Here is a 57,480-nt window from a genome sequence, read left to right on the forward strand (position 1 = left end):
GTTCCATTTCTGGCGCAGCGAAAAAAGCCTGTCCATGCTCAATGACCGCGCCATGCAGCTGCTGTCCGAAGTCGGCCTGCAGGACCTGGCCGACGAGGTCACCGTCAACCTGCCCTATGGCCGCAAGCGCGCGCTGGAGATCGCCACCACGCTGGCCATGGAGCCCGAGCTGATGCTGCTGGACGAGCCCACCCAGGGCATGGGCCACGAAGACGTGGACCGCGTGACCCAGCTGATCAAGAAGGTCTCGGCAGGCCGCACGATTCTCATGGTGGAGCACAACATGAAGGTGATCTCCACCATCGCCGACCGCATCACGGTGCTGCAGCGCGGCGCCGTGCTGGCCGAGGGGCCATACGAGGAAGTTTCGCGCAACCCGCAAGTGATGGAAGCGTATATGGGCACCACCGACGGCCAGTTGCAGGGAGCGCATTGAGATGACTGCACCGGCATTGGAAATCAAGGGCCTGCAGGCCTGGTATGGCGAATCCCATGTGCTGCACGGCATGGACCTGGAGGTCCAGCCCGGCGAGGTAGTCACGCTGCTGGGGCGCAACGGCGCGGGCCGCACGTCCACGCTGCGCGCCATCATGGGGCTGACGGGCGCACGCAAGGGCTCGATCAGGATCAATGGCGTGGAGGCCATCCACCTGCCCACGCACCGCATTGCCCACCTGGGCGTGGGCTACTGCCCGGAAGAGCGCGGCATCTTCTCCAGCCTCTCGTGCGAGGAGAACCTGATGCTGCCGCCACCGCTCAAGACCGGCCAGCAGGGCATGAGCGTGGACGAGATCTACGCCATGTTCCCCAACCTGGCCGAGCGCCGCCACAGCCAGGGCACGCGCCTGTCGGGCGGCGAGCAGCAGATGCTGGCGGTGGCGCGCATTTTGCGTACCGGCGCGCGGCTGTTGCTGCTCGACGAGATCTCCGAAGGCCTGGCCCCCGTCATCGTGCAGGCGCTGGCCCGCATGATCACCATGCTGCGCACCAAGGGCTACACCGTGGTGATGGTGGAGCAGAACTTCCACTTCGCGGCGCCGCTGGCCGACCGCTTCTACGTGGTCGAGCACGGCCATGTGGTCGAGCGTTTCGGCGCGGCCGAGCTGCAGGCCAAGATGCCCGTGCTCAACGAACTGCTCGGAGTCTGACCCGGATATCCATCGTGGCTGGCGCCTGGGGCTCGCCGGCTGCATTCCTGCCATGGCCCTGTGACAAAAAACCCAAGACATCAACGCGAAGGAGACACCAATGAAAGCAAAACTGACCGCACTGTCGTGCATGCTGGCCGCCGCCGGCCTGGCCAGCCCGCTTGCCATGGCACAGGAGAAGGTGAAGATCGGCTTCGTGACCGACATGTCCAGCCTGTATGCGGACGTGGAAGGCAAGAACGCCGTCACCGCCATGCAGATGGCCATCGATGACTTCGGCGGCAAGGTGCTGGGCCAGCCCATCGAGCTGCTGAGCGCCGACCACCAGAACAAGGCCGACATCGCCGCCTCCAAGGTGCGCGAGTGGGTGGACACGCAGGGTATCTCGCTGGTGTTCAGCGGCACCAACTCCGGCACGGCCCTGGCGGTGTCGCAGGTGGCCAATGAGAAAAAGCGCGTGCACTTCAACAGCGGCGCAGGCTCGTCGGCGCTGACCAACGAGCAGTGCAATCCCTACACCGTGCACTACGCCTATGACACCGTGGCCCTGGCCAAGGGCACGGGCACGGCCGTGGTGGAGCGCGGCGGCAAGGACTGGTTCTTCCTGACGGCAGACTACGCCTTCGGCCACGCGCTGGAGAACGACACCACGGCGGTGATCAAGGCCAAGGGCGGCAAGGTGGTGGGCGGCGTCAAGCATCCGCTCAACGCCTCGGACTTCTCGTCCTTCCTGCTGCAGGCGCAGGCCTCCAAGGCCCAGATCCTGGGCCTGGCCAATGCCGGTGGCGACACCATCAACGCCATCAAGGCGGCCAAGGAATTCGGCATCAACAAGAGCATGAAGACCGTGGGCCTGCTGGTGTTCCTGACCGACATCCACAGCCTGGGCCTGAAGAACACCGAAGGCATGCAGTTCACCACCAGCTGGTACTGGGACCAGAACGACGCGGCGCGCAAGTTCGCCGAGCGCTTCTTTGCCAAGACCAAGCGCATGCCCACCTCCATCCAGGCCGCCGACTACTCGGCCGTGACCAGCTACCTCAAGGCCGTGCAGGCCGTGAAGTCCACGGATGCCGACAAGGTCATGGCCCATCTCAAGAGCACGCCCATCGACGACTTCTACGGCAAGGGCTCGATCCGTCCCGACGGCACCTTTGCCCACGACATGTACCTGGTCGAGGTCAAGAAGCCCGCCGAGTCCAAGAAGCCCTGGGACTACCTGAAGGTCGTGGCCACGCTGCCCGCCGACCAAGTCTGGACCACCAAGGCCGAGACCAAGTGCGCGCTGTGGAAGTAACGCCGCCCCGCCACTGACCCCCAACCGCCACCCGGCCAACCACGACAGCTGCATCCCATGGAAATCTTTGGTGTTTCCCTGCCAGGCCTGATGAGCCAGCTCCTTCTGGGGCTGGTCAACGGCTCGTTCTACGCCATCCTCAGCCTGGGGCTGGCGGTGATCTTCGGCCTGCTCAACGTGATCAACTTCGCCCACGGCGCGTTGTTCATGCTGGGCGCCATGGTCACCTGGATGGCCATGAGCTACTTCAACATCAACTACTGGGTGATGCTGGTGCTGTCGCCGCTGCTGGTGGGCCTGCTGGGGGTGCTGATCGAGCGCTTCCTGTTGCGCTGGATCTACAAGCTCGACCATCTCTACGGCCTGCTGCTGACCCTGGGCCTGTCGCTGCTGATCGAGGGGCTGTTCCGCTCGGTCTACGGCGTCTCGGGCCTGGGCTATGACACGCCCGAGCTGCTGGAGGGCGCGACCAACCTGGGCTTCATGATCCTGCCCAACTACCGCGCATGGGTGGTGCTCGCCTCCATCGTGGTCTGCGTGGCCACCTGGTTCATGATCGAGAAGACGCGCATCGGCGCCTACCTGCGGGCCGGCACCGAGAACCCGCGCCTGGTCGAGGCCTTCGGCGTCAACGTGCCCGTGATGATCACGCTGACCTATGCCTTCGGCGCGGCGCTGGCGGCGTTTGCCGGCGTGCTGGCGGCGCCCGTCTACCAGGTCACGCCGCTGATGGGGCAGAACCTCATCATCGTGGTCTTCGCCGTGGTGGTGATCGGAGGCATGGGCTCCATCATGGGCTCCATCCTCACCGGCCTGGGCCTGGGGGTGATCGAGGGCCTGACCAAGGTCTTCTGGCCCGAGGCATCGTCCACCGTGGTGTTCTTCATCATGGTCATCGTTTTGCTCATCCGCCCCGCCGGCCTGTTCGGCAAAGAGAAATAACAAGAACGAGGACAAGGGGCCGACCACATGAAATCCAAGACTCTCGTTCAACGCATTGCCCCCTGGGGCTATGGCCTGCTGCTGCTGGGCCTGCTGGCGGCGCCCCTGCTGGGCGCGTATCCGGTGTTCGTGATGAAGCTCATGTGCTTCGCACTGTTCGCCTCGGCCTTCAACCTGCTGCTGGGCTACACGGGCCTGCTGTCCTTCGGCCACGCGGCCTTCCTGGGCGGCGCGGCCTATGTGACGGGCTACGCCATCAAGGGCTGGGGCTTCACGCCCGAGCTGGCCATGCTGGCCGGCACGGCCGGCGGCGCGCTGCTGGGGCTGATCTTCGGCTGGCTGGCCATCCGCCGCCAGGGCATCTACTTTTCCATGATCACGCTGGCGCTGGCCCAGATGCTGTTCTTCGTGTGCCTGCAGGCGCCCTTCACGGGCGGCGAGGACGGGCTGCAGGGCGTGCCGCGCGGCAAGCTGTTCGGCCTCATCGACCTGGCCAGCGACATGACCATGTACTACGTCACGCTGGTCATCGTGGTCCTGGCCTTCCTGCTGATCGTGCGCACCATCCACTCGCCCTTCGGCCAGGTGCTCAAGGCCATCAAGGAGAACGAGCCGCGCGCGACCTCGCTGGGCTATGACGTGGCGCGCTTCAAGCTGCTGGCCTTCGTGATCTCGGCCGCGCTCACGGGCCTGGCCGGTTCGCTCAAGACCGTGGTGCTGGGCTTTGCCACGCTGTCGGATGTGCACTGGACCACCTCCGGCCACGTGATCCTGATGACGCTGATGGGCGGCCTGGGCACGCTGTCCGGCCCCATCCTGGGCTCGGCCGTGGTGGTCATGCTGGAGAACAAGATCGGCGAGTTCGGCCTCTTCCTGCAGCGCCTCACGGGCGTGGAGTGGTTCTCCACGCTGGGCGAGTCGGTGACCATCGTCACGGGCCTGATCTTCGTGGTCTGCGTGCTGCTGTTCCGCAAGGGCATCATGGGCGAGCTGATCGTCCGGCTGCAGAAAAAGCGTACCCCTTGAGAGCCGGGTTGGGACGGTTTCAAGGGGGTGGGCTACGTGCCCATGCTGTTGACTGCCATAGCTACAACTGCAGCGGCCGGGCGTAGCCCGTCATCTCCAGGTATCCCTGACCGGCTCGCGCCTCCTGGCCCGGGCTGGTGGGCTTTTGCAGGCTGCACAGGCCCTCCCAGTAGATGGCGCCGGTGGAGGCGCTGCTGTCCAGCTCCTGGTCATCGACCAGGGCGTTCACGATGAAGCGGCCTGCGGGCGTGTCCACCTGCCATTGCACGGGGTAGCGCGCTCCGCTGGCAGGGCTGCTCCAGTGGCGCAGCGGCGTGAACTGCACTGCATCGTGGGCGAAGACCTGCAGCGTGCCATCCACACCGCGCAGCGAGCCGCCGGCCCACAACGCGCTGCCATCCGCCCGTCGCACGCGAAAGGCCGTGAGCGCGCCGCCGTCGAACAGGTTCATGCCTATCCAGTCCCAGCCCACGGCCTCGGGGTGCAGCAGGGCCTGGCTCCATTCATGGTCCAGCCAGGCGCGGTTGTCGCCGGGCTCGCGTGCGGCTTCTATCGCCATGCGCTGGCCTGCCAGCTCCAGCGTGCCGCTCACCTGCAGCTGCGGGCGGCTGTAGTAGTAGCTGGCCTGCTCGGGTTCGGGACCCTTGCGCGACAGGCCGGCGCGGCCCTGCAGCAAGGGGGGCAGGCGGGTGTCAAAGTGCAGGTCCAGGGCGAATGTGCTGCTGCGCAGGCGCGTGGTATAGCGCTCGGCAGCGCCTTCATCGGTGCGGGCCAGCGACCAGTCCTGCAGCCGCACGTCGGCATCGGTCTCGCTGGCCTGGGCAATGCCAAAGCCTGCGCGCGCAATGCGCTGGTCGTGGTGCAGGCGGGCGCCCTGCACATCGCATAGCGCCGCGTGGGCAAACAGCAGCTGGCGCGCCGCAAAGGCGGAGCGCAGCTCCTGCGTGGCCTGCACGCGCGACCGGAAGAAGGTGATCTGGAAACCCCAGGCCCGGCCCGCCGCGCGTGCCTGGCCGGTGATGTACCACCACTCGGTGCGCAGCCCGGGGTGGCTGCCGTGGTCGCGCGGGAAGACCAGCGTGCGTGGCGGCAGTGCCTGGGCGGGCAGTCCTGCCGCCCCCAGGCCCAGGCCGGCAGCCAGGCCCAGCAGATGGCGGCGGGGCAGGGGCATCATGGATCAGCCTTGCAGCTGCGCGATGCGCGCCTGGGCCGGCCCGCAGTCGCCGATGCGCTGCATCACCCAGTCCGCATCATGGTAGGTGGGCAGGTAGCGCTCGCCCGCATCGCACAGCAGCGAAAGAATGGAGCCCTGCTCGCCGCGCTGGCGCATCTCGCTGGCCAGCCTGAGCATGGCCACGTAGTTGGTGCCGGTGGACGGCCCCACGCGCCGGCCCAGCAGTGCGGACAGGCTGCGCATGGCGGCCAGGGAATCGCAGTCCGCCACCTCCTCCATGCGGTCCACCAGAGTGCGCACGAAGCTGGGCTCCACGCGCGGGCGGCCTATGCCCTCGATGCGCGAGCCCGGCGCGGTGAGGGTGGCATCGCCCGTGCGGTGGTAGGCGGCGAACACCGAGCCCTCGGGGTCGGCCACGCAGATGCCCGTGGCATGGCGCTGGAAACGCACGTAGCGGCCAATGGTGGCGCTGGTGCCGCCCGTGCCCGCGCCCACCACGATCCAGCGCGGCACGGCATGGCGCTCGCGCCGCATCTGGGTGAACATGCTCTCCGCAATATTATTGTTGCCACGCCAGTCGGTGGCGCGCTCGGCATAGGTGAACTGGTCCATGTAGTGGCCGCCGGCCTGCGCGGCCACGGCGCGTGCCTCGTCGTAGACCTGGGCGGCGCTGTCCACCAGATGGCAGCGGCCGCCGTAGAACTCGATCAGTGCAATCTTCTCCACCGAGGTGCTGCGCGGCATCACGGCCACGAAGGGCAGGCCCAGCAGGCGCGCGAAGTAGGCCTCGCTCACGGCCGTGGAGCCGCTCGATGCCTCGACGATGGTCGATCCCTCGTGCACCCAGCCATTGCACAGCGCATAGAGAAACAGCGAGCGCGCCAGCCGGTGCTTGAGGCTGCCCGTGGGATGGGTGGATTCGTCCTTGAGGTAGAGATCGATCCCCAGGCCGGCAAAGCCGGGCAGGGGCAGCGGTATCAGGTGCGTGTCGGCACTGCGCTGGTAGTCGGCCTCGATGCGGTTGATGGCTTCATGCAGCCAGGGGGAGGTGGTGTGCGGCATGGCGGCCATTGTCGCAGGCTGCCTCTTACCAATCCTCCTTGACCGCCAGCACTGCCTCGCGCCCTGCAGCCGCACGCCCGGCCAGCCAGGCCGTCAGCGTGCCTGCCGCGATCACGCTGGCAGCCAGCGCCAAAAGGCGGGGCCACGGCAGTGACAGCTCCATGGTCCAGTGAAAGCTTTGCGGATTCACCACATGCACCAGGATCACGGCAACGCCCAGGCCCAGCAGGCTGCCGGCGATGGCGCCGGCCGTGGTCCAGGCCATGCCTTCGCCGGCCACCACGGCCAGGATGTCGCGCCGCGTCAGGCCCAGGTGGGCCAGCAGGCCGAATTCCTTGCGCCGCGCCAGCACCTGGGCGCTGAAGCTGGCCGCGATGCCGAACAGGCCGATGCCGATGGCCACGGCCTGCAGCCAGTAGGTCACGGCAAAGCTGCGATCGAAGATGCGCATGGAGCGCTCGCGCAGCGCGCCGCTGCTGGCGAACTCCAGTGCCTGCGCGGCGCCCGGCCCGGCCATCAGCGACTGGATACGCGCCTGCAGCTGCTGCTCCGTGGCCGTGTCGTCGCCGTCCGGCCAGATGGCGATTTCGGTGGGGCCTGTGGTGGGGGCGCTGCCGTCGGCAAGCCGTTGGTAGTCATCCCAGTCCATGGCGATGGCGCCGAACTGGCGCACATAGTCGCGCCAGATGCCGGCCACAAACACGCGGGAATCTTCCGACGGCAGGGCCTGGGCCAGCAGCGGCCACTCCTGGCCCGGCCGCACGCCATAGAGTTGGGCCACGGCTTCACTGACATAGACGGGCGTGCTGCCAGCGGGCGCTTGCACGGGGCCTTGTATCCACGGCAACTGCTGGCCCTGGGGGCCATGCAGCGGACGCAGCAGCAGGCTGACGGCGGGGCGATCCGGGCTGAGCCACAGGCTGGTGCTGCGCATGGGCTGGGCGCGCTGCACGCCAGGCAGGGCGGCAATGCGCGGGGCCAGATCGGCGGGCAGGGGCGCGGCATCGGCACGGCCTGCGCTGCCGGCCGTGCGCAGGTACAGCGGGGCGGGCAGCACGGCGTCCAGCCAGGCGATCATGCTGTCCCTGAAGCTGGCCACCATCACGGTCAGCGCCACGGCCAGGCTCAGGCTGGCCACTACGCCGCCCACGGCCACGGTGGTGCTGCGGCGCATGCGCCGTGCGCGCTCCACGGGCAGCAGGGCCAGCGGCTGGCGCAGCAGCGATTGCGGCACCAGGCGCAACAGCTGGCCCAGCAACCAGGGCAGGGCGGCCATGCCGCCCAGCAGCAGCAGGGCCACGGCGGCATAGGCGGCCAGGGGAATGCCGGCCACGGGCGGCACAAAGGCCAGGGCCACGCTGGCTGCCATCAGCAGCAGGGCCGGCAGGCCGCGCGCCGCGCGTTCGGAGCCCGCGCCCTGGCCCTTGAGCGTGGCGGCGGGCGGCAGCTCCATGGCCTGGCGCGCCGGCCACCAGCCGCCAGCCACGGTGGCGGCCACGCCCAGCAGGCCAAAGGTCAGCGCGGCGCTGGCGCTCCACTGCAGCGCGGGCTGCACGCCGGCAAAGTAGCCGCCGCCCAGGTCACCGCCCAGCAGGTGCAGGGCCAGCCAGGCCAGGCCCGCGCCCAGCGCAATGCCGGCCGCGCTGCCCACCATGCCCAGCAGCAGCGACTCCAGCAGCACCAGGCCCAGGCGCTGGCGCGGCGTCAGTCCCAGCACGGCCAGCAGGGCGAACTGCGGCGCGCGCTGGGCCACGCTGAGCGCCAGCACCGAGAACACCAGGAACGCCCCCGTGAACAGCGCCACCAGGGCCAGCACCGTGAGGTTGACGCGGTAGGCGCGCGACATCTCGGCTATGCGCTGCTGGTCGTCGCCGGGGCGGCCGGCCAGGGCCTGGGCGGGCCAGTCGGGCAGGCGGCGCAGCTCGGCCAGCAGGGACTCGCGCGTGGCGCCTTCGGCCAGCAGCACATCGATGCGGTCCACCTGGCCCCAGCGCTGCAGGCTGTCCTGCAGCGTGCCGATGTCCATCACGGCCAGCGGCGGGCCGGATGCGGCCACCGTGCCCGCGATGCGCAGGGTCTGCGCGCGCCCGCCCAGTTGCCATGGCAGGGGCGTGTGCCGCGCCTGCTCCGGCGTCAGGCCCAGGGCTTCGAGTGCCGTTGCATTGAGGAAGACCGCATCGGGCGCGAACAGGTCCAGACGCCCGCCGCCATCGAACAGCCGGGGCATGAGCGCAGGCGCCACGGGCGCCAGCCGCAGCGCATCGCCGCCCAGCACGCGCAACTGCACCGGCGTGGCGGTGCCGGCCAGGGCCGTGGCTTCGATCCAGGGTGCGGCCAGGCTGACCTGGGGCTGCTGCGCAACACGGCCATACAGCGTTTCGGGCAGGCCGCCCTGCATGGCACGCAGCTCCAGGTCCGGCTGGCCGCTGACCGTGCGCACGGCGCGCGAGAACTCATCGAGCGCGGACTGGTTGATCACATGCACGGCAAAGCCCAGGGCCACGCCCAGCATGATGGCCACCAGGGCGGTGGCCGTGCGCCAGGGATGCTGGCGCAGCTCCTGCCAGGAAAAGGTGCGAAGCAGGGCGAGCATGGGCGGATGGTCTCTGGCGCTAGGCGGGCTGCATGCCCTGTGCGGTCAGGCGCAGCACGCGGTCGGCACGGCGAGCGGCCTCGATGGAGTGCGTGACCAGCACCAGGGCGGCCTGGTGTTCCCGGGTCTGCTGCAGCAGCAGTTCCATGACCTGTGCGGCCGTGCCGGGGTCCAGGTTGCCGGTGGGCTCGTCGGCCAGCAGCAGGGCCGGGCCGTGGACCAGGGCGCGTGCAATGGCCACGCGCTGCAGCTGGCCGCCGCTGAGCTGCCAGGGCAGGCGCTGCTCCAGCCCCTGCAGCCCGACGGCCTGCAGCAGTTGCTGCACGCGCTGGCGGCCCGCCGCATCCAGCCGCTGCAGCAGCATCAGCGGCAGGGCCACGTTGTGCCAGACATCCAGGTGCGGCAGTACATGGAAGGCCTGGAACACGAAGCCCACATGGCTGCGCCGCCACAGCGCGCGGCCGGTTTCATCCAGGGCCGACAGGTCCTGGCCTTCGTGCAGCACGCGGCCCTGCTGCCACTCATCAAGCCCGGCCAGGCAGTTGAGAAAGGTGGACTTGCCCACGCCCGAGTCACCCACGATGGCCACGAACTCGCCGCGCGCCACGCTGCAGTCCACGTTCTCGAAGACGGCGGTTTCCGTGCCGCCGTCGTTGCGGTAGCGCCGCGCCAGGCCCTGGACCTGAAGCAGCGGCGGCTGAGTCAGCGGCGTGTTGTCCTGGGGCACGGCAGTCATGAAGGCGGTTTCCTGTTCAGCCGTTGCGGGCCTGGGTTGCTGCGGCCACCACGGCCATCGCTGCCTGCAGCAGTTGCTGCTGGGCATCGGGCATATCGCAGGCAATGGCATGGCGGGCGGGCATGCTGCGCAGCCAGGTGATCTGGCGCTTGGCCAGCTGGCGCGTGGCGGCAATGCCGCGTTCGCGCAGCGAGTTCATGGAGTACAGGCCGTCCAGCGATTCCCAGGCCTGGCGGTAGCCCACGCAGCGGATGGAGGGCAGGTCCAGGTGCAGGTCGCCGCGCGCGCGCAGTTGCTGCACCTCGTCGATGAAGCCGGCGTCCAGCATGGCGTCGAAGCGCTGGGCGATGCGCGCATGCAGCCAGGCGCGGTCCTGCGGCTCCAGCGAGAAGAAGCCGCCGGGGCTGATCAGGCCCTGTGCCGCATCCTTGCCCGCCCGCGTATGAAAGCTGGACAGCGGTTTGCCCGACACCTGCCAGACCTCCAGCGCGCGCTGTATGCGCTGGCTGTCGGCCGGCGCCAGGCGCGCGGCCGTGGCGGGATCGACCTGGGCCAGCAGCGCATGCATGGCGGGCCAGCCGATCTGCGCGGCCTGGGCGTCCAGCCGCTCGCGCACGGCGGGGTCGGCGGCCGGCATGTCGGCAATGCCATCCTGCAGGGCCTTGAAATACAGCATGGTGCCGCCCACCAGCAGCGGCAGGGCGCCGCGCGCGCGGATCTCGGCCACCAGGCGCTGCGTGTCCTGCACGAACTCGGCCGCGCTGTAGGCCTGCAGCGGGTCGCGGATATCGATCAGGTGATGGGGGCAGGCAGCCAGTTCTTCGGGCGTGGGCTTGGCCGTGCCGATGTCCATGCCGCGATAGACCAGGGCCGAGTCCACGCTGATGATTTCTGCGGCCTGGCCGCGTTCGGCCAGCAGCCTGGCCAGGGCCAGGGCGGCAGCGGTCTTGCCGGAAGCGGTGGGGCCGGCGATGGCCAGGCAGGGGTGCGGGGAAGCGGTTGACATTCGAGAAACGGGAACGCAGGAAAGTGGAATCAGCGGTGGCCATCGACCCGGCCGTGGCGGCGCACCAGCCCCCAGGCGACCAGGGCCGTGCACACGCCCCAGAACCAGATGCCGAAGGCCATGGGCCGGGTGGACTGGCCGTCCAGGTGCAGGCCCAGCCAGTGTCCCATGGCAAAGGCGATGAGCATCATGGTGAAGCCGTTGAGCGCCGAGGCCGTGCCCGCCGACTGCGGGAAGGGCGCGATGGCATTGCTCTGGCCGCAGGGCATGTGCACGCCATGGGCGATCTGGAAGATATAGAAGGGCAGGGCATAGGCCCAGAGGCTGCGCGCATCGGCCAGCGCCGCAATGCCGATGGCCGTGGCCGACAGCAGGCTGGCCAGCCCGGCAATCTGCACGGCGCGCCGCACATCCATGCGCTGCAGCAGCCAGCGGCACAGGAAGGTGCCCGCGATGTAGCACAGCGCGTTGCTGCCCATCAGCAGGCCGTACCCCGTGCGGCTCACGCCCAGCACATGGATATAGGTGAAGGAAGATGCGGCCAGGTTGGTGAACAGGGCCGCATAGGTGCAGCAGGTCAGCAACTGGTAGGACTGGAATCCCGGGTGGCGCAAGATGGTGATCCAGTTGCGCGCCAGGGCCAGCGGCTGCAGCGCCGTGGGATTGGTGCGGGCCAGTGTCTCCGTGAAGCGCAGGGCCACCAGCAGCAGGGCCAGCGCACCCATCACCGCCTGGGCCAGCATGGTCGAGCGCCAGCCCAGCGAATCCACCAGCAGGCTGCCGCTGACGGGGCTCAGGAAGGCGATCACGCCCAGCCCGGTCAGCGCCTTGGACATGACCTGGGCGCCCAGGTGCGGCGCGAACAGGTCGCGCACCATGGCGCGTGCACACATCACGCCGGCGCCCAGCGATGCCCCCTGCAGCGCGCGCCAGGCGATCAGCGACTCCATGGCCTCTGCACTGGCGCTGCCCAGCGCGGCCAGCACGTAGATGGACATGCCCGCCAGCAGGATGGGCCGGCGCCCGAAGCGGTCGGACAGCGGCCCCCAGGCCAGTTGCGAGCAGCCGAAGGCCAGCAGGAACGCCGTCAGCGTGAGCTGCACCTGGGACACCTGGGTGGAGAAGGCCGCCTGTATCGACGGCAGGGCCGGCAGGTACAGGTCGGTGGCCAGCGGCTGCAGTCCCAGCAGCAGGCCGAGCAGGACGACGACCAGGACGGGGGACATGGCCGGCTGCGCTTGCGCGGCGGCGGGAGACAGGGGCGCTGACATAGGCGACCGAGGGTAGCAGAGAACCCGGGGTGCCGCTGTCCATGCCTTGGCGGCGCATATCCATCTGCGGATTGCGCAGTTGGGAACCGGCCCGCCCCTGCCTACATTGCATTGCAGAGCAACCCGACCCCAACCGAGCAATCAACGCAACTGCGAACAAAGGACCGTGATGGCAACGCCGACCGCTTTCTCCACCATCCCCGCCACCCTGCGCCAGGGTGCCTGCACCGTGCTGTACGTCGCGGCCCTGATCGGCGGCACGGCCCATGCCAATGCGCCCGTTCCCGAAGGTCCGCTGGTCAGCACCGAATGGCTGGCGGCCAACCTCAACCGCGCCGACGTGCGCATCGTCGAAGTCAGCGTCAACCCCGGCCTGTACGAGCGCTCCCATGTGCCGGGCGCGGTCAATTTCTCGTGGCACAACGATCTCAACGACAAGGTGCGCCGCGACATCGTGGGCAAGGAGCAGTTCGAGAAACTGCTGTCGCAGGCCGGCGTGAAGGACGGCACCACGGTCGTGCTGTACGGTGATACCAACAACTGGTTTGCAGCCTGGGGGGCCTGGGTCTTCGACATCTATGGCGTGCAGAACGTCAAGCTGCTGGACGGCGGCCGCAAGAAGTGGGAGGCCGAGAACCGCCCCCTCAACAACCGCGCCCCGGAATATGCGGCCACCACCTACCGCGTGGGCAAGGTCAACACCGCGCTGCGCGCGCGCCTGACCGATGCGCTGGCCTCGGCCGAAGGTCGCAGCGACGCCAGGCTCGTCGACATCCGCTCGGCCGACGAATACCAGGGCAAGGTCTTCGCCCCGGCCGGCGTGCCGGAGCTGGCCATCCGCGCCGGCCACATCCCCGGTGCCGTCAACGTGCCCTGGGGCCAGGCAGTGCGCGAGGACGGCAGCTTCAAGTCCGCCGAAGAACTCAAGAAGCTCTATGCGGGCGTGGGCATCGACGGCAGCAAGCCCGTCATCACTTACTGCCGCATCGGCGAGCGCTCCAGCCACACCTGGTTTGCGCTGTCCAAGATCCTGGGCTACCAGGTGCGCAACTACGACGGCTCGTGGACCGAATACGGCAACTCCGTGGGCGTGCCCATCAACAACCCGGCCGGTACGGTCTGGGCCGCGAAATGATCCTGCAGTCGATCAACCTGTCTTGAAGGCGGGGGCCGGGCGAGGGGTGTCGGTGCTCTTGGTTCGACGGATCAGGGGTGGTGACGAGTGGCTTTGGCAAAAGCTCGGCTCCTTTGGGGCCCGCAGGCTGCGGGCCCCTTTTTTATGCGTGGATGGCAACAAAAGGGGGCAGCAATGACAAGCGTGACCGGTGAGCACACGCAGAACGTGAATGGCAGGCACAGGGCAAGGGACTGGACCAGATGGCTGCCCCTGGCCGCCGTGCTGGCCGCAGCCTGGCCTGTGGCGGCGCAGCTGCAGCTGCAAGGCGGCGGGCGCACCCTGGTCTTTGCGCTGGCGCTGGGCCTGCTGCTGGGGCTGGTGCTGCAGCGCTCGCGCTTTTGCTTTTACTGCCATGCGCGCGACTGGTTCGAGTTCGGCGATCCGCGCGGCGTGCTCTCCATCCTGCTGGCACTGGCCGTGGGATCGGCGGGCATGACCGTGGTGCTGGGCAGCTGGGTGGCCGTGCCCCAGCCGGGCCAGTTGCCGCCCGACATGCACATAGGTCCCGTGAGCTGGGTGCTGGTCCTTGCGGGCCTGGCCTTTGGCGCGGGCATGTCGGTCTCGGGCTCGTGCATCAGCGCCCACTGGTACCGGCTGGGCGAGGGCTCGCCCGTGGCGCCCTTTGCCCTGGTCGGCACGGGCCTGGGCTTCGTGCTGGGGTTTCGCAGCTGGAACCCGCTGTACAGCCTGGCCATTGCCGATGCGCCCGTCATCTGGCTGCCGGCCCATCTGGGCTATGGCGGCGCGCTGGCGCTGCAACTGGCCGTGCTGGGCCTGCTGGCGGCCTGGGTCTGGCGCATTCATGGGCGCTCGGGCCGCGCACGGCCCCGGCCTGCGGCAGAACCGGCGCAGCCACCGGGCCTGCGCCAGCTGTGGCTGTCACTGTGGCAAGGCCGCTGGAACGCCGCGCTGGGCGGCCTGGCCGTGGGCCTGATCGCGGCCGCCGCCATCGTGCGCATGCGGCCGCTGGGCGTGACCACCACGCTGGGCAGCACCGTGCGCAGCTGGGCCCAGGCAGGCGGCTGGGTGCCCGAGCGCTTGCACGGCCTGGACACACTGGGCGGATGCGCCACGGCCGTGCTCAACAGCCTGCTCACGCCCCATGCCGTGCTGCTGCTGGGCCTGGTGGCCGGCGCCTGGGGCGCCGCCGTGGCCAGCCGCCAGTGGACGCCGCGCCGCCCCACCTGGCGCGATGCGGCTCGCGGCCTGGCCGGTGGCGCCTTGCTGGGCTGGGGCGCCATGACGGGGCTGGGCTGCACCATCGGCACGCTGCTGTCGGGCAGCATGGCGGGCGCGCTGTCGGGCTGGGTCTTTGGCGCGGCCGTGTTCACGGCGCTGTGGCTGGGGTTTGTGTTGCGGCGCTGGCAGCACGAGCGTGCGGGAGCGCAGGGGCTTTGACCTGCAGCAGGAGGTGATTGCCGAGTGACAGGCGAGAGCGGCGCCTGAAACAGGCTTTCTGGCCATTGCTTGTCCTAGGCTTTTTTCTGCCAGTTTTCAGAGGAGACCGCTGCCAATTGCGGGCAGCTCAGTCCTGGAAATCTCTGGAAAATAGGATTTACGTGCCCAATTCATTGCTCCTATTATTTTCCTTTCAGAAGGAAGGGAGCGCCTTTCACAGGCGAAGGAGCCAATGACATTCAGGATAGACATCCATGCGCCATTGAGCCGCGCAGGGCGTTTCCACGAGTTGAATGGGGCAGTGGAGCGGCCACCGGCCATCCGCTCGGATACATGAGCTGCGGGCAACTGGTTCCCGCCTTCATTGCCCTCAATCGCCTGAAGCGGTCCAGGGACCTGTGCAAGGCTGTCGTGCTTGTGGGTTTCAACAAGGTATGCGGCACCCGGGACTTCGACAACGAACTGGACCGCAGGGCGCTGTGCGAGCTGTTTTGCTGCTGCATGACCGGCGGCCTGGGCCAGCGCTGCGTGGCCGGCGTGGTCATGCAGGCCGATGGGTTTGAAGGCTACCGGGGCTACTACAAGCAGGAAGTGCCTTACCTGAACAGAGCACCTGTCATGTCGCGCAACGAGCCCGTGCGCCCCACGCGCAGCCGGCCTGCGGGCTCGCGCATTCCGGATGTGGTCGTGGTGAAGAACGCGCGCCTTCCGCCTGTGCTGGACAACGTGCAGCGGGTCTATGAGATGAAGTTTCCGGGGGATGGCTTTTCTTCAGAATTTGGGCCCGATGGCATGAATCAGTTCCAGGCATATCAAGAAATTTTTGGAGAGAAATTTCTTAAGAAGGCTTTAGACGCCGGAAGCTGTGCTTGCGACAGCGATGGAAGAAACGTGAACGAAAGTGTGTTGAACCAAGCAACGCTATGGCAGGCCAACAGGGAAAAGGCCATCTCTTTGGCGGAGCGGGTGAATGCGGATACGGCATCAGCGGTCGGGGCTGCGGCCGGTGCATCCGCACTGGGGAGGGCACTGCGAGGTGTTGGTGCGGTAGGGAGCGCACTGGCGAGAGTTCTCGGGTTGTCCTTTTGAGGCGACGGCTTCGGTACGGTGAAATATGGAGGATAGATATGGCAAAAGACTTCAACAAACCTTTGAGCACCAGAGAACTGCAAAAAGCCACCGTGGCGACGATGGATATTCTCAAGGCACTGGTATTGCGTAATCAATTTGGCAATATTTGCGCAAGAGCTGGCTGGACCATCGAGATGGTATTCCATGAAGGGGATTCATTGGCTGTGCGCGAGCGCGCTTGGAAGGTGATAGATCTATTCATTGAAGCCGTTGGTGCTGAGAAGCTTGCAATATGGTGGGGGATGGCTCCTGTGGCTATGGCCAGCGAGAAAGGGAAAGCGAGAATGGAAAAGCACAAGCCCAATACGCTCAATAATCCGAATGGCTTTGCAATGATGTTTGATCTGGCCTCGGGAAGTCCAAAACCTCCAGATGATTGGGTGGAAAATGCACAAGAATTTCGACTTTATTGCCGAATAAAAAACAATGAAGGCATCTGGCTGCATGATCGCCATACAACACCTGGCATAGGCCCTTCCATGTCTTTCATTCGCATGGCATTTCCAGCATGGTGGATTCTGGACCAACCGCCAGGGCGCAATGTGGGCAGCCTCACCACCCAGATGGTGGAGTTGATGCAGCCCTTCTGGGCCATTGCAGGCTGGGGTGTCGTGCCGGCAGTGGAAGAACGCAATATCGATCCCGATGGCAAAGGCCAGCAGGTGCTGTACCCCTATCTGCAGCGGTTCCCGGGATTGAATGCGCTGGGCAGTATTGCCTTGATGAGCCATGACTTCAATAAAGCCATGTACAGCATCAACTGGCTGAGTTTTGTCAGCGATGCATTGCTGGAGAAACTGGGTGGGCGGGAGGCCGTGCGAAAGCAGGTGCAGGCCAGCCAATACCTTTCCGCCGGGGATGTGGGCAACTGCCTGGGGATTCGGGCCGGAGACTTTCCGGGGCTGGGGGATATGGACCAGGGACTGACACTGCCCGCCTTTGGCGAGGCGGCGCGGCTGCTCAAGCCGATTCGTGCCAAATCCCGGCTCAACAACTTCATCGGACCGCCGCCTTCTGGCTCCAATGATGAGCATGCATGGCTGCTGGCATGCGATGCCTATATGAGCCGGTTTGATTTGTTCTGATTTCTGGTGTGTTGAAGTAATGGAGAAGATGGCGATGGCTGCGGAACATGATTTCAACTGGCCTTGCGGCAATGAGAAAGCGAATGTTGCCACCGCGGCGACGATGGATATTCTCAAGGCGCTGGTATTACAGAATCAATTTGGACGTATTTGTGCAAGAGCAGGCTGGACGATCGAGATGGTGTTCCATGACGGGGATTCATTGGCCGTGCGTGAGCGTGCATGGGAAGTGGTGGAACTTTTTTGTGAGGCTGTAGGGAAGGAGAAACTGGTTTATTGGTACGACGGAATGCCTGCCATGCTGACCAGCGCGATAGCACAAAGAAAGTTGGCTGCAAAGAAGCAGAAAAGCTTTGATAACCCAAAAGGTTATGCCCTGATATTTCATATGGCTTCGGGTAAGCCAAATCCTCCTGAGGTGTGGGAGAATAATGCGCAAGACTTTCGCCTTTATTGCCGTATTGAGAATGATGAAGGTATTTGGTATCGTGAGAGATATGGGTCGATAAAAAAGGGCCCGGCCATGTCTTTCATTCGCATGGCATTTCCCGCGTGGTGGATTATGGATCAACCGCCAGAGCGCAATGTGGGCCGCCTCACCACCCAGATTGTGGAGTTGATGCAGCCCTATTGGGCCATTGCAGGTTGGGGCGTCATGCCCGCAGTGGAAGAACGCAATATCGGACCCGACGGCAAAGGGCAGCAAATACTGTATCCCTACCTGCAGCGTTTCCCGGGTTTGAATGCCCTGGGCAGTCTTGCGCTGATGAGCCATGACTTCAACAACGCCATGTACAGCATCAACTGGCTGAGTTTTGTGAGTGATGCCTTGCTGGAAAAGCTGGGTGGTCGGGATGCGGTGCGCAAGCAGGTTCAGGCCAGCCAGTATCTTTCGGCTGGGGATGTAGGCAACTGTCTGGGGATACGGGCAGGAGATTTCCCAGGACTGGGGGATATGGACCAGGGGCTGACGCTGCCCGCCTTTGGCGAGGCGGCACGCCTGCTCAAGCCTTTGCGCGCCAGATCCCGGCTCAACAACTTCATCGGCCCGCCGCCTTCGGGGTCCAATGATGAACATGCGTGGCTGCTGGCATGCGATGCCTACATGAGCCGGTTTGATCTGTTCTGACCCATGCAGGCACTGCAGCTGAATCCTGCCGGGCCAGCCGGCAGGACGGGTTTTCGGGTCGGGCGGACCTAGTCCGCGTCAACCCCTAGCAGCAAATCCGTGATCTCGTCCGGATACCGCTGCCGGTTGCCGTCGATGAGCACGCAGCCGGGTACTTCGGGGTCGGGCCGGGCCATGGGCATACCGTGGTCCAGCAGGGCCTGGGCGCAGCCCAGCCAGTCGCCGCCGCCGGGTTCCGTGGATTCGGGCCGGTTCAGCGATGCCCAGCACAGGGTTCCTGCGCAGTTGTCGCCATAGGCGTGGCGTTCGGTCCACTGTGCGCCGTGCTCCAGCAGGAAGCGCGCCATGGCGGCATCGCCACGGAACACGGCCTGGTTCAGTGCGGATGCATCCCAGTCGCCGCCGCGCGCAGCGATGGGCCAGCCCAGTTCCACCATGCAGCGCACGGCCTCCATGCGGCCCAGGGCTGCCAGTTCGGGCAGCATGCGCAGCTGCTCGTGAGACAGTCCTTGCAGCAGACCCGGGTGGGACGCGAGAAGCCCTCCGGCCTGGGCCCGGTCGCCCATGGCGCAGGCGGCAACGAACTGTTCTTCGGGCGTGGCGGGTTCAGCGCCCGTGGCCTGTTCCAGCAGGACGGCCACGTCGGCCAGGCCAAAGCGCCGTGCCAGGCGGGCGGCGCCCAGGCCTTGCGGTGTGCGGGTGGCCGGGTCGGCTCCTGCATCCAGCAAGGCCTGCACGTGGGCGGGCGAGCGCAGCCGGCGTATGGCCCACAGCAGCGGGCGACCCCATTCGCCCTGGCCGTTGTCCTCGTTCGGATCGGCGCCGTGGTCCAGCAGCAGGCGCAGGGCCTGCACATCGTCCAGGTCCAGCACGCGGAACAGGGCATTGCTGCCCTCCGCGCGCGCGCCCGCCTGCAGCAGCAGCCGCGTGCATTCGCGGCTGGCCGGCGTGCCTTCCAGAGAGTGGTAGAGCGATTCGCCGTCGTTGGGGTAGGCCCCGGCCTGCAGCAGCATCTGCGTCAGTTGCGCATCATGGTTCTGGCCTGCTGCGCCATAGAGTGCTGACAGCCGCTCGGTCTCGGAGGGCGCCTGCAGCGAGGCCGGCGGCCAGCGATTGCCCACGGTCTGCAGCGGGTCGGCGCCCGCGTCCAGCAGCCAGCGCGCGCAGGCGCGCAGCGGCTCGGCGAACTCGGGCAGGCGCAGCAGGCACGAGTGCGTGACGGCCACCAGCGGCGGCAGTCCCAGCGGCCCGCCTGCGCGCTGCAGCCAGCCGGGATCGGTGTGCGTGGCTTCGCGCAGCGCGGCCAGGTCGCCGATGGCGCAGGCCATCCAGGGATCATTGCCCGGCAGCTCCGGCCGCTCGTCCAGCAGGCGCCGGGCCAGCGCGGGCTGCGCGCGGTGCGTGCCGCCCGCCACATCGCCGGCATAGACCAGGGCCAGCCAGTGCAGCCGGGATGTCTCTGGGTCCGCCGCCAGGCGCTGGCATGCCTCGACGTAGCCTGACAGCTCGCTCCATGAGGCGAAACCGTGCTCGCGCGCCACGGCGGACTGGGCGTCGTGCAGCCGCAGGTCCATGGCGGCCAGCGCTTCATCCGTGCGGCCCCGGGCAGCGGGCAGGTGGGCGCGCAATTGCTCCATGGCCTGGGCCGAGCCTGCGCGATAGGCGGCCAGCAGTTGCTTGGCCTGTTTCTTGAGATGGCCCATGTCGGGCCGGGCGGGGATGCGTTTCACAGGGATACCTCCGTGCACGAAGGCCAATGACCTGCAGCTTGGCGCACAAAGGCATGTGGCAAGAGAAAAACGCCGAGAGGCGCATACAGGTGGGTTCAACCCTTCCCGCAGGTCCGGGTGCGGCCTGCACCGCAAGCGCGGATGTTAGCGCAAGGCGACAGTCATCTGGGTGACAGCCGGCAGCCCCTGCTTGCGGGTTCCTACCCGCATGGCGGGCCAGTTGTCTGGCATAGGCTGCGTCGGCACTCCCCCTTGAAACGGATTTTTTGCGCGCGTTCCCCTTCAAACCTTCATCCCAAGGAGACAGTCTTATGCGAGCCCTGCGTTGGAATCGTTGGAAGTATCTCGGTCTGCTGGCGGTCACGGGCCTTGCGGCCTGCGGCGGGGGGGACGGTGATGCGCCCGAGGAAACCCGGGCCCAGGACAGCCGCAGCTTTGCGCCGGCCAATCCTTCTGCCACCACGTTCGATGCGCTGGCGGCTGCCGCTGGCGACACGGTGGACAATGCCAGCACCAGCCGCTGGGCCGGTGTGCTGGAAGGCGCGGCCTACCGCATCGAGGTGCCGGCCAACTGGAATGGCCGCCTGGTGATGTATGCCCACGGCTATGCGGGCGAGGGCAGTGCGCTCAACGTCACCAACCCGTCCATACGCCGGTACCTGATCCAGAACGGCTATGCCTGGGCGGCGTCCAGCTACAGCAAGAACTACTACGACGTGCGCGCCGGCGTGGAGGACACGAATGCGCTGGCGCTGGCCTTCAACCGCCTGGCCGCATCCCACGGCCGGCCGCTGGCGCAGCCGCAGCGCCTGTACATCACCGGCCATTCCATGGGCGGCCATGTCACGGCGGCGGCCATCGAGGCCGAAGCCCAATCAACGGCCCGCAACAAGGTGCGCTACCAGGGCGCCGTGCCCATGTGCGGTGTGATGGGCGATACCCAGCTGTTCGACTACTTCGCGGCGGCCCAGGTCACTGCCCAGGCCCTGGCGGGCGAGGCCCAGCATGCCGTCACCGACTGGGCGGCCATCCAGGGCAAGGTGACATCGGCCCTGTTCACGACCTTCCCGTCTGCACCTACCGCGACGGGCCGCGCCTATCTGTCGGTGATCCAGAATCTCACGGGCGGTCCGCGCCCGCTGTTCGACCTGGGTGTGGCCGTGGGCGGCTCGTTCGCTCCGGTCTGGGGCGTGTTCGGCAGCGACGGCTCGGTCAACGGCATCCTGAACCGCAACGTGACCGATACCAACCGCTTCACCTACCGCATCGATGGGGATGCAGCGGCCTCGGCCGCGCTCAATGCCGCCGCGCAAAAGCGCACGGCCGCGCCCGATGCCAACCGGCTGCGCCGCGACGGCCTGCGCTGGATTCCCGTGAGCCCAGGCGACATCGGCATTCCCGTGGTGACGCTGCACACGCTGGGCGACCTGTATGTGCCGTTCAGCATGCAGCAGATCTACCAGCGACGCGTGGCCGACAAGGGCAAGGACCGTTGGCTGGTGCAGCGCGCCATCCGCGGCGCATCGCACTGCGACTTCACCGTGGCCGAGCAGGTGGAGGCCTTCGATGCCATGGTGCAGTGGGAGCAGGGCGGCGCCAGGCCGGGCGGTGACGATGTGCAGACGGCCGCCACGGTGGCCGCGCCGACCTATGGCTGCCGCTACACGCGCAACACCCTGGGCCCGGATGACAGCACCACCACGCGGCAGTTGCGTGCCGTGATCTCGCAGAACGCGGCAAGCTGCCCGTAGCGCGGAAGGCGGCGCAGGCTGCGCCGCTCAGCGCGGGCTTGCAGGCGCGGTGGGCGCCTGTGCGAGCAGGCGCAGCCCGAACAGCTCGTCCAGCGCCTGCCGGTATTGCTCCATGGCGCGCGACTGGGTGTTGTGGTGGTTGCCGCCTTCGATGAGCACGAAGCGCTTGGGCTCGCTGGCCGCGTCGAACAGCTGGCGGCCCAGCGTGGCGGGGATCAGCGGATCGGCGCTGCCGTGCACGACCAGCAGCGGCGAGCCTATGCCGGCCACCTTGTCGATGGAGGCAAAGCGCTGCGTGATCAGCGGCCCCACGGGCAGCCAGCCCCAGCGGAAGCTGCGGACCACGTCGGGAATGCTGGTGAAGGTGGCCTCGACCATGACGCCGGCCTCATCCTGGACGCTGCGCGCCAGGTCGATGGCGATGGCGCCGCCCAGCGAATGGCCGAAGATGAAGCGCGGCCGGTCCGGAGCGTGCCGGCCCAGCCAGTCCCAGCCGGCGCGGGCATCCTCGGCGGCCGATTCCTCGGACGGCAGGCCGGCGCTGCTCTTGCCAAAGCCCCGGTAGTCGATAGCCAGCACCGAAAAGCCCAGCTCGTGCAGCCGCCGGATGCGCGGCGAGGAGCCGGCAACGTTCCAGCGCGCGCCATGCAGGTACAGCAGCACGGGGGCGTTGCCGGCCGTGGCCGGCTGGGGCAGCCACAGCGCATGCAGGCGGGCGCCGTCCTGCGTTGGCATGTCGATCCAGACATCTTCCATGCCGGCCGTGTTGGCGCCGGGCCAGCTGCGGTCGCTGGGCTGGAAGATCCATTCGCGCTGCTTGGTGTCTAGCACGGAGCAGCCGCTGGCCGCCAGCAGCGCGGCCACGCCCAGCGCTGCCGTGAGCCGGTGCAGGCGCCGTCGGGGCCACAGGTGGGAAAGCAGTGAGGGCATGACGCAACAATGGATGCACGGGCCGGCCAAAAGTTCAGCGCCGCCGCCGTGCCGGCCGGCGCTGTCATGGATTGGCGCTATTCTTGCCGCTGGTCCGCAGGCTGTCCTGGCTGCACGGGCCTCTCCCCACTGTTGATGAGTGAACCTGTATGCCGATACGCCTGGGCCTGGCCGCCAACCGAATCCACCACCAAACCGAGGATGCCGCACTGTTCGGCTGGCTGCGCGCCTGCGAGTCCGGCATCCGCGAGCTGCAGCTGGGCCTGCATGCCGTGGGCCGCACCTTCGATGCCATCCAGGCGGCCGGCATGCTGGCGTCCTACCGGGGCCTGCGCCGCTATCCCTATGGCCGCGAAGGCGGGCTGATGAAACTGGTGGCCGAGGTGGTGGGCGTGGAAGGTGACGAGCGCACCATCGACGGGGCCATCTATTTCACCGACCCGGTGGATCCGTCCTCCATCTTCCCCGAGGCCGTGGCGCTCAAGCGCCAGTGCGTGATCCATGGCAAGCCCTTCCTGTCCACCGTGGCCTCGGCGCGGGACTGGATCGAGATGGAGCGCATCCAGGCAGGTCTGCCCAAGGATGCCGGTGCGCAGCGCTTTCACGACTACGCACAGCAGACGCTGGCGCTGATCGCCCACGATGCGCTCAAGCCCACCATGCTGGATTTCGCGGCACGCAACTTCGAGCTGCTGTCGCGCTTTGGCCGGCGCGTGGGCACGGGCACCACGGGCCAGCGCCTCAACGAAATGGCCTGGAGCCGTGGCTGGCCCGAGGACCGGCCCTGGGTGGACCGCTACAACAGCGGCCCGCTGGGCGGCGATGCGCAGATCGCCGACCTGGTGCTGGACCGCCGCTGCCAGCGCGTGATCTTCTTCGAGGACCCGCATGTGGCGCGCCAGCACGAGGCCGACATCCAGCTGCTGGAGCGCGCCGTGGCCACGGTGACGCACGACACGGTCTGCACCACTTCTCCGGCCGTGGCGCAGCGCTGGTGCGATGCGGCCTTGATGCGCCGCTGAATGCCCCACTAAAACCTTCGTCGCGCAGACGACAGCCTTGCGGCCTGCGGGTGGGTGAACACCCGTGACCGGCCGAGGGCTTTCTGCAAGACTGGCCGTTTCCAAAAACCAAGGAGACAACGATGGTCAGTCCGCTCTTTCGGCGTTCCCGGCATGCCATGGCCCTGCTGGTGCTACTGCCCGGCTGGGTGGCGGCCCAGGCACAGGCCCCCGCAGCGCCCGCGCTGCCGCCGCCCGACAGCGTGCGCCTGGAGCAACTGGGGCTGATGCAGGGCTTTCCGCCGGCCGCCGACAAGCGCGTGGACGTGTCCAACGGCTACCGCTATCCACAGCTGCGCTGGGTGGTGCAGCACCTGCGCGAAATCCAGCCCACGCAGAACATCCGGCGCGGCGCGGCGGCGCCCTCGGCACTGCCCGAAGCGCCCATGGCCCTGGGCGGCCTGCGCTTTGACGACGACAAGGGCCAGCCCGTCACCGTGGACCAGTGGCTGGACCGCACCTATACCGACGCCATCGTGGTGCTGCACAAGGGACGGGTGGTCTTCGAGCGCTACCAGAACCAGATGCAGGCCAGCTCGCCCCACCTGCTGTTCTCGGTCACCAAATCGTTCACCGGCCTGATGGCCGCGCAACTGGCCCACGATGGGCGCATCGATCCCCAGGCCCTGGTCACTAAATACGTGCCCGAGCTGGAAGGCTCTGCCTGGGGCGACATGACGGTGCGCCAGGTCATGGACATGACCGGGGCCGTGCGCTTTCGCGAGGACTACACCGACCCCAGGACCGAGATCTTCGGCTACTCCTGGGCCTCGGGCATGCTGCCGCGTCCGCCCGGCTACGCGGGGCCGACCAATGTGTACGACTTCCTCAAGACGCTGCCCAAGGAAGGCACGCATGGCGAGGGCTTTGTCTACCGCACCGTGCATTCCGAGGTGCTGGGCTGGATCGTCTCGCGCGTCACGGGCCGGCGCTGGAGCGATCTCATGAGCGAGAACATCTGGCAGAAGCTGGGCATGCAGGAAGACGCCTATGTGATGGTGGACAGCACCGGCACGCCGCTGCAGGGCGCGGGCCTGAACGCCACGGCGCGTGACCTGGCGCGCGTGGGCGAGATGCTGCGCCTGGGCGGCAGCTTCAACGGCCACAAGATCTTCGACAAGGCGGTACTGGACGACATTGCGCGCGGCGGCGACCGCGAGCAGTTCAAGTTCCGCGGCATCCAGGCCGCGCGGCCCGGCTACAGCTACCGCAACCAATGGTGGGTACTGCACAACGCCGATGGCGCCTACGAGGCCGCCGGCATTCACGGCCAGTTCATCCACGTGAACCCGGCCGCGCAGATGGTGGTGGTCAAGCTGTCATCGCACCCGGTGGCGGGCGCGGCCTTCACGCATGCGCTGACGCTCAAGGCCTGGGCGGCGCTGGCCGATGCGGTGCGCGACAGGTAAGGCGCGCGAATCCATCTCTTTCCATGAAAAAAGCCCATGCAGCAGGCTGCATGGGCTTTCGTCAGGGGTGGGGAGCGCTGACGCTCAGATCACGCCCTGGGCCAGCATGGCATCGGCTACCTTGACGAAGCCGGCGATGTTGGCGCCGTCGATGTAGCTGACCGTGCCGTCCTCGCGCTTGCCGTACTTCAGGCAGGCGGCGTGGATGCCTTGCATGATCTGCAGCAGGCGGGCATCGACTTCCTCGGCTGGCCAGGACAGGCGGGCCGCGTTCTGGCTCATCTCCAGGCCCGAGGTGGCCACGCCACCGGCATTGCTGGCCTTGCCCGGTGCGTACAGCACGCCGGCCTTCTCGAAGGCCTTGGCGGCTTCGATGGTCGAGGGCATGTTGGCGCCTTCGGCCACGCAGACCACGCCGTTGGCGATCAGCACCTTGGCATCTTCCTCGGTCAGTTCGTTCTGCGTGGCGCAGGGCAGGGCCACGTCCACCTTCAGGTGCCACGGCGTCTTGCCGCGCAGGAACTCAGCGCCCACCAGCTTGGCGTACTCGTCCACGCGGCCGTAGCGGTGGTTCTTCACGTCCATCAGGATGGCCAGCTTCTCGGTGGTGAAGCCGTCCTGGTCATACACGGTGCCCGAGGAGTCGGAGACCGACACCACCTTGGCGCCCAGTTGCAGGGCCTTCTCCACGGCGTACTGGGCCACGTTGCCCGAGCCGGAGACGGAGACGGTCTTGCCTGCGAAGGACTGGCCGCGCGTGGCCAGCATTTCCTGGGCGAAGTAGACGGTGCCGTAGCCGGTGGCTTCGGGGCGGATCAGCGAGCCGCCGAAGGACAGGCCCTTGCCCGTGAACACGCTGGCGGCGCTGTTGGACAGCTTCTTGTACATGCCGGCCATGAAGCCCACTTCGCGGCCGCCCACGCCGATGTCGCCTGCCGGCACGTCGGTGTCCGGGCCCACGTGGCGGAACAGCTCGGTGACGAAGGCCTGGCAAAAGCGCATGACTTCAGCGGGGCTCTTGCCCTTGGGATCGAAGTCCGAGCCGCCCTTGCCGCCGCCCATGGGCAGCGTGGTCAGCGCGTTCTTGAAGGTCTGCTCGAACGCCAGGAACTTGAGCACGGACAGCGTGACCGAGGGGTGGAAACGCAGGCCGCCCTTGTAGGGGCCGATGGCCATGCTGTGCTGGATGCGGAAGCCGCGGTTGACCTGCACCTGGCCCTTGTCGTCGGTCCAGCTCACGCGGAACATGACCACGCGCTCGGGCTCGACCAGGCGCTCCAGCAGTCCGTGCTCGGCGTACTTGGGGTTCTTCTCGATGAAGGGCCACAGGCTTTCCATCACTTCGGTGACGGCTTGCAGGAATTCGGGCTGGCCGGGATTGCGTTGCGCGACTTCATCAAGGAACTGGCCGACGGACTCGTACTTCATGGAAAAAACCTCTGACTAAAAACGGCTGCGGGAAGGGGTGAGTGCAAACCAAGATTATGCCTAAAAGTTATGCCGTCATGCATCATTTTGGTGAACGGCGCCCGAGCTTGGTGCCTTCGTGCCGTGTTTAGGTGCATCTTCAGAGGGGATTGACGGTATTTGGTGCATGGCAGAAGGCTGCGTGCAGCAGTGGGCGGGCAGGCAGGCTCCTGGATCGGCCGTATCCGGTGGCGTGCATGGTCATGGCGAATGGGAATGGCTGGCGCCATGCCCGCTGACATGAAGAGTGGCTGGGAAGGCCTTGCAGCCGGACGGGGCTTGGGCCCGCCCGGCCATCCCATCGCCGGCCTTTCAGCTGCGCTGCAGCTGGGGATGGCGCGCGAACAGGTCGGCCGCCCAGTCCACGAAGGCCCGCACCTTGGCGCTGAGGTGGCGGTTGGGCGGGTAGACCACGTGTATGGGCAGCGGCGGCTGGGTCCAATCGGGCAGGACCTCGACCAGTTCGCCGCTGTCGATCAGCGGCTGGGCAAAGGCCGTGACCAGCTGCGCGATGCCAAAGCCCGCCAGCACGGCGGCCGTGTAGGCATTGCTGTCGTTGGCCGCGATGCGGTAGTTGCCCGCCACCTCGATGGATTCATCGCCCCGCTGGAATTCCAGCGGGTACATGCGCCGCGTATGGCCCGAGAAGAAGGCGACGATCTGGTGCTTCGTATCCAGTTCGGACGGATGCTGGGGCACGCCATGGCGTGCCAGGTAGGCGGGCGAGGCCACGGTGACCCAGTTCATCGAGCCGATGCGGCGCGCCACCAGGGACTGGTCGCTGAGCTCGCCCCCGCGGATCACGCAGTCCACGTTGTCGCTGATCAGGTCCACCAGGCGGTCGCCCACGCCCAGGTCGATCTGTATGTCGGGATAGCGTTCGCAGAATTCGGTCAGCGCCGGAATGATGATCAGCCGGGCCATGGAGCTGCCCACGTCCAGCCGCAGCCGCCCGCTGGGCGCGGTCTGGGTGTTGACCATGCTGGCTTCGAGATCGTCGAAGTCGTTGAGCAGGCGTGCCGCGCGTTCGTAGTAGGCGGCGCCATCGGGCGTGACGGTGACGCGCCGCGTCGTGCGGTTGAGCAGCTTGACGCGCACGCGCGCCTCCAGCGCCTGGATCTGTTTGGTGACCGTGCCCTTGGGCAGGTCCAGCGAATCGGCGGCGCGGGTGAAGTTGCCGGCTTCCACCACGCGAACGAAGACACGCATGGCCTGGATCTGGTCCATGGAAAGTTGCTCCTGCAGCGCCCGGCAAGGGAATGCCGGCTCGGCGGAATTCTCACATGCGCGGTATCGGGCGATTGTTCGTGAAACGGAAACAGAGCGATGGCTGCGTTGCTATTTCAGACATGGCCGGCGCCGCCTATATTCCAACCATCGACCATTGCCGCAGGTTCGCGCCATGTCCACTTCCTCGTCGCCTCCGAACGGCCCCGCCGCCGGGGCGCAGATTGCCGAAACAGAATTCTCCATCGAGCTGCCCGAGCACGGCACCGTGGCTGCGCGCGCCTATGGCCAGCGCAGGCCCGGCACGGTCTCGCCTCTGGTGCTGCATTTCCATGGCGGCACCTTTGTCTGCGGCACGCTGGACAACGGCCGCTACATCGGCCGGCTGCTGGCCGAGGCGGGCGCCGTCGTGGTGTCGCTGGCCTATCCGCTGGCGCCCGAGCATCCGTTTCCCCAGCCCATCGAGGTGGGCTACGCCGTGCTGCAGTGGCTGTACAAGCACCGCGTGAAGATGGCGGGCAAGGGCGCGCCGCTGTTCCTCGCGGGTGAAGAAGCCGGCGGCAACCTGGCCGCCGCCGTGGCCGTGATCTCGCGAGACCGGGGCCACCCTCCGCTGGCAGGCCAGATCCTGGTGTCGCCCATGCTCGATCCCTGCACCGGCACCGCCTCGCAGCGCGAGGCCACGCCCGAGGCCGGCGAATGCCGCTGGGCCACGGGCTGGCGCGAGTACCTGAGCTGCCCCAAGGACGCCATGCATCCCTATGCCGTGCCCGGCAGTTCGCTGCGCCTGGCCCAGCTGCCGCCGGCCCTGGTGCTGGTGGGTGGTGATGACCCGCTGCGCGACGAGGCCCAGGCCTATGCGGCCCGCCTGCGCGCGGCCGGCGTGACGGCCAGCAGCCATGTGCTGCCCAGCGCGTCGAACTGGCCGCAGGCCCTGTCCGAGGCCGAGGCCTGTACGGCCTGCAGCGCCGCCGTGTTCCAGCATGTGCATGACTTCTTCGAGGCCACCATGAACAAGCCCGCAGCACCGGGCTAGGCCCCGCGCCGCCGCAGCCGGCGAACCTTGCTGCCCCCGTTTTTCCATTTCGATTCCGCCTTCCCGGCGCGTTCAGGCGCCGGGCGGGCATCGTGTTCCCTGAATTACGCAAAAAAACACCATGTCCACCCAATCCACCTCATCCTCCTCACCCTCTTCTTCCGCCTCGGCCCAGCGCAAGGGCTGGAAGCTGCCGGCCGCCGCTGCGGCCATCCTCGCCGTCAGCGCCGGCCTGTTCGGCCTGCACGGCTTCGATGCCAAGGCCGATGACGCGCCCGCCAGCGCCCAGCCCGCCGCCACGCCTGTGTCGGTGGCCACGGTCGCCGAAAGCGAGGTCACCGCCTGGGACGAGTTCTCGGGCCGCCTTGAAGCCGTGGAGCGCGTGGACATCCGCTCCCGCGTCGCCGGCGCCGTGCAGGCCGTGCACTTTCGCGAGGGCGCGCTGGTCAAGCAGGGCGATCTGCTGATCACCATCGACCCCGCACCGTATGCGGCCGAGGTCGAGCGTGCCGAAGCCCAGGTGGCCTCGGCCCAGGCACGCCAGTCCTATGCACGCAGCGAGCAGGAGCGCGCACGCCGCCTGTGGGACGAGCGGGCGATTGCCCAGCGCGAGCTGGACGAGCGCATCAACGCAGGCAGCGAGGCCGAGGCCAATCTGCGCGCGGCCCAGGCGTCCCTGCAATCGGCGCGGCTGAACCTGGGCTACACCCAGGTGCGCGCCCCCGTGTCGGGCCGCATCGGCAAGCGCGAGATCACCGTGGGCAACCTGGTGGCCGCAGGCCCGGGCGCGCCGGTGCTGACCACGCTGGTCTCGGTCAGCCCCATCTATGCGAGCTTCGATGCCGATGAGCAGGTCATCACGCGCGCGCTCAAGGAGCTGGGCGGCGGCGCGGGCAACCGCGCCAGGATCGACAGCATTCCCGTGCAGATGGGCACGGCCACGGCCGGCAGCACGCCCTTCGAGGGCCGGCTGCAGCTGATCGACAACCAGGTCGATGCCCGAAGCGGCACCGTGCGCGTGCGCGCCGCCTTCGACAACAAGGACGGCGCCCTCATGCCCGGCCAGTTCGCCCGCATCCGCATGGGCCAGGCGCGCGACAGCAGCATGCTGCTGGTCAGCGAGCGCGCCATCGGCACGGACCAGAGCAAGAAGTACGTGATGGTGGTGGGCGGCGACAACAAGGCCGTCTACCGCGAGGTGGTGCTGGGCGCCTCGGTCAACGGCCTGCGCAACGTGACCCAGGGCCTGCAGCCCGGCGAGCGCGTGGTGGTCAACGGCCTGCAGCACATCCGCCCCGGCGCCCTGGTCGCGCCCAAGGAGGTGTCCATGGATGCGCGGGCCGATGCCCGCCAGCCGGGCACCCGGCAGGCAGCCGAACAAGTGGCTGACGCAACCAAGTCCTGATCTAGCCGCACACCTTTCCTGCCTCTGAAATGCCGCCTGACCGCAGGCGGCATGGGCCGCGCTTTGCCGTGGCGGAGCCAAACACCATGAACCTATCCAAATTCTTCATTGACCGGCCGATCTTCGCGGGCGTGCTTTCGCTGCTGATGCTGATCGCCGGCCTGATCGCCATGGGCGGGCTGCCGATCTCGGAATACCCCGAGGTCGCGCCGCCATCCGTGGTGGTGCGCGCCCAGTACCCGGGCGCCAATCCCAAGGTGATCGCCGAGACCGTGGCCACGCCGCTGGAAGAGCAGATCAACGGCGTCGAAGGCATGCTCTACATGGGCAGCCAGGCCACCAGCGACGGCGTGATGACGCTGACCGTCACCTTCCGCCTGGGCACCGACCCCGACAAGGCGCAGCAGATGGTGCAAAACCGCGTCTCGCAGGCCGAGCCGCGCCTGCCCGAGGAGGTGCGCCGGCTGGGCATCACCACGGTCAAGAGCGCACCCGATCTGACCATGGTGGTGCACCTGGTCTCGCCCAACCAGCGCTATGACATCAACTACCTGCGCAACTACGCGGTGCTGAACGTGAAGGACCCGCTGGCACGCATCGAGGGCGTGGGCCAGATCCAGATCTTCGGCGGCGGCGACTACGCCATGCGCGTGTGGCTGGACCCGCAGAAGGTGGCGCAGCGCGGCCTGTCGGCCAGCGATGTGGTGGCCGCCATCCGCGGCCAGAACGTGCAGGCTGCGGCCGGTGTGGTCGGCGCCTCGCCGGGGTTGCCGGGCGTGGACATGCAACTTTCCATCAACGCCCAGGGCCGCCTGCAAAGCGAGGAGGACTTCGGCGACATCATCGTCAAGAGCGGCGCCGATGGCGCCGTGACCCGCCTGCGCGACATCGGCCGCCTGGAGATGGGCGCGGCCGACTATTCGCTGCGCTCGCTGCTGAACAACGACCCGGCCGTGGGCATGGGCGTGTTCCAGGCGCCGGGCTCCAATGCGCTGGAAATCTCGGCCAACGTGCGCAAGACCATGGAGGCCCTGAACAAGAACATGCCCGAGGGCCTGGAGTACCGCATTGCCTACGACCCCACGCAGTTCGTGCGCGCCTCCATCGAATCGGTGGTGCACACGCTGCTGGAGGCCATCGTGCTCGTGGTGCTGGTGGTGATCCTGTTCCTGCAGACCTGGCGCGCCTCCATCATCCCGCTGCTGGCCGTGCCGGTGTCGGTGATCGGCACCTTCGCCGTGCTGCATCTGCTGGGCTTTTCCATCAACGCGCTGAGCCTGTTCGGCCTGGTGCTGGCCATCGGCATCGTGGTGGATGACGCCATCGTCGTGGTCGAGAACGTGGAGCGCAACATCGAGGCCGGTCTCACGCCGCGCAACGCCACCTACCGCGCCATGCGCGAAGTGTCCGGGCCCATCATCGCCATCGCCCTGGTGCTGGTGGCGGTGTTCGTGCCGCTGGCCTTCATCAGCGGCCTCACGGGCCAGTTCTACAAACAGTTCGCGGTGACGATTGCCATCTCCACGGTGATCTCGGCCATCAACTCGCTGACGCTGTCGCCCGCGCTGGCGGCCCTGCTGCTGCGCGGCCACGATGCGCCCAAGGACGCGCTGACGCGCGGCATGGACCGGGCCTTCGGCTGGCTGTTCCGCGGCTTCAACCGCATGTTCCACCGGGGCTCCGAGGCCTACAGCGGCGGCGTGGGCCGCGTGATCTCGCGCAAGGCGCTGATGCTGGCCATCTACCTGGCGCTGATCGCCGTGACCTTCGGCCTGTTCAAGGCCGTGCCTTCGGGCTTCGTGCCCGCGCAGGACAAGCAGTACCTGATCGGCTTTGCCCAACTGCCCGACGGCGCCACGCTGGACCGCACGGACGAGGTGATCCGCCGCATGGGCGAGATCATGAAGGACAACCCCAACGTGGAGGACACCATCGCCTTCCCGGGCCTGTCCATCAACGGCTTCACCAACAGCTCCAACTCGGGCATCGTCTTCGCCACGCTCAAGCCCTTCGACGAGCGCAAGCGCGCCGACCAGAGCGGCGGCGCCGTGGCCGGCCAGCTCAACCAGGCCTTCGCAGGCATCCAGGACGCCTTCATCGTCATGTTCCCGCCGCCACCCGTGGCGGGCCTGGGCACGACGGGCGGCTTCAAGCTGCAGCTGGAAGACCGCGCCTCCCTGGGCTATGACCAGATGGATGCGGCCGTGAAGGCCTTCATGGCCAAGGCCTACCAGACGCCCGAGCTGACCGGCATGTTCACCAGCTGGCAGGTCAACGTGCCCCAGCTGTATGCCGACATCGACCGCACCAAGGCGCGCCAGCTCGGCGTGCCGGTGACGGACATCTTCGACACCATGCAGATCTACCTGGGCAGCCTGTATGCGAACGACTTCAACAAGTTCGGCCGCACCTACAGCGTCCGCGTGCAGGCCGACGCGCCCTACCGCGCGCGTGCCGAGGACGTGGGCATGCTCAAGGTGCGCTCCAGCTCGGGCGAGATGATTCCGCTGTCGGCGCTGATGAAGGTGGATTCCAGCTTCGGTCCCGAGCGCGCCATGCGCTACAACGGCTACCTCACGGCCGACATCAACGGCGGTGCCGCACCCGGCTTCTCTTCGGGCCAGGCACAGGACGCCATCAAGCGCATCGCGGCCGAGACCCTGCCCAAGGGCATCGATTTCGAATGGACCGACCTGACCTACCAGGAGATCCTGGCCGGCAATTCGGCGGTGCTGGTGTTCCCGCTGGCCATCCTGCTGGTGTTCCTGGTGCTGGCCGCGCAGTACGAGAGCCTGACCCTGCCGATTGCCATCATCCTGATCGTGCCCATGGGCCTGCTGGCGGCCATGACCGGCGTCTGGCTGTCGGGCGGCGACAGCAACGTCTTCACGCAGATCGGGCTCATCGTGCTGGTGGGGCTGAGTGCGAAGAACGCCATCCTGATCGTGGAGTTCGCACGGGAGCTGGAGTTCGAGGGCCGCACGCCCATACAGGCCGCCATCGAGGCCAGCCGGCTGCGCCTGCGCCCCATCCTGATGACCTCGCTGGCCTTCGTCATGGGCGTGCTGCCCCTGGTGCTGTCCACGGGCGCCGGCTCGGAAATGCGCCGCGCCATGGGCGTGGCCGTGTTCTCGGGAATGATCGGGGTGACGGCCTTCGGCCTGTTCCTGACGCCCGTGTTCTACGTGCTGATGCGCCGCTTGGCAGGCAACCGGCCGCTCAAGCAGCATGGGCCCGAGATGGAGGAAGAGGCCCCTGCACAGGCACCCGCCCACGGCCATGCCTCGGGTGGCGGCGCGCTGCCCATGCCCTCTGCCGCGCGTGGCGAGCATGAATGAGCCCACACCACAAGAACAGGAACCGATCATGAAGATCCCATCGCTTTCGAAACTGTCCAGGCGTCTGCTGCCCCTGGTGGCGGCGCTGGCCCTGGCCGGCTGCGCCAGCGTGTCCCAGAGCCTGCCCGAGCTGCCGGCCGCCCCCGCCTTCAAGGAGCAGGGCGCCGCGCCGCAGGCGGGCTGGACCCAGGCCCTGCCCGCCGAAGCCCAGGCACGCGGCCAATGGTGGCTGGCCTTTGCCGACCCGGCGCTGGACGCGCTGGTGGACAAGGCCACGCTGGACAACCAGAGCATCCAGGCCGCGGCCGCACGCCTGGCCGAGGCCCGCGCCCTGGCGCGCAGCGCCAATGCCGAGCGCATGCCGCAACTGGGCCTGGGCGCAGGGGCCACGCGCGGCGCGGGGCTGGACAAGGCCTCGGGCACACGGCCTGCCACCCTGGTCAATGCGGGGCTGAACCTGTCGTACGAGGTCGATCTGTTCGGCCGCATTTCCCAGGCGGCCGACGCATCGCGGCTGGATGCAGAGGGCCGCGAGGCCCTGCTGCAAAGCACGCGGCTGGCCGTGCAGGCCGAGGTCGCGCAGACCTATCTGCAACTGCGCGCACTGGACGCCGAGCGCGCCCTGATGCGCGAGACCGTGGAGGCCTACCGCGACACGCTGCGCCTGTCGGAGCGAAGGCTGCAGGTCGGCGACATTGCCGAGCTGGACGTGGCGCGCATCCAGGCCGAGCTGTCGGCCACCGAATCGGACGCGCTGGCGCTGGACCGCCAGCGCGCCCAGGTCGAGCATGCGCTGGCCGTGCTGGTGGGCGACTCGGCCTCGCGCTTCGGCCTGGGCGAAGGCGCCTGGACCACGGCTCTGCCTTCTATTCCAGCTGGCGTGCCGGCCACGGTGCTGATGCGCCGGCCCGACATCTCGGCCGCGCAGCGCGCCGTGTTCGCCGCGCAGTCGCGCGTGGGCGTGGCGAAGACGGCATGGTTCCCCAGCATCTCGCTGACCGGCGCGGCCGGCCATGCCTCACCCGAGGTCGGTGACCTGTTCAAGTGGTCCATGCGCTCCTGGGGCGTGGGCGCCTTGCTGTCGCTGCCGCTGTTCGACGGCGGCCGGCGCGAGGCCGGCGTGCAGGCCGCAGGCGCGCAGCTCGATGCCGCGCTGGCCGCCTACCGCCAGCAGGCGCTGGTGGCCTTCCAGGAGGTGGAGGACCAGCTGTCGTCCATCCGCATCCTGCAGGAGCAGTCCACCGTGCAGGGCCAGGCCGTGGTGGCCGCCCAGCGCGCCACCAGCCTGTCGGACACGCGCTACCGCAATGGCTACGTCAGCCAGCTGGACCTGCTGGATGCGCGCCGCAGCGAACTGCGCAACCGCCGCCAGGCGCTGCAGGTGAAGTCCGCGCAGTACCAGGCCGCCGTGGGCCTGATTCGCGCGCTGGGCGGGGGCTGGGATGTGCCGGCTGACGTGCCGGCCGGTGAATCGGCGAACGTGCCGGTGGCCCAGGCCACGTTGCGCTGAGGCACCCTCAGGCCAGCACGTCAATGGAGCGGAACACGCGCTGCAGCACCGGGTCCGGGCTGTGGCGGCAGGCGTGGACCTGCTCCATGAGGTGGTGCACGAAGCGCTCGGCCACCCAGGGCAGGGGGCCGTGGCCGCGCTGGACCACGCCCACCGTGTGGGGCTCGAACTGCTCGCGCAGGGACAGCGGCACCAGGGTGCCCTGGGGCACGCCCGATTCGATCAGCGGCCAGGGGCAGAACGAGAGCATGTCGCTGTGCGCGATCAGGTGCAGCAGCAGCGATGCCGAATGCACCAGGTGGATGTGGCCCACTGGCACGGGCAGGCCGTGGCGCAGGAACAGGCGCCGCACCAGGTCGTCTTCTTCAGGCGGCGTGTAGTTGAGCAGCCAGTCGCAGTCCATCAGCTCGGCCAGCGAGCGGGCGCCTGCCAGCGGATGGCCCGTGCGGGCCACGACGGTGGCGTCATAGCGGAACAGCGGCGTGCCGTGCAGGTCGCCGCCCGAGGGGCCCGAGGGCACGCGGCCGATCAGCAGGTCCAGCGTGCCTTCGCGCAGGCGCGGATGGGCCACGGCCGACAGGCCCTCGAACAGCTCCAGCCGCACCTGGGGCAGTTCGGCGCGGAAGGCGCGCAGCACATGGGGCAGCAGGCTCTGGCCCACCCAGGGCGTCACGCCCACGCACAGGCGCGCCACGGCGCAGGTGTCGCGCAGGCGGGCCATTTCATCCTCGGCCTGGGCCATCTGCCCGGTGATCAGCTGGGCATGGCGCAGCAGCGTGCGCCCGGCCGGCGTGAGGACGATGCCGCTGCTTTGGCGCTCGAACAGCGCAAGGCGGTGGCCTTCCTCCAGCTCGCGCAGGGCCTGGGTGATGGCCGACTGGGTGATGCCCAGCGCGCGTGACGCGGCGCGCACGCTGCCGCAGCCGGCCACGGCGACGAGGTAGCGCATCTGGTGCAGCTTCATGGCGGGACCGGCATCGGGGTGGGGCTGGGAATGCATGGGCCGATCTTGCAGGTTTCGTGCCATGGCCGCCATCCCTGCCATTGCTGTGATCGGCGCATGCCGGGGGATGACAGGCAATGCCTGGCAGGGCAGGCGCTGGCGGTCTTCCGCCCGCTGCCCACGCTTCCTAGACTGCGGGCATGAACATTGACCCGCCCGTTTCCACCACGGCCGAAGCCGCCGATCCGGTGCTGCCCGGCATACGCGCCACGCAGGCCGAGATGGTGGCCCTGCGCCATCACCTGCATGCCCATCCCGAACTGGCCTTCGAGGAGTTCGCCACCAGCGACTTGGTGGCCGAGCGCCTGGCCTCCTGGGGCTATGAAGTGCATCGAGGGCTGGGAGGCACGGGCGTGGTCGGCACGCTGCGCTGCGGTACGGGCACGCGCCGGCTGGGCCTGCGCGCCGACATGGATGCGCTGCCCATCCACGAGCAGACCGGCCTGCCCTACGCCAGCCGCCATGCGGGTCGCATGCATGCCTGCGGGCACGACGGCCATACCGCCATCCTGCTGGCCGCCGCGCGCGAGCTGGCCCAGGCACGCGGCTTCGACGGCACGCTGCACCTGATCTTCCAGCCGGCCGAGGAGGGCCTGGGCGGCGGCCGCAAGATGGTGGAGGACGGCCTGTTCGAGCGCTTCCCCTGCGATGCCATCTTTGCGCTGCACAACATGCCGGGCTTTGCCGAGGGGCAGTTCGGCTTTCGCGAGGGCTCGTTCATGGCCTCGTCGGACACGGTGATCATCACCGTGCGCGGCAAGGGCGGCCATGGCTCGGCGCCCCACCTGTCGGCCGACCCGGTGGTGGCGGCGGCCCACCTGGTGCTGGCGCTGCAGACCGTGGTCTCGCGCAATGTCGATCCGCGCGACATGGCCGTGGTCAGCGTGGGCGCCATCCATGGCGGCGATGCTCCCAACGTGATCCCTGGCGAGGTGGAGCTGCGCCTGTCCGTGCGCGCCTACCGGCCCGAGGTGCGTGCCCTGCTGCGTGAACGCATCACCGCGCTGGCCCATGCCCAGGCCGCCACGCTGGGGGCCGAGGCCGTGGTGGACTACCGCTGGCGCTATCCGGCCCTGGTCAACGATGCGGCCAGCACGGCCTTCGCCCGCGAGGTGGCGCGCGACTGGCTGGGCGAGCAGGCGCTGATCCCCGACCTGCAGCCGCTGACGGGCAGCGAGGACTTCTCCTTCATGCTCGAACAATGCCCGGGCAGCTACCTGATCGTGGGCAACGGCGTGGGCGACACCCATGGCACGGGCGGCTGCATGGTCCACAACCCCGGCTACGACTTCAACGACCGCATCCTGCCGCTGGCTGCCACCTACTGGGTGAAGCTGGCCCGGCGCTTTCTGTCCGCCGCCTGAGGCGCCGCGCCCGCACCGGATTCCTTTCACGACTTCACCTGCGATTGCCACCATGCGCACTGCATTTCCTCTCTCCTCCGAGGCCCGCCAGGTCCTGAGCCGCCGCAGCCTCCTGGGCGCAGCCGCGCTGGGGCTGGTCCTGCCGGCCGCTGCTCAGGGCAGCTTCCCCTCCAAGCCCTTGAAGCTGGTCGTCGGATACCCGGGCGGTGGATCGGTGGACCTGGCGGCGCGCGTGGTGGGGGATGGGCTGGCTGCGCGGCTGCGCGGCACGGTGGTGGTGGACAACGTGGGCGGGGCGGCCGGCGCCATTGCGGCCCAGCGCGTGGCCTCGGCACCGGCCGATGGCTACACGCTGCTGGTGGGGGCCAGCAACGAACTGGTGGCCACGCGCATCGTCAACCCCGCTCAGCGCTATGACGGGCGCCGCGATTTCACGCCGCTGGGCCTGGTGGCCACCAGCCCGCTGATCCTGGCCGCACGCCCCGGCCTGGGCGTGAAGAGCATGGCCGACTTGCTGGAGCTGGCGAAGCGCCAGCCCGGCAAGCTCAGCTACGGCAGCTCGGGCGTGGGATCGACCCTGCATTTCGCGGGCGAGCTGCTCAACCAGCGCGCGGGCATCTCCATCGCCCATGTGCCCTACCGGGGCGTGGCGCCGCTGACCAGCGACCTGGCGGGCGGCAGCCTGGACCTGGCCGTGCTCTCGCCCACGGCGGCGCAACCGTTCCTGCAGAGCGGGCGCATCGTGCCGCTGGCGGTCACCAGCGCGCAGCGCCTGTCCGCCTTGCCCCAGGTTCCGGCCATGGCCGAGCTGGCGCCGCTGCGCGGCTATGAATTGGTGGGCTGGTTTGCGCTGATGGCGCCGCGCGCCCTGCCTGCGGACACGGCCCAGCGCATCACCGCTGCGCTGCAGGAGGCGCTGGCCGAGCCCGCCGTGCGCAAGCGCCTGGAAGATGCCGGCATGGTGCCGGCCACGGGCCGCGAGGACCTGGCGCGCCTGATCGCCGAGGAAGACCGCAAGTACGAGCAGCTCGCGGCCTTCGCAAAAATGCGCGACTGAGTGTCGCCGGGGCGGTTTACCGGCCGCGCAGGAACAGCGCGTCCAGCTCCTTCATGCTCATCTGCCGCCAGGTGGGGCGGCCGTGGTTGCATTGGTCGGAGCGTTCGGTGACTTCCATCTGGCGCAGCAGGGCGTTCATCTCGTCCAGCGTCAGGCGGCGGTTGGCGCGCACGGCGCCGTGGCAGGCCATGGTGGCCAGGATCTCATTGCGCGCGCGCTGCACTACGGTGCTGGCGTCGTGCTGGGCCAGCTCGGCCAGCACGCTGCGCGCCAGCTCCACGGCATCGCCCTGGGCCAGGGTGGCGGGCACGGCACGCACGGCCAGCGTCTTGGGAGAGAAGGGCGAGACTTCCATGCCCAGCGCCTGCAGCGTGTCGCCATGGGCCTCGGCCGTGGCCACTTCCTCGGGCGTGGCGGCGAAGGTGGCGGGAATCAGCAGCGGCTGGCTGGGGATCTGTTCTGCCGCATTGACGGCATTCTTGAGCTGCTCGTAGACGATGCGCTCGTGCGCCGCATGCATGTCCACCACGACCATGCCCTGGGCATTCTCGGCCAGGATGTAGACGCCGTGGATCTGGGCGACGGCGCGGCCCAGGGGCCAGACGGGCTCGTCGGACGCTGCCGGGGCCGCTGCGGATGATGTGCGGGGCGCAGAGAAATCCGCAGGAGCAGGCTCGGCAACGGCAACAGTCGGGGACTGGACGGCCGGCGCGTAAGCCGGGGGCGCGTAGCTGACGGGGGCCAGGGCAGCAGTGGGCACAGCGGGTACGGCGAGCACGGCTGGCTGCTCGGCGGCCAAGGCCTGGGCCGGACTTGCAACCGTTGCGGCTGCGGCCTCGCGCATGGGGGCCCACAGCCCCGCCATATTGCTGACCTTGTGGCCGCCTTGCTCATCGCCAAAGCTCATGCGGGCCTGGGGCCAGGCGGGCATGGATGCCTTGGGCGCCGTGGCCGGCGCTGCCACAGCGGCGGGCGCAAGCTCGGGCGTGCGCGCGGCCTCTTCGGCAGCCGCAGCGGCTGCTGCGGCGGCACGCGGTGCGGCCAGCGCGTTCTCTATGGCGTGGCGCACGGCCTGGTGCACCTCGCGGCTGTCGCGAAAGCGTACTTCGATCTTGGTGGGGTGCACGTTCACGTCCACGCGCGCGGGGTCGATCTCCACATACAGCGCATACACGGGCTGCTTGTGGCCGTGCAGCACATCCTCGTAGGCGCTGCGCGAGGCGTGGGTCAGCACCTTGTCGCGCACGAAGCGGCCATTGACGTAGCAGAACTGGTGGTCGGGCCGGGAGCGCGCCGCATCGGGAATGCCCGCGCGGCCCGTGACATGGACGGCGCCCGACCAGTGCTCCACGGTCACGGAGTTCTGCACGAAGGCGTCGCCCAGCACATCGCCCAGGCGGCGCGCAAGGGCTTCGTCCGACATGCTGCCGGCGGCACGCCACTGCTCGACCAGCTTGCCTTCGTGCCAGATGGCAAAGCCCACGTCGGGCCGGGCCAGGGCATGGCGGCGCACGGACTCTATGCAGTGGGCCAGCTCCGTGGCATCGCTCTTGAGGAATTTGCGGCGGGCCGGGGTGGAGAAGAACAGCTCCTTGACCTCGACCGTCGTGCCCTGGTTGCGGGCGGCGGGGCGCAGCTCGCCGCTGCGCGCGTCGAGCAGATAGGCCGAGTCCTGGCCCGCAGGGCGCGAGAGAATGGACGCCTCCGACACCGAGCAGATGGCCGCCAGCGCCTCGCCGCGAAAGCCCATGGTGGCCACGGTCTCCAGATCGTGCAGATCGGTGATCTTGCTGGTGGCATGGCGGCGCAATGCCACGGGCAGCTCATCGCGCGGGATGCCGCCGCCGTCGTCCTCCACCGAGATCAGCCGCACGCCGCCGGCCAGCAGCCGCACGTTGATCTGGCGGGCACCGGCATCCAGGGCGTTGTCCACGAGTTCGCGCACCACCGAGGCAGGACGCTCGACGACTTCGCCGGCCGCGATCTGGCTGATCAGCTCGTCGGGCAGGTCACGGATGGGGCGGCGGGGAAGGGTGTCGGGGGAGGGGGTGGATGCGTTCACAGGGCAATTCTAGGGGCTCGCATCCACCGCTTGAGGCCTGTGGGAATGGGGTCGGAGTGCCTTGGGCACGCGCAAAAAAAGGAGCCGCACAGGCGGCTCCAAGAGGCGTCCCCGGCCACAAAGGCCAGAGCCGGGGGCACTCTTTGATGAGAGCGGACGGGGCCGCGCGGCCTCAGCGGCGGCGGCCGGCGCGGTCGCTGTTGCTGCCCATCTGGTTGCCGACCAGCGCACCGGCGGCCGCGCCGCCCACGGTTCCCAGCGTGGTGCCGAACAGGGCACTGCCCAGCACGCCACCGGCCACGGCACCCACGCCCGTGCCCAGCTGCGCGTTGTTGGGACGGTGGGCGCAGCCGCCCAGGGCCAGCGAGCCGGCCACAAGGGCGGCGACGGCCAGGCTGCGGCCCATGGTGGTGCCCGACTTGCGTTCAGTCATGCGCTCGAAGGTGCGAAGGGTCTTGTTCATGGCTTGCTTCCTTTTGTCCTGATGATGGTGGTGAGGCCGGGCCGGCGGTGCCGACGGCATGCAAGGACTTTGCCTGCAAAAAGCTGACGCACTCGTGAGTTTTTCGTAGAGTTTTATCAAGTTGTGTAACAAAACAGGCGCGATTCCAAGCATTTGTAGTTCCATGCAAGCGCCGGTGTGCGCGGCGGTGCGATCGGCTCTGGCTCGGCTGTGGGGGCATGCCGGCGAAGTACAGTACGGGCCGGTGCGGCGCCCGCCGCGGAGGACCTTCTTTTGGAAATCATTCAGTTCCTGATCGACTTCATCCTGCACATAGACAAGCACCTGGAGGCCTTCGTCGTGGCCTATGGACCCTGGGTGTACGCGCTGCTGTTTCTCATCGTCTTCGTGGAGACGGGCGTGGTGGTCATGCCCTTTCTGCCCGGCGACTCGCTGCTGTTCATCGTCGGCGCGCTGTGCGGCGTGGGGCTGATGGACTATTCGATCGCCTGCACCGTGCTGCTGGTGGCGGCCGTGCTGGGCGACCAGTGCAACTACACCATAGGCCGCTACATAGGGCCCAAGGTGTTCCAGTGGGAGGATTCGCGCTGGTTCAACCGGCGTGCCTTCGACCAGGCCCATGCGTTCTACGAGCGCTACGGCGGCATCACCATCGTGCTGGCGCGCTTCATGCCGTTCATCCGCACCTTTGCCCCCTTCGTGGCCGGTGTGGCTGCCATGGACCGGGGCAAGTTCACGGCCTTCAACGTGGGCGGAGCCATTGTCTGGGTGTTCGGCATCAGCGCCGCCGGCTATTTCTTCGGCAACCTGCCCTGGGTGCGCGAGAACCTGGAGAAGATCATCTGGGGCCTGATCCTGGTGCCGGGCCTGATCGCCATCTTCGGCGCATGGCGCGCGGGCCGCGCGCCCAAGACGGCTTCCTGAGCCTTCAGCGCCCAGCAAAAAGCCCCTTGCGCCGTGATGGCGCAAGGGGCTTTTTCGTTCAGTGGCCGAACGGCGGCGGCAGCGGTCAGCGGCGGTCGTTGCGCTTGCCCACCTCGTTGCCGATGAGTGCGCCGGCGGCTGCGCCGCCCACGGTGCCCAGCGTGCTGCCGAACAGTGCGTCACCCACCACACCACCGGCCACGGCGCCGACGCCGGTACCGATCTGGGCGTTGCTGGGGTTGGTGGAACAGCCGGCAGAGAACAAGGCAATGGCGGCAGCGGCGGCAATGGAATAAAGGCGTGTCTTCATGTTCATCTCCTGTCGTGGCCTGCGTTGCTTCGGCGGATGGATGGTGGCGCAAGCATTGTGTGGAACATGTTGGCATGCTCTCATTCACGGCCTGCGGCCGTGGTAGGAGAGTTGCCCGAGCTGGGGCCGGGCGGTTTGGAAGCGTCCGGTCCTGCCTGTCCGACAGCGGCGGCGGACGGCATGCCGCCGTGCCTGTGGCAACCCTCGCGGCTCAGACGGAGCGGCTGCGGGCCAGCGGCGGGTTGTGCGCGAAGTAGTTGCGGATGCCGCGCATCAGCGCGTCGGCCAGCTGCACCTGGTAGGCGCTGCTGCGCAGCCGGGCTTCTTCCTCGGGGTTGCTGATGAAGGCGGTCTCCACCAGCACGCTGGGGATGTCGGGCGCCTTGAGCACGGCAAAGCCGGCCTGCTCCACGCGCGGCTTGTGCAGCTTGGCCATGTTGCCGATCTCGCCCAGCAGGGCGCCGCCGAGCTTGAGGCTGTCCTTGATCTGGGCCGTGGTGCTCATGTCCAGCAGCATGCGCTGCACGTGCTGGTCCTGCGAGCCCATGTTCAGCCCGCCCACGAGGTCGGACTGGTTTTCCTTGTTGGCCAGCCAGCGCGCGGCCGTGCTGGAGGCGCCCTTGTCGCTGAGCGCAAAGACGCTGGCGCCACGCGCAGCTGGCGTGGTGAAGGCATCGGCATGGATGCTGATGAAAAGGTCGGCCTGAACGCGCCGGGCTTTCTCGACGCGGGTGGCCAGCGGCACGAAGAAGTCGGCGTCGCGCGTCATGAAGGCGCGCATGGGGCTGCCGCCGATGCGGGTGTTGTTGATGCGGTCGCGCAGCAGGTGGGCGATCTTGAGCACCACATCCTTCTCGCGCGTGCCGCTGGGGCCGGTGGCGCCGGGGTCCTCGCCGCCGTGGCCCGGGTCCAGCGCCACGATGATGATGCGGTCGGTCTGGCGCGAGGTGGCGATGTTGGGCGCGGCAATGGGGGCAGGGGCCGGAACGGGCGCAGGCGCTGGGGCAGGAGGACGCGGCGCAGCCGCGGGAGCCGGCGCCTGCGCGATCACGGCAGGCGGCGGCGCAGGCGTCTTGCCGCCCGGGCCGCCGCTGTGCTGGGCGATCAGGTCGCCCAGGGGGTCGGGGGCCGGCGCCGCGGCGCCTGGGGGGCGGGGCATTGCGGGTGCAGGAGGTGGTGGAGGTGCCGACGCCACGGCGGTGTCGTCGCCGGAGGCATCGCGCAGGCGCTCGCTGATCAGCGCCTCCAGCGGGTCCACGGCCTTGGCCGGGTACAGGTCGAACACCAGCCGGTGCTTGTAGGCCGCCACCGGCTGCAGGGTGAAGACCTGGGGCTTGGCGGGCTGCTTGAGATCGATCACCAGGCGCACCACGCTGGGCGAGTTCTGGCCCACGCGGATGGATGCGATGTTGGGGTCGTCGGAGCGCACCTTGGCGACCAGCTCGCGCAGCGCGGGATTGAGGTCGATGCCTTCGATGTCCACGGCCAGCCGAGGCGGCTGGTCCACGAAGAACTGCTTGGCAGCCAGCGGCCGGTCGGACTCGATGGTCACGCGCGTGTACTCTGGCGCAGGCCAGACGCGCACGGCCACGATGGTGGCGCCGTGCGCAATGTGCTGGCGGCCCAGCAGCAGCACGATGGAGCCCGCCTGCAGCAGGTTGCGGCGCGACAGGCCGGACGGATAGGAGAAGGATTGGGCGTCGCTCATGCCTTGAGTGCTTCGATCACGGCGCGTCCGACGGGCGTGCCGGCGATCAGGCTCACCTGGCGCTGCGTCTCGTCGATTGCTTCGATATGAATAGCTATATCTGCCGCAGGCGTAAGCGCTGCGGCCTTTTCGGGCCATTCTGCCAGCTTGAGACCGGGGCTGGCGAAAATATCGCGAAATCCTGCATCCTCCCACTCGCGCGGATCGTCGAAGCGGTAGAAGTCGAAATGCCAGATGGACAGGCCCGGCGCCTCGTGCGGCTCCACCACGGCATAGGTGGGGCTTTTGATGCGGCCCTGCACGCCCAGTGCGCGCAGCCAGTGCCGCACCAGCGTGGTCTTGCCGGCGCCCAGGTCGCCGTGCAGCGTGACGTAGGCATTGCGCAGCGCCGGATGGTCCGCGAGCTGCTGCGCAAACCGCTGCGTGTCTTCCTCGCTGCCCCATATCCAGCGATGGCCCGCAGTTTCCGCATCCTGCGGCCGGGCGCTTTCTACAATCGAGGGAGTATGTTGTGCAGCAGTCAATTGGTTCCTTTGATGCAAGGCTGGGCCCGCGAACTGGGATTTTCCCAAATTGGCGTGGCTGGCGTGGATTTGTCGTCTGCGGAGCCGGGTTTGATGCAGTGGCTGGCCCAGGGGTTCCATGGCGAGATGGACTATATGCAGGCCCACGGACTGCGCCGCGCGCGGCCTGCCGAGCTGGTGCCGGGCACCGTGAGCGTGATCACGGCCCGCATGGACTACCTGCCGCGCGACACGCCCGCCGACGCGCCCGGCGCCTGGCAGGCCATGGAGTGGGAGAGGCTGCAGCGGCCCGCCGAGGGCATCGTCTCCGTCTATGCCCGGGGCCGCGACTACCACAAGGTGCTGCGCAACCGGCTGCAGAAGCTGGCAGAGCGCATCGCCCAGGAGGTCGGCCCCTTCGGCCACCGCGCCTTCACCGATTCCGCTCCCGTGCTGGAGGCCGAGCTGGCCCGGCGCAGCGGCCAGGGCTGGCGTGGCAAGCACACGCTGGTGCTCAACCGCGAGGCAGGCTCCATGTTCTTCCTGGGCGAGATCTATGTGGACCTGGCGCTGGCGCCCACGGCGCCGGTGACCGCGCACTGCGGCAGCTGCGCGGCCTGCATCACGGCCTGCCCCACGGGCGCCATCGTGGCGCCGCACCGGGTGGATGCGCGGCGCTGCATCTCCTACCTGACCATCGAGCATGCGGGCGCCATTCCCGAGGAGTTGCGGCCGCTGATGGCCAATCGCATCTACGGCTGCGACGACTGCCAGCTGGCCTGCCCCTGGAACAAGTTTGCCCAGCCCAGCCGCCTGCCTGATTTCGATGCGCGCGAGATCCTGGCTGGCGGGCAGCTGGTGCACTTCTTCGCCTGGGACGAGGCGACCTTCCTGCGCCTGACCGAAGGCAGCCCCATCCGGCGCATAGGCCATGCGCGCTGGCTGCGCAACGTGGCCGTGGCGCTGGGAAACGCCTGGCGTGAAACCGGCGATACGGCACTGCGCCAGGCGCTGGCCAGCCGCGCCGAACATCCCGACGCCATGGTGCGCGAGCATGTGGCCTGGGCACTGTCGCAAAGATCGGATTGAGCTGATAAGCCGGGGCGCTGGTGTGTGAAACAATTGTTGCGCTCAGTCTGAGGGCTCCCCGGCGGCCTGTTGCGGGCCACCGCCCCTGAGGGCGCGGGGTCTGTGTGACTCAACATGGTGTTCGATATGCGCGCAAAGCCTTTCCGTCTGCTGAACGCCGAACCTCTCACCCAGACCGCCGTGGCCGTCTGGGTAGGCCTGTGCTGCGTGCTGCTGGCCACGGTGGCGTACTGGACGGTGCTGGTGGACAGCCATCGCACGCAGCGAAACTTCACCGAAGCCCAGTCCTGGCTGCGCGTGGGGCAGATGTCGCATGCGGTTTCGGTGCAGGTGCAGACCTTGCTGTCCGGCCTGGACTACACCATGCGCGGCCTGGAGTCCGACTTTGCCGATGGCGAGGCCGACGTCTTTCAGCATGCCGTGCAGACCACCTTCGATGCCTATCCGGCCGGCACCTTCCTGCAGATCGCCGTGGCCGACGAGAGCGGGGACATCGTCTACTCCAATCTGCAGCAGGATGCGCAGACCCGGGCCGCCAAGGTCTCGATCCGCGACCGGGAGCATTTCCAGGTCCATGCCAACCGCGAGACCATGGGGATGTTCATCGGCCGGCCCGTGCAGGGGCGCGTCTCCCATAAATGGACCATACAGCTGAGCCGCGCGCTGTACCGCCAGGGGCGCTTCTCGGGCGTGCTGGTGCTGTCGCTGTCGCCCGACTACATCTCGGGGTATTTCCAGTCCATCTTCGATGGCGCCAAGGACGTGATCTTGCTGCTGCGCACCGACGGTGTCTATCTGGCGCGCTCTCAGGGACAGGACGAGGTGATGGGGCGTTCGGTCTCCGATGTGCGCGTGTCACAGTTCGCGCCGGCCATGGAGCGCGGCACCTACGAGGCCGAGTCCTCGGTCGATGGCGTGCTGCGCATGTATGCCTGGAGCAGGGTGGAGGGCTATCCGCTGATCGTCAGCGCAGGGCTGGACAAGAAGGCCATCTTCGAATCGCTGGAGGAATCGCTGGAGCGCGGCCTGCTGCGCAATGGCATAGGCACGGCGGTGCTGCTGCTGGCCGTACTGCTGACGCTGTGGCTGGCGCGCCAGCGCCAGCTCAGCGAGCGCATGCGGCTGCAGGGCGAGCGGCGCTTCGCGCGGCTGGCGCAGGAGGTGCCCGGGGGGCTGTTCCAGTTCCGCATCGGCGCGGATGGCCAGTTCCAGTTCCCCTTCACCAGCCCGGGGTTCTTCGAGCTGCATGGCGCAAGGGCCGACGCCGTCCGGTTCGCCGACCATGAACTGCTCAAGCGCGTGCACCCCGAGGATCTGCCCGCCCTGGCGACCTCGGTGCAGGACAGCGTGGGGCGCAAGGATGTCTGGGAGCACAAATACCGCGTCTACGGGCCTGGAGGCGAGCTGCGCTGGCTGCACGGCCACGCCCGGCCGCAGCAGGAGGAAGACGGCTCGCTGCTGTGGCATGGCTATGTGCACGACGTCACGCAGGACCAGGCCATACAGGAATCCATACGCCACAGCGAGGAGCGCCTGCGCCTGACGGTGGGTGCCGTGCGTGACGGCCTGTGGGAGTGGGACTGCCGCAGCGGCCATGTGGAGTGGGATGCGCGCTGCTACCAGATGCTGGGCTTCGAGCCAGGCCAGTTCCCCATGAACTACGACGCCTTCTGCGCGATGGTCCATCCCTCGGACAGGGCGCGCGTGCTGGCGCGGCTGCAGCGCCATGCCGAGGCCGGTGCCGACTTCCGTGTGGAGATGCGGCTGCGCGGCTCGGCCGACAGCTGGCTGTGGGTGGAGTCGCGCGGCGAGATCACCCAGCGCGATGCCGACGGCAAGCCCGTGCGCATGCTGGGCACGCACACCGACATACAGCAGCGCGTGGAGCAGTCCCGCCTGATCAAGGCCTTGCTGGACCGGGGCAGCGCCCTCATCGTGATGGCCGGTCCCCAGCGCGAAATCCTCTATGCCAACGAGCGCGCGGCGCAGACCTTCCAGATCGAGACGGAGCGGCTGCCCGGTGGCGTGAACCTGCGCTCGCTGCATGTCAGCGACGAGAGTTTCGAACGCTTCGGCCAGCTGTACGGGCAGCTCAACGCACGCGGCACGGTGCGCACGGAATGGATCCTGCGCATGCCGTCGGGCTCGGACCACTGGTTCGACATGCAGGGCTCGCTGCTGGACCCCGACGAGGACGATGGCCGCGTCATCTGGACCATGATCGACACCGATGCGCGCCGGCGCGCCGAGACCGCGCTGGCCGAGACCCAGCACCGGCTGGAGGCCATCATCGACCGCTTTCCCGCAGGCATCCTGGTCACCGACGCGCAGGCATCCTGGTCACCGACGCGCAGGGCCGCCAGGTGCTGGCGGCCAACCGCATGCTGGCCGCTGCCCTGCAACTGGACATGGCGCCTGCCGCCCTTGTGGGGCTGGGCATGCCGGCGCTGATCCAGCTGCTGCCGGCGTCGGTGGCGGACGTGCTCAGCGCAGGGCCCGTGGCCGGCCGCTCCCTGCATGCGCTGCCCGATGGCCACTATGTGGAGATCGAGGGCATGCAGCTGCGCGACGGCGACCGCTCCATCGGCCATTGCTGGGTCTTCCACGATGCGACGGAGAGGCAGCAGCGCGAATCCCAGCTGGAAACGCTGGCGCTGACCGATGCGCTGACGGGCATTCCCAACCGCCGCGCCTTCCTGGAGCGGCTGGCGATGGAGCTGGACCATCTGCGCAGCGGCCTGGTCGCGCATTCCACGCTGATCATGCTGGACATAGACCACTTCAAGCAGGTGAACGACGGCTACGGCCACGCGGTGGGCGACATCGTGCTCAAGGAACTGCTGGCCTCGGTGGCGCAGGAGATGCGCAGGGAAGACATGGTGGGACGGCTGGGCGGCGAGGAATTCGCCGTGCTGCTGTCCGACACCAATGCGGAGGTGGGCCTGCGGCGCGCCGAAAGCCTGCGCGAAGCCATTGCCGGGCAGGCCATCGATGCGGGCAAGGCCGGAGACCTGCACATCACCATCAGCCTGGGCGTGTACGAGCTGCAGCGCAGCGATGCATCGGCCCAGGGCTGCCTGGAGCGGGCCGATGCGGCGCTGTACTACTCCAAGCGCAATGGCCGCAACCAGTCCACGCTGTGGAGCGAGCGGCTGCCAGCCATCGCGCGGTGATCCGGGCCGCTTTGGCGCAACGGCCTAGGAATTCATCCCGGTCGACTGCCGATTTTCAGAATGGTCCAATGGCCTGATGGCGCCGGAGTCCCGAAAATCCAGGGTTCATGCTGCCGCGTGGCCCTGTCGTCGGTCCGTCTGCCCGAGTCCCCGGGGCGCGATCGACTTCCCCGCACAGCCCCTCACAAAAACAGGCCGCGCGCTGCGCGCCGGGCGAGGAATGTATGACATACAACCGGTGGTCCACGATGCATGTCGCCCCCCTGGGGCGAGCGCAATTCTGGAGCGATGCCAGCCGTGAGGCGCAGATGCCGCACACGCCCCTGGTGGCGCGGCCCGAGCGCTTCGAGGCCGTGCTCACATCGCGTGGCGTGGGCGCGGTGGTGTTCAACCGCATCCAGATGGCGGCGGGCCACGGCATGCAGCGCCTGCAGGCGGGTTGCCAGCGCGCGAGCCCGGCCAGCCTGCTGTGCCTGCTCTACCTCAAGGGCCGAGCCCGGGTGTCTGCGCTCGATGGGCCGGGCGCGGCGGTTGCGGGCGGCGAGTCGCATGCGCAGCCCGGCCAACTGTTCCTGCTGGACGAGCGGTGCGGCTACCGCATCTGGCAGGACGAAGCCGTGGACCTGCTTGTGCTGGCCGTGCCGCTGGCGCTGATCGATTCGTGCGCAGGCATGGCTTCGCAACTGCTGGCACGCAGCCTGCCTGACTGCGCGTCGTTGCAGCTGCTCGTCCAGCAGATGCAACTGATCCATGCATGGCAGGCGCCCCTGCCCGAGGGCGAGTCCGCGCAGCTTTCCGATCTGGTCATCAACACCTTGAAGACCGTGCTGCAGGCCGGGGCCGAAAGGGCTGCAGCCCGGCCTGACGCGCCCATGCACGTGCTGTTGTGCCGGGTGCGCCAATTGATCGCCCGCCAATATCCGGACCCGGCGCTGGGGCCGGAGCGCGTGGCATCGAGGCTGGGACTTTCCGTGCGCTCGCTGCAATCGCGGCTGTCGCGCGAAGGCACCAGCCTCAGCGCCGAACTCATGGACTATCGACTGGAGCGCGCCCATGCGCTGCTGCGCGCAGCGAAGCCGGGAACGCTGGGCGTCACGGAAATCTCGCAGCGCTGCGGCTTCAACTCGCTCGCGCATTTTTCCCGGCGCTTCAGGGCACGCTACGGCAGCACGCCGCTGGAGCTGCTGCGTGAGCCGGGGGCGGAGGGCATGGGGTCGTCCACCTGGCACGGGGACGGGGCGGGCACCTAGACAGGGCTTGCGGCGCCTCGGTCGGCGTGGCGTGCGCAGATCAGGCTGAGGATTTCGAACAGCATCTGCGCGCCCGCATGGGCGGTGTTGGTGGTGGCGTCGTAGGCGGGCGAGACCTCGACCACGTCACCGCCCACGATGTGGATGCCGGCCAGGCCGCGCACCATGGCCTGGGCTTCGCGCACCGTCAGGCCTCCCACCTCGGGCGTGCCCGTGCCGGGCGCAAAGGCCGGGTCCAGGCAGTCGACGTCGAAGGAGACGTAGACGGGCGCATCGCCCACCACCTCGCGTGCGCGGGCAATGACGCCGTCCACCCCCAGGGCGGGAAGGTCCTCTGCGTGGATCACCGTCATGCCCGACTCATAGGAAAACTCCCAGAGATATTCGGCCGCACCGCGTATGCCGATCTGTATGGTCCGCGTGGGGTCGAGCACGCCATCCAGCACGGCCTGGCGAAAGGGGCCGCCGTGGTGGAAGCGGCTGCCGTCGAAGGGGCCGCCAGTATCGCAGTGGGCATCGAAGTGGACCAGGGCCAGTGGCCGGTCGCGGCCCAGCGCGCGCAGTATGGGCAGGGTGATGGAGTGGTCTCCGCCTGCAGACAGCGGAATCACGCCGGCCGCATGGATCTTCGCGAAGGCTGACTCTATGTCGCGGTGCGACTGCTCCAGGCTGTAGCGGCTGGACAGCGGCACGTCGCCGATGTCCGCCACGCGCAGCTCGCGCGTGGGCGCGGATCTGAGTACATGGTTGTAGGGGCCCACGCGCTCTATCGCGCGCAGCGCCCTGGGCCCGAAGCGGCAGCCGCTGCGGTTGCTGATGCCCAGGTCCATGGGCACGCCGATCAGCGCGGCCTGCAGTTCGCCGAAGTCCGGGCGGCTCCAGTCCATGGGGTGCATGGGGGTATCCAGCAGCGTGGGAATGCCTGCGTAGGGTGCGCTGCGCGTGCCGCTGGCGTCGATGATGTGGGCGGCCACGGTGCGGAAATGCGGATCGTGGATGACGGACTCGTTGTCTCCGCCGAAGCGCGCACGCAGCGCCGCCAGCCTGTCTGCAGTAAAGAGGGTCATGGGTGTCCCTTGGTTCAGGATTGGATGCCCGACAGGGAGCGCTGCTGCGAGCGCTGCGCCAGGCTGATGAGGATGAAACTGGCCGTGCTCATGGCCAGGCTGGCGTAGATCGGCGTGTTGGCGGCCAATCCGTCGCGGACCATGAAGACCACTGCCGTGGCGCAGCCCAGCAGCATGCTGGCGATGGCGCCCGCCGTGGTGGCCCGGCGCCAGTAGATGGCGCCGATCAGCGGCACCAGCATGCCGCCCACGAGCAGGTTGTAGGCGGTGGTCAGGGCGTTGAGCACGTCGTCCACCACCAGGGCGATGCCGAGCACGGCAAGGCCCACCAGCAGCGTCAGCAGCCGGTGCCAGCGCACATCGGCCAGAGGCTTGCCTTGCCGCAGCAGGGGCACGAGGTCTTCGGCCAGCACGGTGGAGCCCGCCAGCATGGCCGCGCTGGCGGTGGACATCATGGCGGCCAGCGCGGCAGCGATCACCAGGCCGCGGACGCCGTCCGGCAGGCTGGCCTGCACGATGGCGGCAAAGGCGTTGTTGGGATTGTCCAGTTCCGGCAGCAGCACCCGCGCCGCCATGCCCACCAGGGCGCCGACCAGCCCGTAGACCACGCAGTACAGGCCGGCGAGGCTGCCCGCCACGGCGGCCACGCGTTCGCTGCGGGCCGTGAACACGCGCTGCCACACGTCCTGGCCGATCATGATTCCGAAGAAATAGATGACGAAGTAGGTGGCGATGGTGTCCCAGCCGATGTATGTGACATCGAAGCTGGACGCAGGCAGCCGTGCAACCAGCTGGTCCCAGCCGCCCACGCGGTACAGGCAGATGGGCAGCAGGATCAGCATCAGGCCCGCGGTCTTGATCACGAACTGAACGATGTCCGTCAGCGTCAGCGACCACATGCCGCCCACGGCCGAGTAGATGACCACGACGCCACCGCCCACCAGGATGGAGATCCACAGAGGCAGGTCGAACAGCACCTGCATCACGGTGCCGATGGCGATCACCGACGTGGCCGCCAGCATCAGAGCATAGGCCAGCATCACCAGTGCGCTGGCCTGTTGGGTGCGGGCGCTGTAGCGCCGCTCCAGCACCTGGGTCACGGTGCAGATGCGCAGCCTGAGCAGGGGCTTGGCCAGGAACAGGTTCAGCACCAGCAGGCCCGCACCCAGAGCCGCGCACAGCCACAAGCCCGAGATGCCGTACACGTAGCCCAGGCGTACCGTGCCCACCGTGCTGGCCCCGCCGATCACCGTGGCAGCCATGGTGCCCATGTACAGGCCCGGCCCGAGGTTGCGGCCCGCCACGAGAAAATCCTCCTGCGTCTTCGCGCGGCGCATGCCGTACCAGCCCAGCAGCAGCATGGCTGCCGCGTAGATCACTACCACCGAGATATCAAGCACCATGGTCTCTCTCCCCTTTTGTTCCGACCCCGTGTGCAGGGTCCTTCTGAAACAGCGGTATTCACGCAAGTGAATGTCACGGACCGCCCCTCTTGTTCTGCGCTGGCGGCGTGCTCCGGTGAACCGAAGCGCGCCGCAACAGCCGTGAATGCTAGACAGCAGCCGGGCTTGCATCCATTTCAAGTTCCATCTACAAACATCGATGAACATCGATCTTTGCTGAGTGAAAACCCCATGCTCCATACCGTTTCAGATCTCGACCTGCGGCTGCTGCGCGTTTTTCTGGCCATCGTCGACGCGGGCGGTGTATCGGCTGCGCAGGCCATTCTTGGCGTGGGGCAGTCCACGCTCAGCAGCCAGCTGTCCACGCTGGAGACACGCCTGGGGTTCAGCCTGTGCGAGCGCGGGCGCGGCGGCTTTCGCCTGACGGCCAAGGGCCGGCGCTTCGTCGACCTGGCCCGCGCTGCGCTGCAGGGCCTGGAAGGATTCAGCGCGCAGGCGCGCAACATGCACAGGCAACTGGTCGGCAGCCTGGCCATCGGCCTGATCGGCAATGCACCCACGGAATACAACGCGTTGATGGGGCGGGCCATACAGCGCTTTCGCCAGCGCGACGAGGCCGTGCGCCTGTCTGTGCTGGTGCGCGGGCCGCGCGAGCTGGAGGAAATGCTGCTGCGCGATGAGCTGCAGGTCGCCGTGGGCTATTTCCTGCACCGCGCCCCGGCGCTGGAATACACGCGGCTGTTCAGCGAAAGGCAGGTGGCCTATTGCAGCGCCAGCCATCCCTTTGCCGCGCGCGCGGGCCGCATCGGCGCGCAGGAGGCGGGCGAAGCCGACTGGACCTGGCGCACCTATCCACTGCCGCAGGCACCGCTGACGGGGCGCCCGCGCCATGTCACCTCGGAGGCGGACAACATGGAGGCGGCCGCCATCCTCATCCTGTCAGGCGCCCACCTGGGCTACCTGCCAGAACATTACGCAGCGCCCTATGTGGCTGCCGGCCTGCTGCATGCGCTGGACGAATCCCTCTTCAGCTATGACGTGGACATCACCATGGTGGCCAGGAAGCGCGCACGCCAGGACGACATCACGGCCGCCTTCACGGACGACATGCGTGCCGTGCTGTAGGGGCGCCGCGGCACAGCGGCATCAGAACTGCAGCAGGCTCAGCGCAAACGGCAGGCTGAGCACGCCCAGCAGCGTGGACAGCGTGACCAGCCCCGCCACATACGAGCCGTTGTAGCCCATGCGCGCGGCCAGCACATAGCACGACGATGCGGTGGGCAGAGCCGAGAAGGCCATGAGGATCAGCGCCTGCGCACCGCTGAGGCCAAATGCCCGCACCATGGCATAGGCGATCAGCGGCTGCACCAGATGCCGCACGGCCAGCAGGCACACGGCCAGCAGCTTGCCGGCGGCCAGCGCGCCGAACTGCATGCCGGCGCCGGCCGACATCAGGCCCAGCGCGATGGAGGCTGCGCCTATGCGGGAGACTGACGGCTCGAGCAGCGCGGGCAGCTTCAGCCCCAGCGCGCTGAACACCAGGCCCGACAGCGTGCCCACGATCAGCGGATTGCGCACCAGTTGCCCCAGGAAGTGCTGGTTGCTGCCGCGCGCCATGGGCCAGACGGCCGCGATATTGCACAGCGGCACGCTCACGCCGATCAGCACCGAGATGAACAGCAGGCCCTCAGGCCCCGCCAGACGGCTGGCCAGCGCCAGGCCGATGAAGGAGTTGAAGCGAAACGCCACCTGCACGGCGCCGGCATGCTCGCGTGTGTCGATCCGGCCGCGCAGGCCCGGCCACCAGGGCAGGCTGTAGGCCAGGCCGATGCCGACCAGGGCCGCACATACGCCAGCGGCCAGCAAGTGGGAGGTGGCACCCCAGTCCACCGGGCTCTTGACGATGGAGTGGAACAGCAGCACCGGGAACAGCAGGTAGTACACCAGCGCCTCCACCGCCTGCCATACCGTGCGATTGAGCTGTGTGAAGCGGCACAGCACGTAGCCAAGCACGATGAGCGAAAAATCGGGGAAGAGCAGCACGGCGTAGTTCACGGGGGCTGAGCATAAGCGCAACCCCGCAGTCGCCGCGTCTCCCGAGAAACCATGGCGCGAGGCTAGGGGTAAACACCGGGAAATCAGTGCTGCGACAAACTGTGACAACCGGGCCCCGGGCCTTAGCATCGCTGGGGTCCACACAGCCGATCCGAAAGCGCAGGTCCTGACGACCGTCAAGCGCGCAGCGGGCTCCAGGCCCCAACATGGCTGTTCCGTGGCAGCGTTTGCGAGCCTCCGTTTCGCAGACCATCCATCCGCAGGCACGGCCTTGCGGATGTCCATGAAAACCTCTTCGTCAACACGACCCCCAAAAGGAGATCCTGTATGAATCGTCGCAGCTGGATGGGACTGACCCTGGTCCTCGCAAGCACCGGAGCCCTGGCCCAGGCCTACCCCACCAAGCCGATCAAGCTGGTGGTGCCCTTCGCCCCCGGTGGCACGACCGACATCATCGCCCGCGTGATCGCCGAACCCCTGACCAAGGAACTGGGCCAGCCCGTGGTGGTGGACAACCGCGGCGGCGGCGGTGGCGTCATCGGCGCCATGGAAACCGCGCGCTCGCAGCCCGATGGCTACAGCCTGGGCATCGCCACGGTCTCGACCACGGCGACCAACCCCGCGATCAATCCCAAGATCTCGTACAACACGCTGACGGACTTCACGCCCATCATCAATGTGGCGGCCACGCCCAACGTGATCGCGGTGAACCCCAAGTTCCCTGCCAAGGACTACAAGAGCTTCGAGGCCGAACTCAAGAAGTCCCAGGGCAAGTACTCCTATGCGTCCTCGGGCACGGGCGGCATCCAGCACATGCTGATGGAGCTGTACAAGAGCCTGACCAACACCTTCGTCACCCACATCCCCTACCGCGGCGCGGGCCCTGCGCTCAACGACGTGGTGGCGGGCCAGGTGCCCATGGTGCTGGACAACCTGCCCTCGGCCCTGCCCTTCATCAAGGACAACCGCCTGGTGCCCATCGTGGTGGCCGCGCCCCAGCGCCTGGCCGTGCTGCCCAATGTGCCCACCTTCAAGGAAGTGGGCCTGGAGCCGGTGAACCGCATGGCCTACTACGGCATCCTGGGCCCCAAGAACATGCCCAAGGATGTGGTGGACAAGATCAACGCCGCCGTGCGCAAGGTGCTGCAGGACCCGGCCGTGCGCAAGCGCATCGAGGACACGGGCTCCCTGGTCATCGGCAACTCGCCTGAAGAGTTCGCCAAGCAGATCAAGGAAGAGTACGAGACCTACAAGAAGGTGGTTGCCCAGCAAAAACTCACGCTGGAGTAAGCACCGCCCTGAGCGGTTGGCTCAGAACCCGAGGCTCCTTGCGGGCCTCGGGTTTTTTCGTTGTAGGCTTGATGGGATGTCCCAAGTGCCTGCCGCTTCCATCGTGTCCCCCTCGGTTGCCGAAGCCGAACCTGCTGCCGATCCTGCATCCTGGCCCGCGCCGCTGCCGGCCAGCCTGGATGCGCTGGACCTGTTCATGGATGCGCTGCTGCTGGAAGACGGGCTGTCGCGCAATACGCTGGCGGCCTATCGCCGGGATCTGACGGCCTGGGGGCGGTGGCTGGCGCACCAGCGGCCGCCGCTGGCGCTGGATGCGGCGGGCGAGCTGGAGCTGCAGGGCTATTTCGCGGTGCGCGTGGAGCAGACCAAGGCCAGCTCGTCGAACCGGCGGTTGACGGTGCTGCGCCGCTACTACCACTGGGCGCTGCGCGAGCAGCGCATTGCGGCCGATCCCACGGTGCGCATGCTGGCGGCACGGCAGCCGCCGCGCGTGCCGCATACGCTGACGCAGGCTCAGGTGGAGGCGCTGCTCAAGGCGCCCGATGTCGATACGCCGCTGGGCCTGCGTGACCGCGCCATGCTGGAGCTGATGTACGCCAGCGGCCTGCGCGTGAGCGAGCTGGTGGATCTGCCGATGCATGGCATCGATCTGCGCTCGGGCGTGCTGCGCGTGACCGGCAAGGGGCAAAAGGAAAGACTGGTGCCTTTCGGCCAGGAGGCGCACTGGTGGCTGGAGCGCTACCTGGCCACGGCGCGCGGTGCCATCCTGGGCGGGCAGCGCAGCGATGCGGTCTTCGTGACCCAGCGCGGGGCTGCGATGAGCCGCGTGATGTTCTGGGTCATCGTCAAGCGCTGCGCGCAGGTTGCGGGTGTCACGGCACCGCTGTCGCCGCACACGCTGCGCCATGCCTTCGCCACGCATTTGCTCAACCACGGCGCTGACCTGCGCGTGGTGCAGATGCTGCTGGGCCATGCCGATATCTCCACCACCACCATCTACACCCATGTGGCGCGCGAGCGGCTCAAGGCCCTGCACGCTTTGCACCATCCGCGTGGTTGATTGGATGTGGTCGGTTCGCCGGATTGCCTATTTCTGGCGTTGAAACCGTCGAAGTGGCAAAGCCCGCCTCGGGGATATGTGCTTTGCACAACAATCACCGCCGTGTTCGATGTGTTTCTGCGGAGTTCTCGATGACTGATTTCCTGCGCCGGCATGTGCTGGTGACTTCCATGCTGGCGGCGACGGTGGCTGCCGCGGCCCTGCCGATGTCTGCGTCGGCTGCCGATGCGGCATGGCCCAGCCGGCCCATCCGCGTGGTGGTTTCCTACCCGGCCGGCGGCGTCAGCGATGTGGTGGCCCGCGCCCTGGGCGAGAAGCTGGCCGCCCGCCTGGGCCAGCCCGTGGTGGTGGACAACAAGGCCGGCGCCGGCGGCGCCATCGGCCTGGACCTGGTGGCCAAGGCCGCACCCGATGGCTACACGCTGGGCTTTTCCTCCATCAGCCCGCTGACGCTGAGCCCGCACCTGGGCAAGCCCCTGTTCGATCCGCAGCGCGACCTGGTGCCCGTGACCAGCGTGATGTACTCGCCCGTGCTGCTGCTGGGCACCGCCCGCTCCACGGCGGCCGACTTCAATGCGCTGGTGGCCCAGGCCAAGGCGCAGCCCGGTGAAGTGCGCTGGGCCACGGCCGGCCTGGCCTCGCTGGGCCACATCATGCTCG

The 57,480-nt window shown here is 68.0% G+C and carries 47 protein-coding genes (2 of these 47 cut by a window edge); 28 read left to right on the plus strand and 19 right to left on the minus strand.

Annotation, left to right across the window (positions count from 1 at the left end):
- From DTS01S_RS05595 to DTS01S_RS05615, 5 genes are all read left to right on the plus strand, one after another.
- Positions 1–436: the 3' portion of an ABC transporter ATP-binding protein gene (locus DTS01S_RS05595; protein WP_016447698.1), read on the plus strand. It extends 335 nt beyond the left edge of the window; only the last 436 of its 771 coding nucleotides appear in the window; its start codon lies beyond the left edge, outside the window; it ends in the stop codon at positions 434–436.
- Position 437: 1 nt separating this feature from the next.
- Positions 438–1,148, plus strand: a complete 711-nt coding sequence (locus DTS01S_RS05600) for an ABC transporter ATP-binding protein (RefSeq protein WP_026062054.1) — start codon at positions 438–440, stop codon at positions 1,146–1,148.
- A gap of 100 nt (positions 1,149–1,248) precedes the next feature.
- Positions 1,249–2,445 (plus strand): ABC transporter substrate-binding protein, encoded by a 1,197-nt coding sequence (locus DTS01S_RS05605; protein ID WP_016447696.1) that lies wholly within the window; start codon positions 1,249–1,251, stop codon positions 2,443–2,445.
- Positions 2,446–2,502: 57 nt separating this feature from the next.
- Positions 2,503–3,387, plus strand: coding sequence for a branched-chain amino acid ABC transporter permease (locus tag DTS01S_RS05610; protein ID WP_012206960.1), 885 nt, complete (start codon positions 2,503–2,505; stop codon positions 3,385–3,387).
- 27 nt (positions 3,388–3,414) lie between these two features.
- Complete coding sequence (locus DTS01S_RS05615; RefSeq protein WP_016447695.1) at positions 3,415–4,413, plus strand: branched-chain amino acid ABC transporter permease; 999 nt, start codon at positions 3,415–3,417, stop codon at positions 4,411–4,413.
- A 61-nt stretch (positions 4,414–4,474) separates the two neighbouring features.
- Here the strand turns inward: DTS01S_RS05615 and DTS01S_RS05620 are convergent, their stop codons facing one another.
- From DTS01S_RS05620 to DTS01S_RS05645, 6 genes are read right to left on the minus strand one after another with little or no spacing between them, the layout of a single operon-like run.
- Entirely contained in the window at positions 4,475–5,587 is a 1,113-nt protein-coding gene (locus DTS01S_RS05620; protein WP_017407480.1) for a lipocalin-like domain-containing protein, read from the minus strand.
- 3 nt (positions 5,588–5,590) lie between these two features.
- Positions 5,591–6,658 (minus strand): PLP-dependent cysteine synthase family protein, encoded by a 1,068-nt coding sequence (locus tag DTS01S_RS05625; protein ID WP_016447693.1) that lies wholly within the window; start codon positions 6,656–6,658, stop codon positions 5,591–5,593.
- 16 nt (positions 6,659–6,674) lie between these two features.
- Positions 6,675–9,242, minus strand: coding sequence for an FtsX-like permease family protein (locus DTS01S_RS05630; protein ID WP_017407481.1), 2,568 nt, complete (start codon positions 9,240–9,242; stop codon positions 6,675–6,677).
- 19 nt (positions 9,243–9,261) lie between these two features.
- Positions 9,262–9,978: an ABC transporter ATP-binding protein gene (locus tag DTS01S_RS05635; protein WP_017407482.1), complete on the minus strand. Its 717-nt coding sequence runs from the start codon at positions 9,976–9,978 to the stop codon at positions 9,262–9,264.
- Positions 9,979–9,994: 16 nt separating this feature from the next.
- Positions 9,995–10,984 carry a tRNA (adenosine(37)-N6)-dimethylallyltransferase MiaA gene (gene miaA / locus DTS01S_RS05640; protein ID WP_061287421.1) on the minus strand — a complete coding sequence of 330 codons (990 nt, stop codon included), beginning with the start codon at positions 10,982–10,984 and terminating at the stop codon, positions 9,995–9,997.
- A gap of 29 nt (positions 10,985–11,013) precedes the next feature.
- Complete coding sequence (locus DTS01S_RS05645; protein WP_017407484.1) at positions 11,014–12,210, minus strand: multidrug effflux MFS transporter; 1,197 nt, start codon at positions 12,208–12,210, stop codon at positions 11,014–11,016.
- Between the two features lie 214 nt (positions 12,211–12,424).
- On the opposite strand from DTS01S_RS05645, the gene DTS01S_RS05650 reads away from it, so the two are divergent.
- The 5 genes from DTS01S_RS05650 to DTS01S_RS05670 all read left to right on the plus strand — a co-directional run bounded on the left by DTS01S_RS05650 (position 12,425) and on the right by DTS01S_RS05670 (position 18,175).
- Complete coding sequence (locus DTS01S_RS05650; protein WP_017407485.1) at positions 12,425–13,390, plus strand: sulfurtransferase; 966 nt, start codon at positions 12,425–12,427, stop codon at positions 13,388–13,390.
- A gap of 174 nt (positions 13,391–13,564) precedes the next feature.
- On the plus strand, positions 13,565–14,830 hold the full coding sequence (locus DTS01S_RS05655) for a YeeE/YedE family protein (protein ID WP_017407486.1): 1,266 nt from the start codon (positions 13,565–13,567) through the stop codon (positions 14,828–14,830).
- 333 nt (positions 14,831–15,163) lie between these two features.
- Positions 15,164–15,919, plus strand: coding sequence for a hypothetical protein (locus tag DTS01S_RS05660; RefSeq protein ID WP_061287422.1), 756 nt, complete (start codon positions 15,164–15,166; stop codon positions 15,917–15,919).
- Between the two features lie 38 nt (positions 15,920–15,957).
- The gene (locus DTS01S_RS05665) at positions 15,958–17,046 is read left to right on the plus strand and encodes a type VI immunity family protein (protein ID WP_061287423.1); all 1,089 of its coding nucleotides are present in this window, start codon (positions 15,958–15,960) and stop codon (positions 17,044–17,046) included.
- Positions 17,047–17,080: 34 nt separating this feature from the next.
- Positions 17,081–18,175: a type VI immunity family protein gene (locus DTS01S_RS05670; protein ID WP_061287468.1), complete on the plus strand. Its 1,095-nt coding sequence runs from the start codon at positions 17,081–17,083 to the stop codon at positions 18,173–18,175.
- 68 nt (positions 18,176–18,243) lie between these two features.
- On the opposite strand, the gene DTS01S_RS05675 is transcribed toward DTS01S_RS05670, so the two are convergent.
- Entirely contained in the window at positions 18,244–19,905 is a 1,662-nt protein-coding gene (locus DTS01S_RS05675) for an ankyrin repeat domain-containing protein (protein WP_061287424.1), read from the minus strand.
- Positions 19,906–20,216: 311 nt separating this feature from the next.
- Between DTS01S_RS05675 and DTS01S_RS05680 the strand changes: the two genes are divergently transcribed.
- Positions 20,217–21,656 (plus strand): alpha/beta hydrolase family protein, encoded by a 1,440-nt coding sequence (locus tag DTS01S_RS05680; protein WP_017406695.1) that lies wholly within the window; start codon positions 20,217–20,219, stop codon positions 21,654–21,656.
- Between the two features lie 27 nt (positions 21,657–21,683).
- Here the strand turns inward: DTS01S_RS05680 and DTS01S_RS05685 are convergent, their stop codons facing one another.
- Positions 21,684–22,586 carry an alpha/beta hydrolase gene (locus tag DTS01S_RS05685; RefSeq protein ID WP_017406694.1) on the minus strand — a complete coding sequence of 301 codons (903 nt, stop codon included), beginning with the start codon at positions 22,584–22,586 and terminating at the stop codon, positions 21,684–21,686.
- A gap of 149 nt (positions 22,587–22,735) precedes the next feature.
- On the opposite strand from DTS01S_RS05685, the gene DTS01S_RS05690 reads away from it, so the two are divergent.
- Together DTS01S_RS05690 and DTS01S_RS05695 are read left to right on the plus strand one after the other, a co-directional pair.
- Entirely contained in the window at positions 22,736–23,608 is an 873-nt protein-coding gene (locus DTS01S_RS05690) for a methylglyoxal synthase (RefSeq protein ID WP_017406693.1), read from the plus strand.
- 122 nt (positions 23,609–23,730) lie between these two features.
- Positions 23,731–25,056 (plus strand): serine hydrolase domain-containing protein, encoded by a 1,326-nt coding sequence (locus DTS01S_RS05695; RefSeq protein ID WP_026062724.1) that lies wholly within the window; start codon positions 23,731–23,733, stop codon positions 25,054–25,056.
- 84 nt (positions 25,057–25,140) lie between these two features.
- Here the strand turns inward: DTS01S_RS05695 and gdhA are convergent, their stop codons facing one another.
- The gene (gene gdhA, locus DTS01S_RS05700; RefSeq protein WP_017406691.1) at positions 25,141–26,484 is read right to left on the minus strand and encodes an NADP-specific glutamate dehydrogenase; all 1,344 of its coding nucleotides are present in this window, start codon (positions 26,482–26,484) and stop codon (positions 25,141–25,143) included.
- Between the two features lie 351 nt (positions 26,485–26,835).
- Positions 26,836–27,750, minus strand: coding sequence for a LysR family transcriptional regulator (locus DTS01S_RS05705; RefSeq protein WP_016447676.1), 915 nt, complete (start codon positions 27,748–27,750; stop codon positions 26,836–26,838).
- A gap of 175 nt (positions 27,751–27,925) precedes the next feature.
- On the opposite strand from DTS01S_RS05705, the gene DTS01S_RS05710 reads away from it, so the two are divergent.
- The 4 genes from DTS01S_RS05710 to DTS01S_RS05725 all read left to right on the plus strand — a co-directional run bounded on the left by DTS01S_RS05710 (position 27,926) and on the right by DTS01S_RS05725 (position 35,039).
- A complete protein-coding gene (locus DTS01S_RS05710; RefSeq protein WP_016447675.1) occupies positions 27,926–28,786 on the plus strand; it encodes an alpha/beta hydrolase in 861 nt (286 codons plus the stop codon).
- 121 nt (positions 28,787–28,907) lie between these two features.
- Positions 28,908–30,191: an efflux RND transporter periplasmic adaptor subunit gene (locus DTS01S_RS05715; RefSeq protein ID WP_016447674.1), complete on the plus strand. Its 1,284-nt coding sequence runs from the start codon at positions 28,908–28,910 to the stop codon at positions 30,189–30,191.
- An 86-nt stretch (positions 30,192–30,277) separates the two neighbouring features.
- Positions 30,278–33,529, plus strand: a complete 3,252-nt coding sequence (locus DTS01S_RS05720) for an efflux RND transporter permease subunit (RefSeq protein WP_016447673.1) — start codon at positions 30,278–30,280, stop codon at positions 33,527–33,529.
- Positions 33,530–33,557: 28 nt separating this feature from the next.
- Entirely contained in the window at positions 33,558–35,039 is a 1,482-nt protein-coding gene (locus DTS01S_RS05725) for an efflux transporter outer membrane subunit (protein ID WP_061287425.1), read from the plus strand.
- A gap of 7 nt (positions 35,040–35,046) precedes the next feature.
- Here DTS01S_RS05725 and DTS01S_RS05730 read toward each other — a convergent pair whose 3' ends face one another.
- Positions 35,047–36,066, minus strand: coding sequence for a LysR family transcriptional regulator (locus DTS01S_RS05730; RefSeq protein WP_016447671.1), 1,020 nt, complete (start codon positions 36,064–36,066; stop codon positions 35,047–35,049).
- Between the two features lie 116 nt (positions 36,067–36,182).
- Here DTS01S_RS05730 and DTS01S_RS05735 point away from each other — a divergent pair, with 116 nt between their 5' ends.
- Together DTS01S_RS05735 and DTS01S_RS05740 are read left to right on the plus strand one after the other, a co-directional pair.
- Complete coding sequence (locus DTS01S_RS05735; RefSeq protein WP_061287426.1) at positions 36,183–37,406, plus strand: M20 aminoacylase family protein; 1,224 nt, start codon at positions 36,183–36,185, stop codon at positions 37,404–37,406.
- A gap of 52 nt (positions 37,407–37,458) precedes the next feature.
- Complete coding sequence (locus DTS01S_RS05740) at positions 37,459–38,463, plus strand: Bug family tripartite tricarboxylate transporter substrate binding protein (RefSeq protein WP_061287427.1); 1,005 nt, start codon at positions 37,459–37,461, stop codon at positions 38,461–38,463.
- 16 nt (positions 38,464–38,479) lie between these two features.
- Here the strand turns inward: DTS01S_RS05740 and mutL are convergent, their stop codons facing one another.
- Entirely contained in the window at positions 38,480–40,525 is a 2,046-nt protein-coding gene (gene mutL / locus DTS01S_RS05745; protein ID WP_061287428.1) for a DNA mismatch repair endonuclease MutL, read from the minus strand.
- Positions 40,526–40,697: 172 nt separating this feature from the next.
- Positions 40,698–40,988, minus strand: coding sequence for a glycine zipper 2TM domain-containing protein (locus DTS01S_RS05750; RefSeq protein WP_016447667.1), 291 nt, complete (start codon positions 40,986–40,988; stop codon positions 40,698–40,700).
- Positions 40,989–41,261: 273 nt separating this feature from the next.
- Between DTS01S_RS05750 and DTS01S_RS05755 the strand changes: the two genes are divergently transcribed.
- On the plus strand, positions 41,262–41,912 hold the full coding sequence (locus DTS01S_RS05755; protein WP_016447666.1) for a DedA family protein: 651 nt from the start codon (positions 41,262–41,264) through the stop codon (positions 41,910–41,912).
- Between the two features lie 85 nt (positions 41,913–41,997).
- Here DTS01S_RS05755 and DTS01S_RS05760 read toward each other — a convergent pair whose 3' ends face one another.
- The 3 genes from DTS01S_RS05760 to tsaE all read right to left on the minus strand — a co-directional run bounded on the left by DTS01S_RS05760 (position 41,998) and on the right by tsaE (position 44,454).
- Positions 41,998–42,222, minus strand: a complete 225-nt coding sequence (locus DTS01S_RS05760; RefSeq protein WP_016447665.1) for a glycine zipper domain-containing protein — start codon at positions 42,220–42,222, stop codon at positions 41,998–42,000.
- Between the two features lie 211 nt (positions 42,223–42,433).
- On the minus strand, positions 42,434–43,930 hold the full coding sequence (locus tag DTS01S_RS05765) for an N-acetylmuramoyl-L-alanine amidase (protein WP_061287429.1): 1,497 nt from the start codon (positions 43,928–43,930) through the stop codon (positions 42,434–42,436).
- A complete protein-coding gene (gene tsaE, locus DTS01S_RS05770; RefSeq protein WP_016447663.1) occupies positions 43,927–44,454 on the minus strand; it encodes a tRNA (adenosine(37)-N6)-threonylcarbamoyltransferase complex ATPase subunit type 1 TsaE in 528 nt (175 codons plus the stop codon). Before tsaE ends, DTS01S_RS05765 begins: the two co-directional genes overlap by 4 nt.
- Before the next feature lie 12 nt (positions 44,455–44,466).
- Here tsaE and queG point away from each other — a divergent pair, with 12 nt between their 5' ends.
- The 4 genes from queG to DTS01S_RS05785 all read left to right on the plus strand — a co-directional run bounded on the left by queG (position 44,467) and on the right by DTS01S_RS05785 (position 49,945).
- Entirely contained in the window at positions 44,467–45,522 is a 1,056-nt protein-coding gene (gene queG / locus DTS01S_RS05775; protein ID WP_034347671.1) for a tRNA epoxyqueuosine(34) reductase QueG, read from the plus strand.
- Between the two features lie 126 nt (positions 45,523–45,648).
- Complete coding sequence (locus tag DTS01S_RS05780; RefSeq protein WP_254787847.1) at positions 45,649–47,973, plus strand: PAS domain-containing protein; 2,325 nt, start codon at positions 45,649–45,651, stop codon at positions 47,971–47,973.
- Positions 47,904–48,695 carry a GGDEF domain-containing protein gene (locus tag DTS01S_RS31135; protein ID WP_254787849.1) on the plus strand — a complete coding sequence of 264 codons (792 nt, stop codon included), beginning with the start codon at positions 47,904–47,906 and terminating at the stop codon, positions 48,693–48,695. Before DTS01S_RS05780 ends, DTS01S_RS31135 begins: the two co-directional genes overlap by 70 nt.
- 224 nt (positions 48,696–48,919) lie before the next feature.
- A complete protein-coding gene (locus DTS01S_RS05785) occupies positions 48,920–49,945 on the plus strand; it encodes a helix-turn-helix transcriptional regulator (protein WP_174538862.1) in 1,026 nt (341 codons plus the stop codon).
- On the opposite strand, the gene speB is transcribed toward DTS01S_RS05785, so the two are convergent.
- Positions 49,942–51,012, minus strand: a complete 1,071-nt coding sequence (gene speB, locus DTS01S_RS05790) for an agmatinase (protein ID WP_016447658.1) — start codon at positions 51,010–51,012, stop codon at positions 49,942–49,944. The two genes, DTS01S_RS05785 and speB, sit on opposite strands and share 4 nt — an antisense overlap.
- 14 nt (positions 51,013–51,026) lie before the next feature.
- Entirely contained in the window at positions 51,027–52,415 is a 1,389-nt protein-coding gene (locus DTS01S_RS05795) for a sodium:solute symporter (protein WP_016447657.1), read from the minus strand.
- 231 nt (positions 52,416–52,646) lie between these two features.
- Between DTS01S_RS05795 and DTS01S_RS05800 the strand changes: the two genes are divergently transcribed.
- Complete coding sequence (locus DTS01S_RS05800) at positions 52,647–53,540, plus strand: LysR family transcriptional regulator (protein ID WP_016447656.1); 894 nt, start codon at positions 52,647–52,649, stop codon at positions 53,538–53,540.
- Between the two features lie 21 nt (positions 53,541–53,561).
- Here DTS01S_RS05800 and DTS01S_RS05805 read toward each other — a convergent pair whose 3' ends face one another.
- Positions 53,562–54,470 (minus strand): AEC family transporter, encoded by a 909-nt coding sequence (locus tag DTS01S_RS05805; RefSeq protein WP_017404366.1) that lies wholly within the window; start codon positions 54,468–54,470, stop codon positions 53,562–53,564.
- Between the two features lie 327 nt (positions 54,471–54,797).
- Here DTS01S_RS05805 and DTS01S_RS05810 point away from each other — a divergent pair, with 327 nt between their 5' ends.
- The 3 genes from DTS01S_RS05810 to DTS01S_RS05820 form a co-directional block, all read left to right on the plus strand.
- The gene (locus DTS01S_RS05810; RefSeq protein WP_016447654.1) at positions 54,798–55,760 is read left to right on the plus strand and encodes a tripartite tricarboxylate transporter substrate binding protein BugE; all 963 of its coding nucleotides are present in this window, start codon (positions 54,798–54,800) and stop codon (positions 55,758–55,760) included.
- A gap of 76 nt (positions 55,761–55,836) precedes the next feature.
- The gene (xerD, locus tag DTS01S_RS05815; RefSeq protein WP_061287430.1) at positions 55,837–56,820 is read left to right on the plus strand and encodes a site-specific tyrosine recombinase XerD; all 984 of its coding nucleotides are present in this window, start codon (positions 55,837–55,839) and stop codon (positions 56,818–56,820) included.
- A gap of 131 nt (positions 56,821–56,951) precedes the next feature.
- Positions 56,952–57,480: the 5' portion of a Bug family tripartite tricarboxylate transporter substrate binding protein gene (locus tag DTS01S_RS05820; RefSeq protein ID WP_016447652.1), read on the plus strand. It continues 470 nt past the right edge of the window; 529 of the gene's 999 nt are visible here — the first part of the coding sequence; the start codon lies at positions 56,952–56,954; its stop codon lies off the right edge, out of view.

This window comes from Delftia tsuruhatensis NBRC 16741, from assembly GCF_001571325.1.
GTDB classification, from domain to species: domain Bacteria; phylum Pseudomonadota; class Gammaproteobacteria; order Burkholderiales; family Burkholderiaceae_C; genus Comamonas; species Comamonas tsuruhatensis.

Bases quoted from the DNA above. Each gene is read 5' to 3' on its own strand.
- DTS01S_RS05600 (WP_026062054.1), top strand. From the start codon at position 438: ATGACTGCACCGGCATTGGAAATCAAGGGCCTGCAGGCCTGGTATGGC.
- DTS01S_RS05605 (WP_016447696.1), top strand. From the start codon at position 1,249: ATGAAAGCAAAACTGACCGCACTGTCGTGCATGCTGGCCGCCGCCGGC.
- DTS01S_RS05610 (WP_012206960.1), top strand. From the start codon at position 2,503: ATGGAAATCTTTGGTGTTTCCCTGCCAGGCCTGATGAGCCAGCTCCTT.
- DTS01S_RS05615 (WP_016447695.1), top strand. From the start codon at position 3,415: ATGAAATCCAAGACTCTCGTTCAACGCATTGCCCCCTGGGGCTATGGC.
- DTS01S_RS05620 (WP_017407480.1), bottom strand. From the start codon at position 5,587: ATGATGCCCCTGCCCCGCCGCCATCTGCTGGGCCTGGCTGCCGGCCTG.
- DTS01S_RS05625 (WP_016447693.1), bottom strand. From the start codon at position 6,658: ATGGCCGCCATGCCGCACACCACCTCCCCCTGGCTGCATGAAGCCATC.
- DTS01S_RS05630 (WP_017407481.1), bottom strand. From the start codon at position 9,242: ATGCTCGCCCTGCTTCGCACCTTTTCCTGGCAGGAGCTGCGCCAGCAT.
- DTS01S_RS05635 (WP_017407482.1), bottom strand. From the start codon at position 9,978: ATGACTGCCGTGCCCCAGGACAACACGCCGCTGACTCAGCCGCCGCTG.
- miaA (WP_061287421.1), bottom strand. From the start codon at position 10,984: ATGTCAACCGCTTCCCCGCACCCCTGCCTGGCCATCGCCGGCCCCACC.
- DTS01S_RS05645 (WP_017407484.1), bottom strand. From the start codon at position 12,210: ATGTCCCCCGTCCTGGTCGTCGTCCTGCTCGGCCTGCTGCTGGGACTG.
- DTS01S_RS05650 (WP_017407485.1), top strand. From the start codon at position 12,425: ATGGCAACGCCGACCGCTTTCTCCACCATCCCCGCCACCCTGCGCCAG.
- DTS01S_RS05655 (WP_017407486.1), top strand. From the start codon at position 13,565: ATGACAAGCGTGACCGGTGAGCACACGCAGAACGTGAATGGCAGGCAC.
- DTS01S_RS05660 (WP_061287422.1), top strand. From the start codon at position 15,164: ATGAGCTGCGGGCAACTGGTTCCCGCCTTCATTGCCCTCAATCGCCTG.
- DTS01S_RS05665 (WP_061287423.1), top strand. From the start codon at position 15,958: ATGGCAAAAGACTTCAACAAACCTTTGAGCACCAGAGAACTGCAAAAA.
- DTS01S_RS05670 (WP_061287468.1), top strand. From the start codon at position 17,081: ATGGCTGCGGAACATGATTTCAACTGGCCTTGCGGCAATGAGAAAGCG.
- DTS01S_RS05680 (WP_017406695.1), top strand. From the start codon at position 20,217: ATGCGAGCCCTGCGTTGGAATCGTTGGAAGTATCTCGGTCTGCTGGCG.
- DTS01S_RS05685 (WP_017406694.1), bottom strand. From the start codon at position 22,586: ATGCCCTCACTGCTTTCCCACCTGTGGCCCCGACGGCGCCTGCACCGG.
- DTS01S_RS05690 (WP_017406693.1), top strand. From the start codon at position 22,736: ATGCCGATACGCCTGGGCCTGGCCGCCAACCGAATCCACCACCAAACC.
- DTS01S_RS05695 (WP_026062724.1), top strand. From the start codon at position 23,731: ATGGTCAGTCCGCTCTTTCGGCGTTCCCGGCATGCCATGGCCCTGCTG.
- gdhA (WP_017406691.1), bottom strand. From the start codon at position 26,484: ATGAAGTACGAGTCCGTCGGCCAGTTCCTTGATGAAGTCGCGCAACGC.
- DTS01S_RS05705 (WP_016447676.1), bottom strand. From the start codon at position 27,750: ATGGACCAGATCCAGGCCATGCGTGTCTTCGTTCGCGTGGTGGAAGCC.
- DTS01S_RS05710 (WP_016447675.1), top strand. From the start codon at position 27,926: ATGTCCACTTCCTCGTCGCCTCCGAACGGCCCCGCCGCCGGGGCGCAG.
- DTS01S_RS05715 (WP_016447674.1), top strand. From the start codon at position 28,908: ATGTCCACCCAATCCACCTCATCCTCCTCACCCTCTTCTTCCGCCTCG.
- DTS01S_RS05720 (WP_016447673.1), top strand. From the start codon at position 30,278: ATGAACCTATCCAAATTCTTCATTGACCGGCCGATCTTCGCGGGCGTG.
- DTS01S_RS05725 (WP_061287425.1), top strand. From the start codon at position 33,558: ATGAAGATCCCATCGCTTTCGAAACTGTCCAGGCGTCTGCTGCCCCTG.
- DTS01S_RS05730 (WP_016447671.1), bottom strand. From the start codon at position 36,066: ATGGCACGAAACCTGCAAGATCGGCCCATGCATTCCCAGCCCCACCCC.
- DTS01S_RS05735 (WP_061287426.1), top strand. From the start codon at position 36,183: ATGAACATTGACCCGCCCGTTTCCACCACGGCCGAAGCCGCCGATCCG.
- DTS01S_RS05740 (WP_061287427.1), top strand. From the start codon at position 37,459: ATGCGCACTGCATTTCCTCTCTCCTCCGAGGCCCGCCAGGTCCTGAGC.
- DTS01S_RS05750 (WP_016447667.1), bottom strand. From the start codon at position 40,988: ATGAACAAGACCCTTCGCACCTTCGAGCGCATGACTGAACGCAAGTCG.
- DTS01S_RS05760 (WP_016447665.1), bottom strand. From the start codon at position 42,222: ATGAAGACACGCCTTTATTCCATTGCCGCCGCTGCCGCCATTGCCTTG.
- DTS01S_RS05765 (WP_061287429.1), bottom strand. From the start codon at position 43,930: ATGAGCGACGCCCAATCCTTCTCCTATCCGTCCGGCCTGTCGCGCCGC.
- queG (WP_034347671.1), top strand. From the start codon at position 44,467: ATGCAAGGCTGGGCCCGCGAACTGGGATTTTCCCAAATTGGCGTGGCT.
- DTS01S_RS05780 (WP_254787847.1), top strand. From the start codon at position 45,649: ATGCGCGCAAAGCCTTTCCGTCTGCTGAACGCCGAACCTCTCACCCAG.
- DTS01S_RS31135 (WP_254787849.1), top strand. From the start codon at position 47,904: ATGCTGGCCGCTGCCCTGCAACTGGACATGGCGCCTGCCGCCCTTGTG.
- DTS01S_RS05785 (WP_174538862.1), top strand. From the start codon at position 48,920: ATGACATACAACCGGTGGTCCACGATGCATGTCGCCCCCCTGGGGCGA.
- speB (WP_016447658.1), bottom strand. From the start codon at position 51,012: ATGACCCTCTTTACTGCAGACAGGCTGGCGGCGCTGCGTGCGCGCTTC.
- DTS01S_RS05795 (WP_016447657.1), bottom strand. From the start codon at position 52,415: ATGGTGCTTGATATCTCGGTGGTAGTGATCTACGCGGCAGCCATGCTG.
- DTS01S_RS05800 (WP_016447656.1), top strand. From the start codon at position 52,647: ATGCTCCATACCGTTTCAGATCTCGACCTGCGGCTGCTGCGCGTTTTT.
- DTS01S_RS05810 (WP_016447654.1), top strand. From the start codon at position 54,798: ATGAATCGTCGCAGCTGGATGGGACTGACCCTGGTCCTCGCAAGCACC.
- xerD (WP_061287430.1), top strand. From the start codon at position 55,837: ATGTCCCAAGTGCCTGCCGCTTCCATCGTGTCCCCCTCGGTTGCCGAA.